The organism is Rhodoferax sp. LB1P47 (assembly GCF_056521445.1).
The window spans coordinates 112,977-170,084 of sequence record NZ_JBWMAU010000003.1 but is presented as its reverse complement, the minus strand read 5'-3'; the positions used below and the strand labels follow the sequence as shown (position 1 = coordinate 170,084).

General features: G+C 61.7%; 52 protein-coding genes and 1 tRNA gene (2 of these 53 running past the window's edge). 37 read left to right on the top strand and 16 right to left on the bottom strand.

Annotated features, from left to right (window positions below; all coding sequences use genetic code 11):
- Positions 1-274, top strand: the 3' portion of a protein-coding gene (ispD, locus tag AC0969_RS06285; RefSeq protein WP_479623280.1) for a 2-C-methyl-D-erythritol 4-phosphate cytidylyltransferase. It extends 464 nt beyond the left edge of the window; only the last 274 of its 738 coding nucleotides appear in the window; its start codon lies beyond the left edge, outside the window; its stop codon occupies positions 272-274.
- The gene (gene ispF / locus AC0969_RS06280) at positions 274-753 is read left to right on the top strand and encodes a 2-C-methyl-D-erythritol 2,4-cyclodiphosphate synthase (protein ID WP_479623279.1); all 480 of its coding nucleotides are present in this window, start codon (positions 274-276) and stop codon (positions 751-753) included. Before ispD ends, ispF begins: the two co-directional genes overlap by 1 nt.
- A gap of 186 nt (positions 754-939) precedes the next feature.
- Here the strand turns inward: ispF and AC0969_RS06275 are convergent, their stop codons facing one another.
- Together AC0969_RS06275 and ompR are read right to left on the bottom strand one after the other, a co-directional pair.
- Positions 940-2,295 (bottom strand): ATP-binding protein, encoded by a 1,356-nt coding sequence (locus AC0969_RS06275; RefSeq protein ID WP_479623357.1) that lies wholly within the window; start codon positions 2,293-2,295, stop codon positions 940-942.
- 96 nt (positions 2,296-2,391) lie between these two features.
- A complete protein-coding gene (gene ompR, locus AC0969_RS06270; protein WP_479623278.1) occupies positions 2,392-3,123 on the bottom strand; it encodes an osmolarity response regulator transcription factor OmpR in 732 nt (243 codons plus the stop codon).
- A gap of 207 nt (positions 3,124-3,330) precedes the next feature.
- Here ompR and AC0969_RS06265 point away from each other — a divergent pair, with 207 nt between their 5' ends.
- The 3 genes from AC0969_RS06265 to AC0969_RS06255 all read left to right on the top strand — a co-directional run bounded on the left by AC0969_RS06265 (position 3,331) and on the right by AC0969_RS06255 (position 5,627).
- Positions 3,331-4,056, top strand: a complete 726-nt coding sequence (locus tag AC0969_RS06265) for an SIMPL domain-containing protein (RefSeq protein WP_479623277.1) — start codon at positions 3,331-3,333, stop codon at positions 4,054-4,056.
- Positions 4,053-4,463, top strand: coding sequence for an alternative ribosome rescue aminoacyl-tRNA hydrolase ArfB (gene arfB / locus AC0969_RS06260; protein ID WP_479623276.1), 411 nt, complete (start codon positions 4,053-4,055; stop codon positions 4,461-4,463). The genes AC0969_RS06265 and arfB overlap by 4 nt, the downstream gene beginning before the upstream one ends.
- Positions 4,464-4,721: 258 nt before the next feature.
- Positions 4,722-5,627 (top strand): LysR family transcriptional regulator, encoded by a 906-nt coding sequence (locus AC0969_RS06255; protein ID WP_479623275.1) that lies wholly within the window; start codon positions 4,722-4,724, stop codon positions 5,625-5,627.
- 62 nt (positions 5,628-5,689) lie between these two features.
- Here the strand turns inward: AC0969_RS06255 and AC0969_RS06250 are convergent, their stop codons facing one another.
- From AC0969_RS06250 to AC0969_RS06235, 4 genes are all read right to left on the bottom strand, one after another.
- Positions 5,690-6,466 (bottom strand): UDP-2,3-diacylglucosamine diphosphatase, encoded by a 777-nt coding sequence (locus tag AC0969_RS06250; RefSeq protein ID WP_479623274.1) that lies wholly within the window; start codon positions 6,464-6,466, stop codon positions 5,690-5,692.
- A 13-nt stretch (positions 6,467-6,479) separates the two neighbouring features.
- A complete protein-coding gene (locus AC0969_RS06245) occupies positions 6,480-6,986 on the bottom strand; it encodes a peptidylprolyl isomerase (RefSeq protein WP_479623273.1) in 507 nt (168 codons plus the stop codon).
- A gap of 16 nt (positions 6,987-7,002) precedes the next feature.
- Entirely contained in the window at positions 7,003-7,563 is a 561-nt protein-coding gene (locus AC0969_RS06240) for a peptidylprolyl isomerase (RefSeq protein ID WP_479623272.1), read from the bottom strand.
- A 66-nt stretch (positions 7,564-7,629) separates the two neighbouring features.
- On the bottom strand, positions 7,630-8,148 hold the full coding sequence (locus tag AC0969_RS06235) for a tetratricopeptide repeat protein (protein ID WP_479623271.1): 519 nt from the start codon (positions 8,146-8,148) through the stop codon (positions 7,630-7,632).
- 237 nt (positions 8,149-8,385) lie between these two features.
- Here AC0969_RS06235 and cysS point away from each other — a divergent pair, with 237 nt between their 5' ends.
- The 3 genes from cysS to AC0969_RS06220 are packed head-to-tail and all read left to right on the top strand — an operon-like array spanning position 8,386 to position 11,469.
- Entirely contained in the window at positions 8,386-9,765 is a 1,380-nt protein-coding gene (gene cysS / locus AC0969_RS06230) for a cysteine--tRNA ligase (protein ID WP_479623270.1), read from the top strand.
- Between the two features lie 19 nt (positions 9,766-9,784).
- Positions 9,785-10,486 carry a DNA-3-methyladenine glycosylase family protein gene (locus tag AC0969_RS06225; RefSeq protein ID WP_479623269.1) on the top strand — a complete coding sequence of 234 codons (702 nt, stop codon included), beginning with the start codon at positions 9,785-9,787 and terminating at the stop codon, positions 10,484-10,486.
- 5 nt (positions 10,487-10,491) lie between these two features.
- Positions 10,492-11,469, top strand: a complete 978-nt coding sequence (locus AC0969_RS06220) for an acetyl-CoA carboxylase carboxyltransferase subunit alpha (protein ID WP_479623268.1) — start codon at positions 10,492-10,494, stop codon at positions 11,467-11,469.
- 92 nt (positions 11,470-11,561) lie between these two features.
- On the opposite strand, the gene AC0969_RS06215 is transcribed toward AC0969_RS06220, so the two are convergent.
- A complete protein-coding gene (locus AC0969_RS06215) occupies positions 11,562-12,149 on the bottom strand; it encodes a chromate transporter (RefSeq protein ID WP_479623267.1) in 588 nt (195 codons plus the stop codon).
- Entirely contained in the window at positions 12,146-12,715 is a 570-nt protein-coding gene (locus AC0969_RS06210; protein ID WP_479623266.1) for a chromate transporter, read from the bottom strand. Before AC0969_RS06210 ends, AC0969_RS06215 begins: the two co-directional genes overlap by 4 nt.
- 136 nt (positions 12,716-12,851) lie before the next feature.
- On the opposite strand from AC0969_RS06210, the gene AC0969_RS06205 reads away from it, so the two are divergent.
- Positions 12,852-14,009, top strand: coding sequence for an acyl-CoA dehydrogenase family protein (locus AC0969_RS06205; protein WP_479623265.1), 1,158 nt, complete (start codon positions 12,852-12,854; stop codon positions 14,007-14,009).
- A gap of 57 nt (positions 14,010-14,066) precedes the next feature.
- Here AC0969_RS06205 and AC0969_RS06200 read toward each other — a convergent pair whose 3' ends face one another.
- Entirely contained in the window at positions 14,067-14,654 is a 588-nt protein-coding gene (locus tag AC0969_RS06200; RefSeq protein ID WP_479623264.1) for a lysophospholipid acyltransferase family protein, read from the bottom strand.
- A 147-nt stretch (positions 14,655-14,801) separates the two neighbouring features.
- On the opposite strand from AC0969_RS06200, the gene AC0969_RS06195 reads away from it, so the two are divergent.
- A complete protein-coding gene (locus AC0969_RS06195; protein WP_479623263.1) occupies positions 14,802-17,150 on the top strand; it encodes a YgiQ family radical SAM protein in 2,349 nt (782 codons plus the stop codon).
- Positions 17,151-17,159: 9 nt separating this feature from the next.
- Here AC0969_RS06195 and nth read toward each other — a convergent pair whose 3' ends face one another.
- A complete protein-coding gene (gene nth, locus AC0969_RS06190; RefSeq protein ID WP_479623262.1) occupies positions 17,160-17,801 on the bottom strand; it encodes an endonuclease III in 642 nt (213 codons plus the stop codon).
- Between the two features lie 19 nt (positions 17,802-17,820).
- A complete protein-coding gene (locus AC0969_RS06185; RefSeq protein WP_479623261.1) occupies positions 17,821-18,621 on the bottom strand; it encodes an HDOD domain-containing protein in 801 nt (266 codons plus the stop codon).
- Between the two features lie 166 nt (positions 18,622-18,787).
- On the opposite strand from AC0969_RS06185, the gene AC0969_RS06180 reads away from it, so the two are divergent.
- Complete coding sequence (locus tag AC0969_RS06180) at positions 18,788-19,963, top strand: aminotransferase-like domain-containing protein (protein WP_479623356.1); 1,176 nt, start codon at positions 18,788-18,790, stop codon at positions 19,961-19,963.
- Between the two features lie 106 nt (positions 19,964-20,069).
- Here the strand turns inward: AC0969_RS06180 and AC0969_RS06175 are convergent, their stop codons facing one another.
- Complete coding sequence (locus tag AC0969_RS06175) at positions 20,070-21,266, bottom strand: amino acid aminotransferase (RefSeq protein WP_479623260.1); 1,197 nt, start codon at positions 21,264-21,266, stop codon at positions 20,070-20,072.
- 203 nt (positions 21,267-21,469) lie between these two features.
- Here AC0969_RS06175 and AC0969_RS06170 point away from each other — a divergent pair, with 203 nt between their 5' ends.
- The 11 genes from AC0969_RS06170 to AC0969_RS06120 all read left to right on the top strand — a co-directional run bounded on the left by AC0969_RS06170 (position 21,470) and on the right by AC0969_RS06120 (position 30,791).
- Positions 21,470-22,135: an ion channel gene (locus AC0969_RS06170; RefSeq protein ID WP_479623259.1), complete on the top strand. Its 666-nt coding sequence runs from the start codon at positions 21,470-21,472 to the stop codon at positions 22,133-22,135.
- Between the two features lie 52 nt (positions 22,136-22,187).
- Positions 22,188-24,290, top strand: coding sequence for an excinuclease ABC subunit UvrB (gene uvrB / locus AC0969_RS06165; protein WP_479623258.1), 2,103 nt, complete (start codon positions 22,188-22,190; stop codon positions 24,288-24,290).
- Between the two features lie 259 nt (positions 24,291-24,549).
- Complete coding sequence (gene iscR / locus AC0969_RS06160) at positions 24,550-25,086, top strand: Fe-S cluster assembly transcriptional regulator IscR (RefSeq protein ID WP_479623257.1); 537 nt, start codon at positions 24,550-24,552, stop codon at positions 25,084-25,086.
- A gap of 59 nt (positions 25,087-25,145) precedes the next feature.
- Positions 25,146-26,363 carry an IscS subfamily cysteine desulfurase gene (locus tag AC0969_RS06155; RefSeq protein ID WP_479623256.1) on the top strand — a complete coding sequence of 406 codons (1,218 nt, stop codon included), beginning with the start codon at positions 25,146-25,148 and terminating at the stop codon, positions 26,361-26,363.
- Positions 26,364-26,387: 24 nt separating this feature from the next.
- Positions 26,388-26,792, top strand: a complete 405-nt coding sequence (iscU, locus tag AC0969_RS06150) for a Fe-S cluster assembly scaffold IscU (protein WP_479623255.1) — start codon at positions 26,388-26,390, stop codon at positions 26,790-26,792.
- 2 nt (positions 26,793-26,794) lie between these two features.
- Positions 26,795-27,118 (top strand): iron-sulfur cluster assembly protein IscA, encoded by a 324-nt coding sequence (iscA, locus tag AC0969_RS06145; protein WP_479623254.1) that lies wholly within the window; start codon positions 26,795-26,797, stop codon positions 27,116-27,118.
- 62 nt (positions 27,119-27,180) lie between these two features.
- A complete protein-coding gene (gene hscB / locus AC0969_RS06140; protein ID WP_479623253.1) occupies positions 27,181-27,693 on the top strand; it encodes a Fe-S protein assembly co-chaperone HscB in 513 nt (170 codons plus the stop codon).
- A gap of 27 nt (positions 27,694-27,720) precedes the next feature.
- Positions 27,721-29,577 carry a Fe-S protein assembly chaperone HscA gene (hscA, locus tag AC0969_RS06135; RefSeq protein ID WP_479623252.1) on the top strand — a complete coding sequence of 619 codons (1,857 nt, stop codon included), beginning with the start codon at positions 27,721-27,723 and terminating at the stop codon, positions 29,575-29,577.
- Position 29,578: 1 nt separating this feature from the next.
- The gene (gene fdx / locus AC0969_RS06130; RefSeq protein ID WP_479623251.1) at positions 29,579-29,917 is read left to right on the top strand and encodes an ISC system 2Fe-2S type ferredoxin; all 339 of its coding nucleotides are present in this window, start codon (positions 29,579-29,581) and stop codon (positions 29,915-29,917) included.
- 58 nt (positions 29,918-29,975) lie between these two features.
- Entirely contained in the window at positions 29,976-30,689 is a 714-nt protein-coding gene (gene dnaQ, locus AC0969_RS06125) for a DNA polymerase III subunit epsilon (protein ID WP_479623250.1), read from the top strand.
- 27 nt (positions 30,690-30,716) lie between these two features.
- Positions 30,717-30,791 (top strand) — tRNA-Val (locus AC0969_RS06120).
- 137 nt (positions 30,792-30,928) lie between these two features.
- Here the strand turns inward: AC0969_RS06120 and AC0969_RS06115 are convergent.
- The gene (locus AC0969_RS06115; protein ID WP_479623249.1) at positions 30,929-31,660 is read right to left on the bottom strand and encodes a DUF7227 family protein; all 732 of its coding nucleotides are present in this window, start codon (positions 31,658-31,660) and stop codon (positions 30,929-30,931) included.
- 1,070 nt (positions 31,661-32,730) lie between these two features.
- Here AC0969_RS06115 and AC0969_RS06110 point away from each other — a divergent pair.
- The 5 genes from AC0969_RS06110 to AC0969_RS06090 all read left to right on the top strand — a co-directional run bounded on the left by AC0969_RS06110 (position 32,731) and on the right by AC0969_RS06090 (position 45,069).
- Entirely contained in the window at positions 32,731-33,762 is a 1,032-nt protein-coding gene (locus AC0969_RS06110) for a hypothetical protein (protein ID WP_479623248.1), read from the top strand.
- Positions 33,763-35,658, top strand: coding sequence for a hypothetical protein (locus AC0969_RS06105; RefSeq protein WP_479623247.1), 1,896 nt, complete (start codon positions 33,763-33,765; stop codon positions 35,656-35,658).
- A gap of 839 nt (positions 35,659-36,497) precedes the next feature.
- Entirely contained in the window at positions 36,498-36,650 is a 153-nt protein-coding gene (locus tag AC0969_RS06100; protein ID WP_479623246.1) for a hypothetical protein, read from the top strand.
- A gap of 164 nt (positions 36,651-36,814) precedes the next feature.
- A complete protein-coding gene (locus tag AC0969_RS06095) occupies positions 36,815-38,191 on the top strand; it encodes a hypothetical protein (protein WP_479623245.1) in 1,377 nt (458 codons plus the stop codon).
- A 5-nt stretch (positions 38,192-38,196) separates the two neighbouring features.
- A complete protein-coding gene (locus AC0969_RS06090; protein ID WP_479623244.1) occupies positions 38,197-45,069 on the top strand; it encodes a hypothetical protein in 6,873 nt (2,290 codons plus the stop codon).
- 326 nt (positions 45,070-45,395) lie between these two features.
- Here the strand turns inward: AC0969_RS06090 and AC0969_RS06085 are convergent, their stop codons facing one another.
- Positions 45,396-45,650 carry a hypothetical protein gene (locus AC0969_RS06085; RefSeq protein WP_479623243.1) on the bottom strand — a complete coding sequence of 85 codons (255 nt, stop codon included), beginning with the start codon at positions 45,648-45,650 and terminating at the stop codon, positions 45,396-45,398.
- A 425-nt stretch (positions 45,651-46,075) separates the two neighbouring features.
- Positions 46,076-46,831, bottom strand: coding sequence for a PP2C family protein-serine/threonine phosphatase (locus AC0969_RS06080; RefSeq protein ID WP_479623242.1), 756 nt, complete (start codon positions 46,829-46,831; stop codon positions 46,076-46,078).
- Positions 46,832-46,930: 99 nt separating this feature from the next.
- On the opposite strand from AC0969_RS06080, the gene AC0969_RS06075 reads away from it, so the two are divergent.
- Positions 46,931-47,134 carry a YdcH family protein gene (locus AC0969_RS06075; RefSeq protein WP_315241545.1) on the top strand — a complete coding sequence of 68 codons (204 nt, stop codon included), beginning with the start codon at positions 46,931-46,933 and terminating at the stop codon, positions 47,132-47,134.
- Positions 47,134-49,152 carry an ATP-dependent DNA helicase gene (locus AC0969_RS06070; protein WP_479623241.1) on the top strand — a complete coding sequence of 673 codons (2,019 nt, stop codon included), beginning with the start codon at positions 47,134-47,136 and terminating at the stop codon, positions 49,150-49,152. Before AC0969_RS06075 ends, AC0969_RS06070 begins: the two co-directional genes overlap by 1 nt.
- Here the strand turns inward: AC0969_RS06070 and AC0969_RS06065 are convergent.
- Positions 49,115-49,921, bottom strand: a complete 807-nt coding sequence (locus tag AC0969_RS06065) for an outer membrane protein assembly factor BamD (RefSeq protein ID WP_479623240.1) — start codon at positions 49,919-49,921, stop codon at positions 49,115-49,117. The genes AC0969_RS06070 and AC0969_RS06065 overlap by 38 nt on opposite strands.
- 83 nt (positions 49,922-50,004) lie before the next feature.
- On the opposite strand from AC0969_RS06065, the gene AC0969_RS06060 reads away from it, so the two are divergent.
- The 8 genes from AC0969_RS06060 to ispG form a co-directional block, all read left to right on the top strand.
- The gene (locus AC0969_RS06060) at positions 50,005-50,955 is read left to right on the top strand and encodes an RluA family pseudouridine synthase (RefSeq protein WP_479623355.1); all 951 of its coding nucleotides are present in this window, start codon (positions 50,005-50,007) and stop codon (positions 50,953-50,955) included.
- 148 nt (positions 50,956-51,103) lie between these two features.
- Positions 51,104-51,754: an SMC-Scp complex subunit ScpB gene (gene scpB / locus AC0969_RS06055; RefSeq protein WP_479623239.1), complete on the top strand. Its 651-nt coding sequence runs from the start codon at positions 51,104-51,106 to the stop codon at positions 51,752-51,754.
- The gene (locus AC0969_RS06050) at positions 51,738-52,988 is read left to right on the top strand and encodes a pseudouridine synthase (protein ID WP_479623238.1); all 1,251 of its coding nucleotides are present in this window, start codon (positions 51,738-51,740) and stop codon (positions 52,986-52,988) included. The genes scpB and AC0969_RS06050 overlap by 17 nt, the downstream gene beginning before the upstream one ends.
- Positions 52,989-53,128: 140 nt before the next feature.
- On the top strand, positions 53,129-53,557 hold the full coding sequence (ndk, locus tag AC0969_RS06045) for a nucleoside-diphosphate kinase (protein WP_348008041.1): 429 nt from the start codon (positions 53,129-53,131) through the stop codon (positions 53,555-53,557).
- A gap of 15 nt (positions 53,558-53,572) precedes the next feature.
- Complete coding sequence (rlmN, locus tag AC0969_RS06040) at positions 53,573-54,724, top strand: dual-specificity RNA methyltransferase RlmN (RefSeq protein WP_479623237.1); 1,152 nt, start codon at positions 53,573-53,575, stop codon at positions 54,722-54,724.
- Between the two features lie 3 nt (positions 54,725-54,727).
- A complete protein-coding gene (gene pilW, locus AC0969_RS06035; RefSeq protein ID WP_479623236.1) occupies positions 54,728-55,594 on the top strand; it encodes a type IV pilus biogenesis/stability protein PilW in 867 nt (288 codons plus the stop codon).
- Entirely contained in the window at positions 55,587-56,432 is an 846-nt protein-coding gene (locus AC0969_RS06030) for a helix-turn-helix domain-containing protein (protein WP_479623235.1), read from the top strand. Before pilW ends, AC0969_RS06030 begins: the two co-directional genes overlap by 8 nt.
- Positions 56,432-57,108, top strand: the 5' portion of a protein-coding gene (ispG, locus tag AC0969_RS06025; protein WP_479623234.1) for a flavodoxin-dependent (E)-4-hydroxy-3-methylbut-2-enyl-diphosphate synthase. It continues 610 nt past the right edge of the window; the window shows 677 of its 1,287 coding nt (coding positions 1-677); the start codon lies at positions 56,432-56,434; the stop codon falls past the right edge of the window. Before AC0969_RS06030 ends, ispG begins: the two co-directional genes overlap by 1 nt.

Here is a 57,108-nt window from a genome sequence, read left to right as displayed (position 1 = left end):
GAAGACCGAGGTGCAAGGCCGGGTGGCCGCCACCGTGCCACGGGCCGACAAATGGCTGGCGCAAACGCCGCAGATGTTCCGCATCGGCATGCTGTCCAAAGCGCTGGAGTCGGCAGGGGCCGAGGTCACCGACGAGTCCAGCGCCATCGAGGCCCTGGGCTTGCAACCTAAATTGGTGCCCGGCAGCGCCCAGAATTTCAAAGTAACCTACCCCGAAGACTTCGCGCTGGCCGAGGCCGTGCTGCAAAGCCGTCTAACTACAAGGACCAATTAATGCCGTTTCGTATTGGAGAAGGTTGGGATGTGCACGCCCTGGTGGCGGGCCGCAAGCTGATTTTGGGTGGTGTGGAGATTCCGCACAGCATGGGCCTGCTGGGCCACTCTGACGCCGATGCGCTCTTGCACGCCATCACCGATGCCCTGCTGGGAGCGGCGGCTTTGGGCGACATCGGCACGCATTTTTCAGACACCGACCCGCAGTTCCAGGGCGCGGACTCGATGCTGCTGCTGGTGGAAGCCCTGCGCCGGGTGGCTGCCAAGGGCTACCGGATCGGCAACATCGACAGCACCATCATCGCCCAGGCTCCCAAGATGATGCCGCACATCCCAGCCATGCGCGAACGCATCGCCACTGCGCTGGGGCTGGCGCTGGAGCAAATCAACATCAAAGCCAAGACGGCCGAGAAGATGGGCCCGGTGGGCCTAGGCCAGAGCATCGAGGCGCGGGCGGCTGTTTTGCTATTTAAAGTGTAGCTACTGGCGCAGGTAGTATATGCGCTTAAGACGCTTTCCATATAAATATTGACCATCGCTAAGCCACCACGCAAGTTAGGAAGCAAGCCTTCCAGAAACACCGCAGAACTGGCTCCGCCAGGCTGCTGGTGTTGCCCCCTGCAAGGGGGGTGGCGAAAACACGCAGTGTGCAGCCTGGGGGTGTTTCTATTTCATCGCGCGCTGTAATTTGATATGTGCCGCCAAGCCACCCGATGTGGTGTTGGTCAGCTCAAACTCGCCGCCCATGCGCTGGATGGCTTTGTCCACAATCGACAGACCCAGGCCCGCACCCGTGGCTTCGGTGCGGGCAGTGTCGCCCCGAAAGAAGGGTTTGGACAGACTACTCAGCTGTTCGGGGTCAACCCCCTGGCCGTGGTCGCGTACCTTCAGCAGCACCCAGTCGTCGCGGGCCTTGGCGGCGATGTCCACCACGGCGATGCCGGTGTCGGGCGACTTGCCATAGCGGCGGGCGTTCTCCAGCAGATTGGAGATGACGCGGCCGAGCTCTACCTCGTCGGCCAGCACCATCAGCCCATCGTCCACCGCCAGCTGGATGCGCATGTCTTCGTATTCCAGCACCGCGTACAGGCTGGATTCCAACACCTCGTTGAGCGACACGGGGTTGAGCTTGGCGTGGCCGGGGCGGGCATAGTCCAGGAATTTGTCGATGATGGCATCGAGCTGCTCGATGTCGGCCACCATGTGGTCGCGGGCATCGTCGTCGGCCACGCTCATTTCGGTCTCTAGCCGCAGCCGGGCCAGCGGCGTGCGCAGATCGTGCGAAATGCCGGCCAGCATCACCACGCGGTCTTGTTCAATCTTGGCCAGCTTTTGGGCCATGCGGTTGAAGCCGATATTCACCTCGCGCACCTCGCCGGTCACGCCGCGTTCGTCCAGGTGGCTGGCATCAAAGTCGCCTTCGCGCACCCGGCTGGTGGCAAACGACAACTGCTTGAGCGGGCGGTTGATGAGCCGGGCAATCAGTGCGGCCCCGGTGAGCGACAGGCCACCGATGGTCAGCAGCCAGATGAACCAGGTTTTGTTGCTGCCAGGGTTGAAGCGCTCGCGGTCGAGTTGCAGCCAGTTGGCATCGCCGTTGATCTGGAACCCCACCCACAGGCCGTTGATGCCATTCACACTGCGTGCCACCACCGTGCTGGGGCCTAGCAGGGTTTTTAGTTCTACGGCTACGCGTTCGCTCAGGGCATCGTTATCAAATGGCAGAAACTGGTCTTTGGGCTCGCGTGGCGTGATGCGCACGCCCTCGGTGTCGGCCATGGTCTTGAGCAGCGAGACACGGGCGATGGCATCCACGTGCAGCAGGGCGGCACGGCTCAGGTTGACTTGCGAGGCGATTTGCTGGGCGGTCTGGACGGCGCGGGGCGTGAAGTCCAGTGCCCGCAGGGTTGACAGCCAGGCCAGCATGCTGCCCATCAACAGGGCGGCCAGTAGAAAAAAGGTGCGCCAGAACAGGCTGACGACCACCATCTGGCGTGACAGATGCGATTTGTTGGGCAGCATCTCCAGCGGCGCGGGGCTGGTGCCGCTGGAGAAGTGGGTCGGTTCGCCCAGTCGTTCGTCGGCGGCGCGACGCGAAGGAAATTTAGGCAAAAGGGGTCAGCCCGCACCGTCCGGTACAAATACGTAGCCCACACCCCACACGGTCTGGATGAAGCGCGGCGCGGCGGCATCCACCTCGACCAGCTTGCGCAGGCGCGACACCTGCACGTCCAGGCTGCGGTCAAACGGCTCGAACTCGCGGCCACGGGCCAGCAGGGCCAGTTTTTCACGCGACAGCGGCTGGCGCGGGTGCCGCACCAAGGCCTTGAGCATGGCAAATTCACCGGTGGTCAGCGGCAGTTCTTCGCCATTGCGGTTCAGGGTGCGCGAGCCGAGGTCGAAGGAAAACGGGCCAAAGGTGATGATTTCGTTGTCGATAGAGGGCGCGCCTGGGGCTTCTTTGGCCGGGCGGCGGCGCAGCACCGCGTGGATGCGGGCCAGCAACTCACGCGGGTTGAAGGGCTTGCCCAGGTAGTCGTCGGCACCCACTTCCAGGCCGACGATGCGGTCGATGTCTTCGCCCTTGGCGGTCAGCATGATGATGGGGGTGCGGTCGTTGGCGGCGCGCAGGCGGCGGCAAATGCTCAAACCGTCTTCGCCGGGCATCATCAGGTCGAGCACGATCAGGTCGGCGGTGTCGCGCAGCATGATGCGGCTGAGGGCTTTGCCGTCTTCGGCCAGCATCACTTCAAAGCCTTCTTGCATCAAATAGCGGCGCAGCAGATCACGGATGCGGGAGTCGTCATCGACCACCAAAATCTTGTCGGGGCGGCTGGCAGTCTGGTTCATAGTCTGTGTACCGGTAATATGTAACAGGGGCGATTTTGCAGTGTGTAACTGTCAAAAATAGGTGATAAGACCTCGCATTGACAGTATGTTACAAAGTTTGCATACGGTCCAGTGTGCTTTGCCAAGCGTTTTTGTCGCAGGTGGAGTCCGCGCAATCGGGGCCGCAAGCGTTACCTCTGTTGGCCCTTTATTTTCTGAAAGCTCCACATGCCTATCGTTTTGAATTTTGCTATTAAATCAGTAGCGTCTTGCGCAGTATTCATATGCGCTACAAGTGTGTTTTCTCAAGAAAACAGCACGGCCCAAGTGCCCCGCAACGTGGTGCAGTTGTCGGCCAGCGGCGTGGTCGAGGTGCAGCAAGATCTGCTGACGATGGTGTTGACCACCAGCCGTGACGGCAGCGACGCAGGCGTGGTGCAAACCCAGCTCAAGCTGGCGCTGGACGCGGCCCTCACCGAGGCCAAAAAAGCCGTGCTGCCCGGCCAGCTGGAGGTGCGCACCGGCAACTTCAGCCTGTATCCGCGCTATGGCAAAGACAGCAAGATCACCGGCTGGCAAGGCAGTACCGAGCTGGTGCTGGAAGGCCGCGACTTCGCCCGCATCGCCAGTACGGCGGGCAAGATCAGTACGCTGACCATGGGCAATGTCAGCTTTGGCCTCAGCCGCAGCCAGCGTGCCCAGGTGGAGGGCCAGGCGCAAACCATGGCGATCGAACAGTTCAAGACCAAGGCGGGCGAGATTGCCAAGGGCTTTGGCTTTGCGGGCTATACCCTGCGCGAGGTGGCGGTGGATGCATCCGACTCCGGCGGCATGCCGCGCCCGAGAATGATGGCGATGGAGGCCAAGATGGCATCCAGCGACATGGCCGTGCCGGTGGAAGCCGGCAAAAGCACGGTGCAGGTGACGGTATCTGGCGCCGTGCAGCTGAAATGATCTACTTTCGCCCGCTCAGCATCGACCCGGAGGAGGTCGAAATGACCGCCATCCGCGCGCAGGGTGCAGGCGGGCAAAACGTCAACAAGGTATCCAGCGCGGTGCATCTGCGCTTTGACATTGCTGCGTCCAGCTTGCCGGCGGATGTGAAAGAACGGATGCTGGCCCTGCGTGACAGCCGCATCACCCAGCTGGGCGTGGTGGTGCTCAAGGCCCAGCAGCACCGCAGCCAGGACCAGAACCGTGCCGATGCCTTGCAGCGGCTGGAGGCGCTGGTCAACAGCGTGGCCCAGGCCCCGCTGGTACGCCGCGCCACCAAAGCCACCTATGGTTCCCGGCAGCGCCGACTGGAGGGCAAAAGCCAGCGCTCCAGCACCAAAGCGCTGCGCGGCAAGGTCAGCGAATAAACCGCTCTACGCGTAAGTCCTAATGGCGTGGCATGAGCCTGTAGCGGGGCTGGTTGAGCCTGTTTTTACAGGGTCTTATGCTGCGTTTGGGGCTGTATATCTTTGGGTTGCTTATTATTTAAATATTTTTAGGTATGTGAATGTATCTTTGAAATTTATTGCATACAGTTTTTATCGGATTTTTTCGTTGTTCCGTGATTCAATCGCGCCCAGCACAACCGTGGGTTGTTGCATGAATGGACCATGTGAGGACTGGGTATGGATCGAATTTCTGCCATGCGCGTATTTAGCGAAGTGGTTACGCGGGGCAGCTTTACCGCTGCGGCCGAGACACTGGGCATGTCGCGGGCCATGGTGACGCGGCATATCGCCGAGCTGGAGCACTGGCTGGGCACGCGCTTGCTACAACGCTCGACCCGCCGCTTGTCGCTCACCGAGGCAGGTGAGGCTTGCATGGCCCGCAGCCGCCAACTGCTGGAGCTGGTCAATGATGTGGAGCAGGTGGTGGGCCAGCGCGACACCGAACCCCACGGCCCGATCCGCGTGACCGCGCCCGTGGCCCTGGGGCAGACCCATTTGGCGCCCGCGCTGGTGGCCTATCTGGCCCGCTATCCGCGCACCCGGGTGGATCTGCAATTGGGCGACCAGGCTGTGCACTTTGCCGAAGACCGGACCGACCTGGCGGTGCGCATCACCAATGCGATCGACCCCGGCCTGATGGCCCAGAAACTGTCGGTCTGCCGATCGGTGCTGTGCGCCACGCCAGATTATTTGGTCCGGCACGGCAGGCCGCAGGTGCTGGACGACCTGGCCGGACACAACTGCCTGACCTATTCGCGGTATAGCAAAAGCCAGTGGAATCTGGTCCGCGATGGCCAAGAAACGGCGGTGCACGTCAGCGGCAACCTCAGCGCCAACGAGACCTCGACTTTGTTACAGGCTGTATTGGCGGGCGGTGGCGTGGCGATGCTGCCGACCTTTATGGTGGCCCCCCTGCTGCGCAGCGGCGCACTGGTATCGGTGTTGCCCGACTGGCAGCCCACGGCGCTGGGGATTTACGGCGTGTACCTGTCGCGCCGCCACCAACCGACCACATTGCGCACATTGCTGAATTTTTTGGCAGCGCAGTGGAGCTTGGAGCCAAGCTGGGATTGTGCTATATAAAGTGTAGCTACTTGCGCAGTATTTATATGCGCCATAGGCCAATTCGGCATATAAAAACTGTGTCAAACCAGCGGCACGCGCTGCACACCGGCTGCCGACAGGCACAGCCACTCGCCCCGTGGCGGATGCGCGCTGGCATCCCAGTCGGTCATCACCCAGCGTTGCAAGCCGTGCTCCAGATCGTGCTGCGCCGGGCGGTGCGTATGGCCGTGGACCAGCACCGTGGCCTGGGCGGCGTGCAGCCATTCCATGGCGGCGGCCGTGTCCACATCGGCATAGGCCACACCGCTGCGTTTGCGCTCTTCGCTCTGGCTGCGAATGCCCCGGGCGATCTGCTGGCGCTCGGCCAGGGGTTTGGCTAAAAAATTCTGTTGCCACTGCGGGCTGCGCACCACGGCGCGAAATTGCAGGTAATCCACATCGTCCAGGCACAGTGCGTCGCCGTGGCTCAGCAGCCAGCGCTGCCCGGCAAATTGCAATACGGTGGGATCGTCGAGCAGGGTCACGCCGCAGGCATCCAGGCAGGCGCGGCCCACCAGAAAATCGCGGTTGCCGTGCATGAAAAACACCGGGCGCTGGCGGGCGGTATCGCGCAGTACTTGCACGCAGGCGGCATCGAAACCGGCAGGGTCGGCATCCAGCGCGTCGTCGCCGACCCAGACTTCAAACAAATCGCCCAGTATGAAGATCGCATCCGCCTTAGTGCTGGCCATGCTGCGCTGCCAGGCCGCAAAGGTGGCGGGCTCGCTGGCCTGCAAATGCAGGTCTGAAATGCAAGCGACCGTGCGCCAGTGGTTGGGAGCCAATAGCTCCGCCACGGGGGGCACGGTCGAGGTCAAACTGAAGTCCGAATTAGACGGCTACAGCTTTTTCAATGATCACGTCTTCATTGGGCACATCGCCGTGGCCGCCCTTGTTGCCGGTTTTGACGGTCTTGATGCCATCCACTACTTCAGCGCCCGACACGACTTTGCCGAACACGGCATAGCCCCAGCCCGACGACGAGATGGCGGTGTGGTTCAGGAAGCCGTTGTTGGCCACGTTGATGAAGAACTGCGCGGTTGCCGAGTGCGGGTCGTTGGTGCGGGCCATGGCGACGGTGTAGTTGTCGTTCTTCAGGCCGTTGTTTGCTTCGTTGTCGATGGGGGCGTCGCTGCCCTTTTGCTTCATGCCAGGCTCAAAGCCGCCGCCCTGGACCATGAAGCCAGGGATCACACGGTGGAACACGGTGTTGTCGTAATGGCCCTTGGCTACGTAGGCCAGGAAGTTGGCAACCGATTTGGGGGCCTTTTCCGCGTCCAGTTCTAAGGTGATGACGCCGCGATTGGCAATGTGGAATTCGACTTTAGGGTTGCTCATGGCAAGGATTCCTTTTTTATTTAACGAGGGTGACAGATTTGATAACGATGGGGGTTCTCGGGACATCGCCATTGCCCGTGGGCACAACGCGGATTTTGTCCACCACCTCCATGCCGCTGACGACTTTGCCAAACACGGCGTAGCCGTGGCCATCCGGCGAGGGGGCGTTCAGATTGGGGTTGTCCTTGACGTTAATGAAGAACTGCGCGGTGGCCGAATTCGGGTTGCTGGTGCGGGCCATGGCGATGGTGCCCCGGTCGTTTTTCAAGCCGTTGTTGGCTTCCAGCGGCACGGGGGCGCGGGTGGCCTTTTCTTTCATGTCGGTGCCAAAGCCGCCGCCTTGCACCATAAAGCCGTCGATCACGCGGTGGAACACCGTGCCTTCATAGTGTTTGTCTTTGGCGTATTGGACAAAGTTTTCGACCGTCTTGGGCGCTTTATCGGGGTAGACCTCGACCACAAAGTCGCCCAGCGAGGTGCTGAACTTGAGCTGTGGTGCTTCGGCGGCAAAAGCGCTGTGGGATGCCCACAGGGCACAAGCGACCAAGAGGGCGCGTTTGGCGTTGGAGAAGGTCATGGAGTGGAGTATTTAAAAGACAAAAAGGGCAGCGGTTGCGCTGCCCTGCGAACGACCCGTGCCGTGTTACTTGGTTTTGGTAGGCGCGGCTGGGGTGGCCGGGGCCAGCACCGTTTTCAGTAAAGCTATTTTTTGCGAGGCCAGCGGGTTGCTGGCGTTGAGTTGCAGCGACTTGCTGTACGACTGGCTGGCCAGCTTGGCGTAGATGTCGCCCAGGTTCTCAAACGCGGTGGCGTAGCCGGGGTTGATGCGCACGGCCATTTCCAGTGCAGTGCGGGCCTTGTCGAACTGGTTCTGGCTGGCGTAGAGCACGGCCAGGTTGTTGTACGGCTCGGGCAGCTCGGGGAATTCCTGGGTCAGGGCGGTCAGGGTGGCAATGGCCTCAAGAGGCTGGCCAGCGGCAGACTGCACGGACGACTTCAAAAAGCGCATTTGCGGATCTTTGGGCTTCACGGCCAGGTACAGATCGGCTTTGGCTTGGGCTTCAGTGAACTTGGCGGCCTTCAGCAACTGGTTGACATCGCCATAGTCGTCTGCATGGACCGTCGCCGAGGCGACAAGCGCCGAGGCCGCAAAAAGGCGCAAAACAACAGAAAAACGTGGCAAAGAATGTGACATAAAGCCTCTACAAAAGAGTGCAAACAGGATATGAGGCCAAGCCCAAACGCAGGGCGATATACTGCCAAGGATTGTAGCCGAGGGGTCTGCTGCCGCTTTCCCCGCCCCTGTGCCGTTTGCCTGCCGTCTGTCGCTACCCGATTCCACCACCCTTGTTCTCACGCCCGCCGAACCTTTATGCGTTCTGCGGTACTACTAGATTCCATGAGTTTGCGCATTTACAACACGCTGTCGCGTGCCACCGAAGAGTTTTCCCCTATCGAGCCCGGCCATGTGCGTATGTATGTGTGCGGCATGACGATCTACGACCTGTGCCACATCGGCCACGCCCGCATGATGATGGCGTTTGACGTGGTGCAGCGCTGGCTCAAGGTGAGCGGCCTGCGCGTCACCTATGTGCGCAACATCACTGATATTGACGACAAGATCATTGCCCGCGCCGTGCAGCGTGGCATCACCATCCGCGCCCTGACCGACGAGATGACCCTGGCCATGCACCAGGACATCGCCTTGCTGGGCATACAGCCGCCCACGCTGGAGCCCCGCGCCACCGACTACGTGCCGCAGATGCTGGGCCTGATCGCCACATTGGAAGCCAAGGGCCTGGCCTACCGCACGCCGCAGGGCGATGTGAACTTTGCGGTGCGCAAATTCCCCGGCTACGGCCAGCTGTCGGGAAAATCGCTGGACGAGCTGCACGCCGGTGAGCGCGTGGCGGTGCTGGACGGCAAGGACGACCCGCTGGACTTCGTGCTCTGGAAAGCCGCCAAACCCACCGAGCCCACTGACGCCATCTGGCCCAGCGACTTCGGCCCTGGCCGCCCCGGCTGGCACATCGAGTGCTCGGCCATGTCCTGCCAAACCCTGGGCGAGAGCTTTGACATCCACGGCGGTGGGGCCGATTTGCAGTTTCCGCACCACGAGAACGAAATTGCCCAGAGCGAAGGTGCCTCCGGCAAGCCGCTGGCCCGCTTCTGGGTACACAACGGCTTTGTGCGGGTAGACAACGAAAAGATGTCCAAGAGCCTGGGCAACTTTTTCACCATCCGCGACGTGTTGCAGAAGTTTAAAAAGCCGGAGACTCTGCGGTTTTTCTTGGTGCGGACTCATTACCGTAGTCCGTTGAACTACAGCGATATGCATTTGAACGATGCCCACACCGCGCTGAAACGCCTGTACACCGCACTAGATTCGGTCGTGCCCGTAGTGCCCGCCGTTATTGACTGGACCCAGCCGTTCGCCGCCCGCTTCCAGGCCGCGATGGACGAAGACTTTGGCACGCCCGAAGCGTTGGCCGTGCTGTTTGATTTGGCCTCTGAAATTAACCGCACCCAGTCGGCCGAACTGGCCGGGCTGTTGCAAGCCCTGGGCGGTACGCTGGGTTTGCTGCAAGGCAGCGCCAAGGCGTTTTTGCAAGCCGGTACGGTGCTGGATGACGCAGCGATCCAGCTGCTGATCGCCCAGCGCGCCGAGGCCAAAATCACCCGCAACTTCGCCGGAGCCGACCGCATCCGCCAGCATTTGTTGGGCCAGGGCATCGCCCTCAAGGACACGGCCAGCGGCACGACCTGGGAAGCTGCATGATCCATAATTTAGTTGTTTTATGCCTCCAGCGCAGGTGGAATGTGCGGTGGTAGCTCTTAAAAAGATAGCGGCTGAAGACGCGGCAGTGTTCACCCCCGCCTACTGGGCCGAAGCCCGCAAACACCTGGTTAAAAAAGACCGGGTGATGAAGCGCCTGATCCCGCAGTTTGGCGATGTCTGCCTGGAGACGCGCGGCGATGCCTTCACCACCCTGGCACGCAGCGTGGTGGGCCAGCAGATTTCGGTCAAGGCCGCGCAAACCGTGTGGGGCAAGTTCGTCAAGCTGCCCGAGCAGATGGCCCCGCAAAACGTGCTCAAGCTCAAAGTGGACGATATGCGTGCTGCGGGTCTGAGCGCCCGCAAGGTTGAATACCTGGTGGACTTGGCCCTGCATTTCGACGCCGGCAAGCTGCACGTGCAGGCCTGGGAAGACATGGACGACGAGGCCATCATTACCGAACTGGTGGCGATCCGGGGCATTGGCCGCTGGACGGCCGAGATGTTCCTCATCTTCCACATGATGCGGCCCAATGTGCTGCCGCTGGACGACGTGGGCCTGATCAACGGCATCAGCCAGAACTACTTTTCCGGCGACCCGGTGAGCCGCAGCGAGGCCCGCGAAGTGGCCGCCGCCTGGGCCCCGTTTTGCAGCGTGGCAACTTGGTATATTTGGCGCTCTTTGGCACCCGTGCCCGCGCCGGATGCGAAAAATAAGGAGTAAAAATTTTGGCTAAACGAACCTTTCTCGACTTCGAGCAACCCATCTCGGACCTGGAAACCAAAATCGAAGAGCTGCGCTACGTGCAGACCGAGTCCGCCGTCGATATTTCTGAAGAAATCGACCAGCTCAGCAAAAAGAGCCAGCAGCTCACCAAAGACATCTACAGCGTGCTCACGCCTTGGCAGATCACCAAGATTGCCCGCCACGCTGAGCGCCCGTACACGCTGGACTATGTGAGAGAAATCTTCACCGATTTCGTGGAGCTGCACGGCGACCGCCATTTCTCGGACGACCTGAGCATCGTCGGTGGTCTGGCCCGCTTCAACGGCACGGCCTGCATGGTGTTGGGCCACCAAAAGGGCCGCGACACCAAGGAACGCGGCCTGCGTAACTTCGGCATGACCAAGCCCGAGGGCTACCGCAAAGCCCTGCGCCTGATGAAAACCGCCGAGAAATTTGGCCTGCCGGTGTTTACTTTTGTGGATACGCCCGGTGCCTACCCCGGCATCGACGCGGAAGAACGCGGCCAGTCCGAGGCCATTGGCCGCAACATCTTCGAGATGGCGCAGCTGGAAGTGCCCATCATCACCACCATCATTGGCGAAGGCGGCTCCGGCGGCGCGCTGGCAATTTCGGTGGCCGACCAGGTGGTGATGCTGCAATATTCCATTTACTCCGTCATCAGCCCCGAAGGTTGCGCGTCGATTTTGTGGAAGACCTCTGACAAGGCTTCTGACGCCGCCGAGGCCCTGGGCATCACCGCCCACCGCCTCAAAGCCCTGGGCGTGATCGACAAGATCGTCAACGAGCCCGTGGGCGGCGCACACCGCGACCACAAGCAGATGGCTGCCTTCCTCAAGCGTGCCCTGGGCGATGCCTACCGCCAGGTCAGCGACCTGAAGGTCAAGGAACTGCTGGACCGCCGCTACGACCGGTTGCAGAGCTACGGCAGGTTTACCGACACCAAAGCAGAATCCAAGTAAATTAAAAAGGGCCTTTCGAGGCCCTTTTTTAATGGTCGAATCGGCCTCTGGCGCTTATTGAATGTGCGCAGGTAGCTATTGAATAAATAGCATCACACCCAGCCCATCGCGCCCAGCACCGCCCCCGTCCCCAGCAGCCACAGAATGTGGATCTTGGTGCGCCAGAACACCCAGGCGCTCAGGGCCGTCATCAGCCACAGCGGCCAGTCGCGCTCTGGCCCGTGCTGGGCGCTGGACAGCAGCCAGCCGGTGGCCAGCATCAGCGCAATCACGATGGGGGCCATGCCCTGTTTGAAGGCCCGCACGGCGCGCAGCTCGCGGTTACGCTGGCCCCAACGGGCCGAAAACCACATCAACAGCGTGCTGGGCAGCAAGATACCCAGCATGGTGCAGGCCATGCCGAGCAGGGCCAGCGCGTAGCCGCCCGCATTCAGCCCCACGTACCAGCCCATCAGGGCGATGAACAGCACATTCGGCCCCGGCGCGGCCTGGGCGATGGCGATGGATGCGTTGAACTGCGCGTTGGTCAGCCAGTGCTGCTCTTCCACCAAAAAGCGGTGCATGTCGGGGGCGGCGGTGATGGCCCCGCCCACCGCCAGCAGCGACAGCGAGATGAAATGCCAGAACAGGTTCAGCCAGTCCAGCGCATCCAGGGCGATGCTGTGCAGGCCGGGGTTCATGGCGTGAGCTTTCGGTAGGTGAGCATGCAGGCCGCACCGCCCACCAGCAGCAATACGTAGACCAGCGGCCAGTGCAGCAGGGCCACGGGGATGAAAGTGAGCAGCCCCAGCAGCACACACAGTGCGCGGCCCAGCACATGCAGGCGCACGGCCCGCAGCAGGCGCAGGCCGGTGGCGCAAATCAACCCGGCGGCCACCGCGCCCATGCCGCGCAGCGCGCCAATGGCGGCCGGGTTGTCGGCATATTGGGCATACACCAGGGCCAGCGCCAGCACTACCAGCAGCGGTACGGCCAGCAAGCCGGTGCAGGCCGCCAGGGCCCCGCGCAGGCCGAAGTAGCGGTCGCCAATCATCACCGACAGGTTCAGCACATTCGGGCCGGGCATGATCTGCGCCACCGCCCAATCTTCCAGGAATTCTTCTTGCGTGAGCCAGCGCTTTTTGTCCACCAGCTCGCGCTGCACCACGCCCAGCACGCCGCCAAAGCCCTGTAAGGCCAGCCAGGTGAAGGAGGTGAATAAATCGGTGGGCGAACGCGGCTGGGAGGGGGTGGATGGGGCTTGCATGGCGGGATTATCGCTATCGTTTTAGCAGTCTTGATCGCGCGGAAGTTTATCCCCCAATGGGGGGAAATGTGAGCCTGTGGACCGCTTGCGCTGCGCTACATTGCTTCTTCAACCCAGCATCTATCGAAACACGCCCATGATTGAACGCTCTCTATTCAGCCCCGACCACGAAGCCTTTCGGGACAGTTTTCGCCGTTTTGTAGAGAAAGAAATCGTGCCTTTTCATGCCGCCTGGGAGGACCAGGGCTATGTCGACCGGGCCGTGTGGCATGCGGCCGGGGCCAACGGGTTTTTATGCGCCTCCATGCCTGAAGAGTTTGGCGGTTCGGGGGCCGACAAGCTGTATTCGGTGGTGCAGATGGAGGAACTGGCCCGCGCCGGGGTCACCGGCATTGGCTACGGCTTGCACAGCGAGATCGTCGCCCCCTACCTGCTGCACTATGGCACGCCTGCGCAAAAGGCCCAATACCTGCCGCACATGGCCAGCGGGGCGATGGTGGGCGCGATTGCCATGAGCGAACCCGCAGCGGGGTCGGACCTGCAAGGCATCCAGTCCACCGCCCTCCAGCAGCCCGACGGCAGCTACCGGCTCAACGGCAGCAAGACCTTCATCACCAACGGCTGGCATGCCGACTTGGTGGTCGTGGTGGCCAAAACCAATCCGGCGGCCGGGGCCAAGGGAACCAGCCTTTTTTTGGTCGAACGCGGCATGCCGGGCTTTAGCGTGGGCAAGCGGCTCAAGAAGCTGGGCATGAAAGCGCAGGACACGGCAGAGCTGTTTTTTGACAACGTGCACCTGGGTGCCGGGCAATTGCTGGGCGGCGCGGTGCATGCCAACAAGGGCTTTATCTGCCTGATGGAGCAGCTGCCCTGGGAGCGTCTGCAAATCGCCATCACCGCCGTGGCCGCAGCCCAGGCCGCCATCGACTGGACCGTGGCCTATGTGAAGGAGCGCAAGGTGTTTGGCCAGCCCGTAGCCAGTTTCCAGAACACCCGTTTCACCCTGGCCGAGCTGCAAACCGAGGTGCAGGTAGCCCAGGTGTTTATCGACCGCTGCACCGAACTGCTACTGCAAGACCGCCTGGACACCGCCACCGCCAGCATGGCCAAGTACTGGACCACCGACCTGCAATGCAAGGTGATGGACGAGTGCGTGCAGCTCTTCGGCGGCTACGGCTACATGTGGGAATACCCCATCACCCGCGCCTACGCCGATGCCCGGGTGCAGCGCATCTACGGCGGCACCAACGAGATCATGAAAGAGGTGATTACCCGGGCAATGGGGTTAGGCTGATTGCTATATTAAATATAGCTAATAGCGCATGATGCATATGCGCTAGAAGCACTTTTTTTATAAATTTTCTGCGCGGGAGTTTTTACCCTTAAAGGGGGCGTAAAAGGCCTGGATGCTGCGCATGTCGGCCTCGATGTCTCCAGTGGGGTAGAACACCGGCCCCAGCCCAGCGACTTTGCGGCTGTAGTCCATGTAGGCCAGCACAATTGGCACCCCGGCCCCCAACGCGATGTAGTAAAAGCCGGTTTTCCAGTAGCGCACCTGGCTGCGCGAGCCTTCGGGTGGCACCACCAGTTGCAGGCTGTGGTCGGCTTGCTGTATGGCCTGTACCGATGCTGCCACCATGTTTGTAGATGTCTCGCGGTTCACGGAAATGCCGCCCAGCCAGCGCATCAAGCCCCGAAAAGGTGGTTTGAAAATCGACTCCTTGCCCATCCAGTAAATATGCAGCCGCAGCACAAAGGCGGTCATCAGCGTGTAGGGCAGGTCCCAGTTGCTGGTGTGGGGCGCGGCGATCAGCACGCATTTGGAGATATGTTGGGGCAGGGCGCCTTCAATGGTCCAACCACTGCATTTCAGAAAAACCTGGCTCAGGGCGCGTAAAACGGTGTTCACCACCGGGGTGTCAAAAATCGTGCGGTGCATGCAAAAGGGCGCGAAAGGCAAAGATGTGGACGGGGGCCAAGGGTAGCCGATCCGTTGCAGGGCTTGGCGTGGGGCTTTCCCGTGGGAAAACTGGCCGTCTATGCCTCCAAGCCTTAAAATCGCGGGTTAATCTCCACAAAGACAGCCATGAACGCCCCCGTCGACGTTTCTTTTTTCGCGCGCGCCGCCAAGCCGCTGACCAGCTACCGCAAGTACTGGGCGGCCCGCTTTGGTACTGCCAAATTTTTGCCCATGAACCGCGCCGAGATGGACAAACTGGGCTGGGACAGCTGCGATGTGATCATCGTCACCGGCGATGCCTACGTAGACCACCCCAGCTTCGGCATGTCGGTGATTGGCCGCATGCTGGAGATGCAGGGCTTTCGCGTCGGCATCATCGCCCAGCCCGACTGGCAAAGCGCCGACCCGTTCAAGGCGCTGGGCAAACCGAATCTATTCTTCGGCGTCACGTCGGGCAACATGGATTCGATGATCAACCGCTACACCGCCGACCGCAAAATCCGCAGTGACGATGCCTACACCGCAGGCGACATCGGCGGCAAGCGCCCCGACCGCGCGGCCATCGTCTACAGCCAGCGCTGCCGTGAAGCTTATAAAGACGTGCCGATTATTCTGGGCGGCATCGAAGGCTCGCTGCGCCGCATCGCCCACTACGACTACTGGTCTGACAAAGTGCGCCGCAGCGTGGTGGTGGATGCCAAGTGCGACCTGCTGCTGTACGGCAACGCCGAGCGCGCCATTGTCGAAGTGGCCCACCGCCTGGCCGCCAAAGAGCCGATTCAGAGCATTACCGATGTGCGCGGCACGGCATTTATCCGCCGCAGTGACGACCCCACTGGGCGCGATTGGATTGAGATCAACTCCACTTCGGTCGATGCGCCGGGCCGGATTGAGTCGCACATCAACCCCTACCAAACCACCTCTGAGCAGGCGGCAGAGCAGGGCACTAGCTGCTCCAAGGACGAAGCCAATCCGCAGGGTTTGCCCGCCACAGCGGTGGTCAAGATGAGCCCGTCGCTGGGCGATGCTTTGGCCCGTTCGCAAGCACGTGAACTGGCCAAAATCAAAGTCCCCGCCCGTGACCGTTCGGTCATCCGCCTGCCATCCTATGAGCAGGTCAAGGCCGACCCGGTGCTCTACGCCCACGCCAACCGCGTGCTGCACCTGGAAACCAACCCTGGCAACGCCCGCTGCCTGGTGCAAGCCCACGGCGAGGGCGTGACCGCCCGCGACGTGTGGATCAACCCGCCGCCCATCCCGCTGACCACGGCCGAGATGGACACCGTGTTCGACCTGCCGTATGCCCGCAGCCCGCACCCGGCCTACGCCGACGAGAACGGCAGCCATGACGGCACCACCAAGATACCCGCCTGGGAGATGATCCGCTTCAGCGTGAACATCATGCGCGGCTGCTTTGGCGGCTGCACCTTTTGCTCTATCACCGAGCACGAGGGCCGCATCATCCAGAGCCGCTCCGAAGAATCCATCATCAAAGAGGTGGAAGACATCCGCGACAAGGTGAAGGGCTTCACCGGCACGATTTCCGACCTGGGCGGCCCCACGGCCAACATGTACCGCCTGGGCTGCAAGAGCCCCGAGATCGAGGCTGCCTGCCGCAAGCCCAGCTGCGTCTACCCTGGCATTTGCTCCAACCTGGGTACCAACCACGACCCGTTGATCAAGATCTATCGCCGCGCCCGTGCGCTCAAGGGCATCAAGAAGATTTTGATCGGCTCCGGCCTGCGCTACGACCTGGCTGTGCAAAGCCCCGAGTACGTCAAAGAATTGGTGACCCACCACGTGGGCGGCTACCTGAAAATCGCGCCCGAGCACACCGAGCAAGGCCCGCTGACCAAGATGATGAAGCCCGGCATCGGCAGCTATGACAAGTTCAAAACCCTGTTCGAGAAGTTCAGCGCTGAGGCCGGCAAGAAGCAGTACCTGATCCCGTACTTCATCGCCGCGCACCCCGGCACCAGCGACGAAGACATGATGAACTTGGCCCTGTGGCTGAAGAAAAACGGCTTCCGTGCCGACCAGGTGCAGACCTTCTACCCGTCGCCGATGGCCACCGCCACCACCATGTACCACAGCGGCAAAAACCCGCTGCGCAAGGTCACCCGTGACAGCGAGACCGTAGACATCGTCCGTGGCGACCGCCGCCGCCGCTTGCACAAGGCGTTTTTGCGCTACCACGATGCCAACAACTGGCCGCTGCTGCGTGAAGCCCTGAAGGCGATGGACCGCGCTGATTTGATCGGCAACGGCAAGCACCACCTGATCCCCACCTACCAGCCGATGACCGATGGTGGCTACGAGAGCGCCCGCAAGAAGAACTCCACCACGGTGACCACCACAGCTTCAAAGGTGACCAAGGGCCGTTTGCTGACGCAGCACACGGGCCTACCGCCGCGTGACAACGGGTCCGGCAAGCCTGCCAAACCGGCGAAATCGGCGTACAGAGCGAAGGTTTAGGCCGCCCCTTCAGCCCGGGGCGGGTGTCTTGGGCAGAAAGTCGCAAAACTGTGCCACACGGCACTGCCAGCACAGCGGTTTGCGGGCCTGGCAGATGTAGCGGCCATGCAGGATCAACCAGTGGTGCGCGTCCACCATGTACTCTGGCGGGATGCGTTTGAGCAGGCCTTTTTCTACCTCCAGCGGGGTCTTGCCAGGGGCCAATCCGGTGCGGTTGCCTAGGCGAAAAATATGCGTGTCTACCGCCATGGTGGGCTCACCAAAGGCTACGTTCAGCACCACGTTGGCGGTTTTGCGGCCCACACCGGGCAGTGCCTCTAGCGCCTCACGGGTGCGCGGCACCTGGCCACCATGCAGTTGCACCAGCATCTGGCAGGTTTGCAGCAGGTGTTTGGCTTTGCTGTGGTAGAGGCCGATGGTTTTGATATAGCTCTCCAGCCCGTCCAGTCCCAGGTCCAGAATCGCCTGTGGCGTATGGGCCACAGGAAACAGCTTGCGGGTGGCCTTGTTGACCCCCACATCGGTGGCCTGGGCTGACAGCAGCACGGCCGTTAGCAGCTCGAACACACTGGTGTACTCGAGCTCGGTAACCGGCATCGGGTTGGCGGCCTGGAGAGTGGCAAAAAATCCGGCAATAGCGTCGCGTTTCATGCCGGGATTACACCGCAGTTCAGTCCATTTGTATGAAACTGTCCGGCAGGGGGAATTTGGCGCGCATCCACTCGGGGTTGAGTTGCAAAGCCTTCACCACGTCTTCGGGCAGTGCGTCCAGCATCTCTGCGCCGCCGGGGGGCATGTCGGCCAGCAGCATGGCCAGGTGGACGATGCCGCCCAGCCGGTTGAAGGGTTTGGCTTCCATGGGGTCTGACGAGGTGTCCAGCGCCCGCACGATCTCGGCGGGGAAGTTCCAGCGACGGGCCAGTTCGGCGGTGATCTGGCCTTCGTTAAAGCCGGTCAGCCGGGTTTCGCGCTCCCAGCGGCCGCCGGGTTGCCGGGGCAGCTTTTCAATTTCGGCCAGGCTGGCGGGCTGTATCTGGGCAATCATCATCTCGCCCAGCCGGACCATCATGCTGGCCAACCAGGCTTCGCTGCCATCCAGCCCCAGGTTGGCTGCCAGCCACTGCGCATAGCCCGCGCTGACCATGCAGCTGCGCCAGAATTCGGTTTGGCTCAGCCCTTCCACCGGCGGAAATGCATCGCCCATAGAGGCCGCCAGTCCCAATGTGCGCACCCGGCCCATCCCCACCAGGCTGATCGCATCGCCCACCGAGCTGACACTACGGCTCAGGCCAAAACTGGCGCTGTTGGCCAGGCGCAGCAGCCTGGCGGTGAGCGTGGCGTCCTTGGCGATGATGGCCGCTACCTGCGGGCCGGTAGCGTCTTCATCGTTGAGCGTGCGGATCAGCGCGTGGCCGACTTCGGACATGACGGGCAACTTGACCGTTTGGAAAAATACTGCGATGTCGGGCATGGTGCGTCCTGTGGTGAAGGTGAATTAATTGCTTACATCCCACCCCATTCTGTACGATTTATGGGGCACTTTTGGGTATGTAGAGCCAGCGTTTTCCCCATGCAGAAGGCCGGTGTGCAGATTGGCGACAATGACTTCCCGAAAGCGAATAACACACACCATGTCACTGCACTTTGCCGACCGCCTCCAGAACGTCGAAACCTCCGCCATCCGCGAACTCTTCAAGCTACTGGGCACGCCCGGCATCATCAGCTTTGCGGGTGGCTTTCCCGATCCGGCGCTGTTCGATGTGGCGGGTATCGCCGAGTCCACCGCCTTCGTACTGGCCAACAACCCCGGTGCGGTACTCCAATACGGTGCCACCGAGGGCTTCAACCCGCTGCGTGAGCAGCTCAGCCTCTTCATGGGCCACAAAGGCGTGACGGTGGCCCCGGAAGGCCTGATCGTCACCACCGGCAGCCAGCAGGCGCTGGACCTGATTGGCAAGACCATGATTTCGCCCGGCGACACAGTGATCGTCGAAGCCCCGACCTTTTTGGCCACTATCCAGTGCTTTCGCCTGTACGGTGCCAAGCTCATCGGCGCGCCCATCGACGCGGACGGTGTGGATGTGGATGCACTGGAAAAGCTCATCGACCAACACAAGCCCAAGCTGGTTTACCTGATTCCCACTTTTGGCAACCCCAGCGGGGCCACGCTGAGTCTGGAGCGGCGCAAGCGTATTCTGGAAATTGCGGTGCGTACCCAAACGCTGATCGTCGAGGACGACCCCTACTGCGAGCTGTACTTTGACCAGCCACCCCCCCCCAGTCTGCTGGCCCTGAGCGCCGACGTGCCCGGCAGCCGCGACTGGCTGGCGCACTGCGGTTCGATGAGCAAAATCTTGAGCCCCGGCCTGCGCGTGGGCTGGATGATTGCCCCGCCCGCGCTGCTGGCCGCAGCCACCATGTGCAAGCAGTTCAGCGATGCCCATACCAGCAACCTGACCCAGGCTACGGCCGCGCACTACCTCACGCTGAACCGGCTGGACGGCACGCTGATCCAGGTGCGTACCACCTACGCCGAGCGCGCCCGTGTCATGGCCGCCAGCCTGCAACGCGATCTGGGTAGCGCCATCACCTTTAACGCCCCGCAAGGCGGTATGTTCTTCTGGGCCCGGCTGACCGAAGGGCGCGATGCCAGCGCCTTTGCCAAGCGCGCCATCGAAAAACTGGTGGCCTTTGTGCCCGGCGCGCCGTTTTTTGCCCACGACCCCGATGTGTCCACCCTGCGCCTGAGCTTTGCCACGGTGGGCCTAGAGAAGATCGAAGAGGGCATTGCCCGGTTGGGCCAGGCACTGTAATTTTGGGATTAAATTTTTAGACGTAAAAATAGCTGCTAGCGCATGTACAACATGCGCTAGCAGCTATTTATTTAGGAGTAAATTCGCTCCTGTTACAGCTTGGGGCTTACACCACCTTGGCAATCGACGCGCAGACGTAGTCAATGTTTTTGCTGTTCAGCGCGGCCACGCACATGCGGCCGGTGTCGGTGCCGTACACGCCAAACTCGTCGCGCAGACGCACCATCTGGTCCTTGCTCAGGCCGGAGTAGCTAAACATGCCGATTTGTTTGGTGATGAAGGACATGTCTTGCTGCACACCGGCGGCTTTGAGACCATCGACCAGCTTTTGCCGCATGGCCTTGATGCGCACACGCATTTCGCCCAGCTCTTGCTCCCACTGGGAACGCAGCGCGGGGGTGTTGAGCACGGTGGCCACCACGGTCGCACCGTGGATTTGCGGGTTGCTGTAGTTGGTGCGGATGCACACCTTGAGCTGGCTCAGCACGCGGCCGGCCTCTTCTTTCGACTCGCACAGCACGGTCAACGCGCCCACGCGCTCGCCGTACAGGCTGAAGCTCTTGCTGAACGAGGTGGACACAAAGAAACTCAGGCCCGCAGCCACAAACTTGCCGATGACCGCGCCGTCCTCGGTGATGCCGTAGCCAAAGCCTTGGTAGGCCATGTCCAGGAAGGGGGTCAGATTGCGTGCCTTGACGACCTCGACCACTTGGTCCCATTGGGCGGCGGTGATGTCGTAGCCTGTGGGGTTGTGGCAGCAGGCGTGCAGGACCACGATGGTGCCGGCCACGGCGGCGTTCAACGAGGCCAACATGCCGTCGAAGTTCACACCGCGTGCGACGGCATCGTAGTAGGCGTAGCTTTCGACCTCAAAACCGGCGTTTTGGAACAGGGCGCGGTGGTTTTCCCAGCTTGGATCGCTGATCATCACCTTGGCGTTGGGGTTGAGCTTCTTTAAAAAGTCAGCGCCAATCTTCAGACCGCCGGTGCCGCCAATGCCTTGTACGGTGATGGCCCGGCCGGAGGTGGCGGCTTCGGAGCCGACACCGAAAACCAGGTCTTTTACCGCTGCGTCATAAGCCGCCACGCCGTCGATCGGCAGGTAGCCACGGGGCTTGGGCGCGTCGGTCATTTGCTTTTCCACGGTTTGCACGCAGGCCAGCAGAGGCAGTTTGCCGTTGTCGTCGAAGTACACGCCCACGCCCAGGTTGACTTTGTTGGGGTTGGTGTCGGCATTGAATTGCTCGTTCAGGCCCAGAATCGGGTCGCGCGGGGCCATTTCGACGGCGGTAAACAGTGACATGGAAAAATCCTTTGGGGGTTGTCAATAACGGTTTGCCCGTGTGTGCGGGCAGCCGCGAATTTTAGCTGGGGTGGCGTGGGGCTCTACCGTCGATTCTGCTGGGTACTATGGTTTCGATAGCTGCTTGCGCCTATTGAATAAGCACAGAGTGTCAATTTGACACGTATTTTTACCGGGTAGGCGCAGTGCGGGAGAATCTGCGCATGCGCTACCTTCGCCTCTACGCCCACACCCGCCGCCACCCGTCTGCCATTTTGCTGCTGGTGCAGCTGCTGGGCATGGTGCTGTACCCCTTTATCGAGGACACCGACGCGGGCCGCATTGGCTTTGGCGTGTTCGGCATTGTGGTGCTGGGCATCACCGTCCGTATGGTGCGCAGCACGCCGGGCCTGACTTGGGTGAGCGTGTGCATCGCGCTGCCGTCAATAGTCTTGCTGGCGCTACAGGCCCTGTACGGCATGCCGCATCTGCTGCCCTGGTCGGCGGGGCTGGAGGCGGTTTTTTACTTTTATGCGGCGTTCAGCCTGATCCGATACATGCTGGAAGACCACCGCGCCACCACCGATGAGCTGTTTGCGGCAGGGGCCACCTTTACTTTGCTGGCCTGGGCGTTTACCTATTTGTTTGTGCTGGCGCAGGCGCTGCAGCCCGGCTGCTTTGCCGCCGCCGTCAACGCCGACCAGCCCCGCACCTGGACGGAGCTGATGTTCTTGAGCTTTGCGCTGCTCTCCAGCACCGGTATTGGCGACGTGATTCCCATCACCCCGCATGCGCGCTCGCTGGCCAGCCTGGAGATGTTTGCCGGGGTCATTTACCTGGCTGCCGTGGTGTCGCGTTTGATTGGCTTGACTCTGCAGCCGACCAAGTAAGCCTGTATTCCTATACAGTATCGGGTTTTCCGCCGATCTGGAATTTGCGCCCATGACCGAAATCGTCTCCCTGTACCCGTCCACCTCTCCCGAGCAGCCCGAAGGCGAGTTCGTCAGCTTCCCCGGCTCACCGTTCGAGCTGTTCATGCCGTACCCCCCCGCTGGCGACCAGCCACAGGCGATCGACAAGCTGGTGGAAGGCCTGCGTGACGGTGAAGTGTTCCAAACCCTGCTGGGTGTGACCGGCTCGGGTAAGACCTTCACGATGGCCAATGTGATTGCCCGCATGGGCCGTCCTGCGATTGTTTTTGCGCCCAACAAGACTCTGGCTGCACAGCTGTACAGCGAGTTCCGCGAGTTCTTTCCGAAAAATGCGGTGGAGTATTTCGTTAGCTACTACGACTACTACCAGCCCGAGGCTTACGTGCCGCAGCGCGATTTGTTTATCGAGAAAGACAGCGCCATCAACGAGCACATCGAGCAGATGCGCCTGAGCTGTACCAAGAGCGTGCTGGAGCGGCGCGATGTCATCATTGTGGCCACGGTGTCCGCCATCTACGGTATCGGCCAGCCCGAGGCCTACCACCAGATGGTGATGACGCTGCGCCAAGGCGACAAAATGGGCCAGCGCGACGTGATTGCCCAGCTGATTCGCATGCAGTACCAGCGCAACGACATGGAGTTCAGCCGGGGCAAGTTCCGTGTGCGCGGCGACACGATTGATGTGTTTCCAGCCGAGCATTCTGAGCTGGCCATCCGCATCGAGCTATTTGACGACGAGATCGAGACGCTGCAACTGTTCGACCCGCTCACCGGCCGCATCCGCCAGAAGATTCCTCGCTTTACCGTCTACCCCAGCAGCCATTACGTGACCCCGCGCGACAAGGTTTTAGCGGCGGTGGAAACCATCAAAACCGAGCTGTCCGACCGGCTGAAAGAACTGGTCGGCATGGGCAAGCTGGTGGAGGCCCAGCGGCTGGAGCAGCGCACCCGCTTTGATCTGGAAATGCTGACTGAGATCGGCCACTGCAAGGGCATTGAAAACTACACCCGCCACCTCAGCGCCGCGCTGCCCGGCATGCCGCCGTCTACGCTCACCGACTACCTGCCCAAAGACGCGCTGATGTTTCTGGACGAAAGCCATATCCTGATCGGTCAGTTTGGCGGCATGTACAACGGCGATAGGGCGCGCAAGACCACGTTGGTGGAATACGGTTTTCGCCTGCCCAGTGCGCTGGACAACCGCCCGCTGAAGTTTGAAGAATTCGAGACCAAGATGCGCCAGGCGGTGTTCGTCTCGGCCACGCCCGGCAACTGGGAAAAAGAACACACCGGCCAGGTGGTGGAGCAGCTGGTGCGCCCCACCGGTCTGGTAGATCCCCATGTAGAAGTGCGCCCGGCCACCCACCAGGTGGACGACGTGCTGCAAGAAATCCGCATCCGTGTTGAAAAAAGCGAGCGGGTTTTCATCACCACGCTGACCAAAAAAATGGCCGAACAACTGACCGATTATCTGTCTGAGAACGGCGTGAAAGTGCGCTACCTGCACAGCGATGTGGATACGGTGGAGCGGGTAGAGATCTTGCGCGACCTGCGCCTGGGTACCTTTGACGTGCTGGTCGGTATCAACCTGTTACGCGAGGGCTTGGACGTGCCGGAGGTGTCGCTGGTGGCCATTTTGGATGCGGACAAGGAAGGCTTTTTGCGATCCGAGCGCTCGCTGATCCAGACCATTGGCCGGGCGGCGCGTAACCTGAATGGTCGGGCCATTCTGTACGCCGATAAGGTCACCGAATCCATGCGCAAGGCGATTGATGAGACCGAGCGCCGCCGCACCAAACAAATCGCCCATAACCTTGAGCAGGGCATCACCCCGCGCAGTATCAAGAAGCAGGTGAAGGACCTGATCGACGGCGTGTACAGCGAAAAGTCCGGCCGCGAAGCCGAGAAGCTGGCACAAGACGCGATCCAGCGCGCAAAGGTGGAGGACATGGGTGAAAAAGATATCGCCCGCGAAATCAAACGGTTGGAGAAGCTGATGCTGGAGCACGCCCGCAACCTGGAATTCGAGAAGGCCGCCCGTGTGCGCGATCAGTTAGCGGTGCTCAAAACCCAGGCCTTTGGGGCCTCGGGGCACGACAACATTGCGCTGTAAAACTAATCGTTCTAAAATAAGACTAACCAGTATGCTTACCCGACGAATTCAATTGGTTTCTTTGCTATAATCCACTTTGTCAATAAAGAAAAACCAGAGGTTGGGGGTGGCTGCCGTGACTCAATCACGGCAAGCACGCTGGATGAAGCGGAGTTGAGACTGTCGAAATACGGTTTTGGTTCCATGTGACACCCCAGTATTGCCTAAATGATTTGCGTGGTAACCATGTAAGTCGTGGCCAACTAAACAGGAGCTTGCGATGCGACTCACCACTAAAGGCCGTTTTGCGGTCACCGCCATGATTGATCTGGCCCTGCGCCAGAACAACGGCCCCGTTACGCTTGCGGCTATCAGCCAGCGGCAACAAATTTCTCTCTCGTACTTGGAGCAGCTCTTCGGTAAACTGCGCCGCCATGAGTTGGTTGAATCTACGCGTGGTCCCGGCGGCGGTTACACACTGGGCCGCAAAGCCGCTGACATCACTGTGGCCGACATCATTGTCTCGGTGGATGAGCCGATAGATGCGACCCAGTGCGGTGGCAAGGAAAACTGCCTGGGCGAAGCCGGTCGTTGCATGACACACGACCTGTGGGCCTCGCTGAACACCCGAATGGTTGAGTTTCTGGACTCGGTAAGCCTGCAAAAACTGGTGGACGAGCAACTCGCCAAGGGCGTGCAGATCGAAAGCAAGCCTATGGTCAAGCGCGCCATCTCTAGCATGCCGGTCGTCAAGCCCATTCGCATCACCGGACCGAATTCCGTGTTTGCCCTTGGCAACGTATTTGCCAAGTCTTAATTCCCTCACAGTGCTTTTTTTAAAGCCAGCCTTCACCAAAAGTTTTTGAGAGCTAGCCAATGGATACCCCACACTTCCCCATTTATATGGACTACAGCGCCACCAACCCCTGCGACGAGCGGGTGGTGGATGCCATGATTCCTTGGTTGCGCGAACACTTTGGCAACCCCGCGTCGCGCAGCCATGCGTGGGGCTGGGAGGCGGAAGCTGCGGTGGAAAAAGCCCGCGAACAAGTGGCGGCACTGATCGGTGCCGACCCGCGTGAAATCGTCTGGACTTCGGGTGCTACCGAGTCCAACAATCTGGCACTCAAGGGTGCCGCCCAGTTCTACAAAACCAAGGGCAAGCACATCATCACGGTGAAGACCGAGCACAAAGCTGTACTCGACACCTGCCGCGAGTTGGAGCGTCAGGGCTTTGAAGTCACCTACCTAGACGTGCAGGCCGATGGGTTGCTTGATCTGGAAGTTTTCAAGGCGGCTATCCGTCCCGACACCATCCTGGCCAGCGTGATGTTCGTGAACAACGAAATCGGTGTGATCCAGGACATCGCTGCGATCGGTGCCATCTGCCGCGAAAAGGGCGTGATCTTGCATTCTGACGCAGCCCAGGCTACCGGCCGTGTCGAGTTTGATTTGTCGACCATACCGGTCGATCTGATGAGTTTGACTTCGCACAAAACCTACGGACCCAAAGGCATCGGTGCTCTGTTCGTTCGCCGCAAGCCGCGCATCCGCCTGGAAGCGCAAATGCACGGCGGCGGTCACGAGCGCGGCATGCGTTCGGGCACCTTGCCTACGCACCAGATCGTCGGCATGGGCGAGGCTTATCGCATCGCCAAGGAAGAAATGGGCGTGGAAAACGTCCGCATCCAGGCCTTGCACGATCGCATGCTGGCCGGTTTGAAAGACGTGGAGCAGGTGTTCATCAACGGGCACGAAACGAAACGTGTGCCGCACAACCTGAACATGAGCTTCAACTACGTCGAAGGCGAGTCGCTGATCATGGGCATCAAGGGTTTGGCCGTTTCCAGCGGTTCGGCGTGTACATCCGCCAGCCTGGAACCCAGCTATGTATTGCGCGCCCTGGGTCGTAGTGACGAGCTGGCCCACAGCAGCCTGCGCATGACTATTGGCCGCTGGACCACCGAGGCCGACATCGACTACGCCGTCGATACCATCAAGGTCAACGTGGCCAAGCTGCGCGACTTGAGTCCTTTGTGGGAAATGTACCAAGATGGTATTGACATCAGCACCATCCAATGGTCGGCACATTGATTTGAATTGAAGAGGTAAAACACCATGGCTTATTCTGAAAAAGTAGTTGACCACTATGAGAACCCCCGCAACGTCGGCTCGTTTGAAAAAGGCGACGACAGCGTAGGTACCGGCATGGTCGGTGCCCCTGCTTGCGGCGACGTGATGAAGTTGCAAATCAAGGTCAACCCCGTCACCGGTGTGATCGAAGACGCACGGTTCAAGACCTACGGCTGCGGCTCGGCCATTGCGTCCAGCTCGCTGGTGACCGAATGGGTCAAGGGTAAAACCCTGGACGAAGCGGCTGCGTTGAAAAACAGCCAGATCGCCGAAGAACTGGCGCTGCCCCCGGTCAAGATCCATTGCTCCATCCTGGCCGAAGATGCCATCAAGGCCGCAGTCAATGACTACAAGCAAAAACACGCTGCGGCGGCTGTCCAGGTTCACTGAACATGGCTGTCACGCTGACTGAGGCTGCTGCCCGGCATGTCACCCGCTACCTGGCCAAACGTGGCAAGGGCGTGGGTGTGCGACTGGGTGTCAAAACCACGGGCTGCTCGGGCCTGGCTTACAAGCTGGAGTACGTAGACGCATTCGCCCCCGAAGATGTGATCTTCGAAGGCCATGGCGTGAAAGTGCTGGTCGATCCGAAAAGCCTGGCTTACATCGACGGCACGCAACTCGACTTTGTGCGCGAAGGCCTGAACGAAGGCTTCAAGTTCGAAAATCCGAACGAGCGCGATAAATGTGGCTGCGGAGAAAGCTTTCGAATTTAACGGCAGCGCTCCGAACACCAACCGCCCGTGCTCAGCGCCCCGGCGGTTTTTTCTTGGCATGTATGAATCTTCAATCCAACGACTTTGCGCTGTTCGATATCCCTGAACAGTTCGCGCAGGACCTTGCCGCCATGCAGACACGCTGGCAGGACTTGCAGCGCGAGGCGCACCCGGACCGCTTTGCAGCCCAAGCCGGCGCGGCACAGCGCGTGGCTATGCAGTGGTCGGTGCGCATCAATGAAGCCTGGGCGCGGCTGAAAGACCCGCTCAAGCGGGCGGCCTACCTGTGCGAGCTACTTGGTGCACCCATCCAGGCCGAGAACAACACCGCCATGCCCACCGCATTTTTGATGCAGCAAATGGAATGGCGCGAAGCCTTAGACGATGCCAACAGCGCAGCTGCACTGGAAGCCTTGAACACCGAGGTGCTGCAAGCCCGCCGCGACGGCCTAGTCCAATGCGCCCAGCTGCTGGACGTGGCCCACGACTACTTCGCTGCCGCCCAGCAGGTGCGCGCCCTGATGTTCATCGAGCGCTTTGCCCGTGACGTAGATGATGCTATCGACCGCCTGTGACAATCGACGAATAACTTATTACTCCCCATGGCGCTCCTCCAAATTTCCGAACCCGGCCAGTCGCCCGACCCGCACCAGCGCCGCCATGCCGTCGGCATCGACCTCGGCACCACGCACTCGCTGGTAGCCACCGTGCGCAGCGGCGAAGCCGTCTGCCTGCCCGACGACCAGGGCAGGGTGATTTTGCCCAGCGTGGTGCGCTACCTACCTGGCGACAAACGCCAGATCGGCTACGACGCACTGGCCGCCCAGGCCAGCGACCCCGAAAACACCATTGCGTCTGTGAAGCGCTTCATGGGCCGCAGCCTGGCTGACATCGCCCAGCGCGAGAAGTTGCCCTACGTATTCATCGATAAGCCCGGCATGGTCGGTCTGCAAACCGCGCATGGCGAGAAATCGCCGGTCGAAGTCAGTGCCGAAATCCTGGCCACACTGCGTTTCCGCGCCGAAGACAGCTTTTTGGACGACGTGTATGGTGCCGTCATCACCGTGCCCGCCTATTTCGACGATGCCCAGCGCCAGGCCACCAAGGACGCGGCGCAACTGGCCGGTTTGAACGTGCTGCGCCTGATCAACGAGCCCACGGCTGCGGCCATCGCCTACGGCCTGGACAACGGCAGCGAAGGCATTTACGCGGTGTACGACCTGGGCGGTGGCACGTTTGACATCAGCATCTTGCGCCTCAGCCAGGGCGTGTTCGAGGTGATTGCCACCGGCGGCGATGCGGCCCTGGGCGGCGACGACTACGACCGCGCACTGGCCGACTGGGTGCTGGCGCAAACCGGCCAGCAAGCCGTGTCCGCGTCTGACAAAGTGGCCCTGAACGCCGCAGCCCGCGCCTGCAAAGAAGCTCTGTCTGCTATAAATTTGGTAGCTATTCGCGCAGATCTATCCAGCGCTAGCGTGCAATTTGACGTTAAAAAATCAGACTTTGAAGCCGCCACTGCCCCGCTGACTGCCCGCACCATGACCGCCGTACGCAAAGCGCTGCGCGATGCCAAGTTGAGCGTGGACGAGGTGCAGGGTACGGTGATGGTCGGCGGCTCCACCCGCATGCCGCAAATCCAGCGCGCCGTGGCCGACTTCTTTGGCCGCGCGCCGCTCACCAACCTGAACCCGGACGAAGTCGTCGCCCTGGGTGCCGCCATCCAGGCCAACCAACTGGCGGGAAACAGTGGGGCAGGGGACTTGCTGCTGCTGGACGTGATTCCGCTGTCGCTGGGTATCGAGACCATGGGCGGCTTGGTCGAGCGCATTGTGCCGCGCAACCAGACCATTCCCACGGCGATGGCGCAGGATTTCACCACCTACCAAGACGGCCAGACCGCCCTGGCTTTGCACGTGGTGCAGGGCGAGCGCGACCTGGTGGCCGACTGCCGCAGCCTGGCCCGCTTCGAGCTGCGCGGCATCCCGCCGATGGCCGCAGGTGCCGCGCGTATCCGCGTCACCTTCACGGTGGATGCTGACGGCCTGCTCAGCGTGGCCGCCAAGGAACAGGGCAGTGGCGTGGAAGCGCAGATCACCGTCAAACCCAGCTACGGCCTGAGCGACGAACAGATCGCCCAGATGCTGCAAGACAGCTTCCACACCGCCGCGCAAGACATGCAGGCCCGCGCCCTGGTCGAAGCCCGCGTGGATGCCGACCGCATGCTGCTGGCCACCCAGAGCGCGCTGGCAGCGGATGGTGATTTGCTCTCAGAAGATGAGCTGTCCGCCATCGAAGTCTTGCGTGCCGAACTGGTTCAGACCAAGCTGCTCACCGATGCCAAACTGGTTGAAGCCGCCACCAAACAACTGGCCGACGGCACCGAAGCCTTCGCCGCCGCCCGCATGAACCGGGGCATCCAGCACGCCCTGTCCGGCAAGAACATCGAGAACATCTGATATGCCCATCATCAAAATCCTGCCCCACCCCGAATACTGCCCGCAAGGTGCCGAGATCAGCGCGCCTGCGGGCACCTCGATCTGCGAGGCCATGCTGGACAACCACATCAACATCGAGCACGCCTGCGACATGAGCTGCGCCTGCACTACCTGCCACGTGATCGTGCGCGAGGGCTACCAGTCGCTGGGCGAGCTGGATGAGAACGAAGAAGATTTGCTCGACCGCGCCTGGGGCCTGGAGCCGCAGTCGCGCCTGGGTTGCCAAGCCTTTTTGTCGCAGCAAAATGTGACTGTGGAAATCCCTAAGTACACCGTCAACCACGCCAAAGAAAATCATTGATAAAAAGTGCCTTTAGCGTAGGTATCACTTGCGCAGGCAGCTATTAAAAAGATAGTTTATGCGCCAAATTATTCTGGATACCGAAACCACCGGCCTGTCGGCTGCGGGCGGTGACCGCGTGCTGGAAATTGGTTGTGTTGAGCTATTCAACCGCAAGCTCACCGGCCACCATTTCCACCACTACATCAACCCCGAGCGAGACAGCCACGAAGACGCGCTGCGGGTACACGGGATCACCACCGAATTTTTGCGCGACAAGCCCAAATTCGCCGAGATTGCCGACGCATTTGTGGCCTATTGCCAGGATGCCGAACTCATCATCCACAACGCCGCGTTCGACGTCGGCTTTCTGAACAAAGAGCTGGAGCGGCTGGGCAAACCGCCGTTGAAAAGTTTTGTCAGCGGCGTGATCGACACGCTGGCCCTGGCCAAAGAGTTGTACCCCGGCAAGCGCAATTCACTCGATGCCCTGTGCGACCGGCTAGAAGTGGACCGGTCTGGGCGCGAAGTGCACGGTGCTTTGCTGGATGCCGAGCTGTTGTCACAGGTCTATATCAACCTCACGCGGGGCCAGGATGCGCTGCTGATTGATGTGGGTGATGAGGACACCGCTGTGGTGGCTGTGGCCCATATGGATTTGAGTGGCTTCGTGCTGCCGGTACTTGCGGTCAGCGATGAGGATGCCGCCGCCCACCAAGACCTGTTGAAACAACTCGACAAATCCAGCGGTGGCAAAACGGTTTGGCGAATTGTTGAAAAAGATGTTGTATAATTCGAGGCTTACCTGAACAGTATTTCAGGGCGATTAGCTCAGGGGTAGAGCACTGCATTCACACTGCAGGGGTCGCAAGTTCGAAACTTGCATCGCCCACCAATTAAAGCCTTCCAAGTCATTGATTTGGAAGGCTTTTCTCGTTGTGCGCCATCTTAGAACCGGCTTAGAACCGAGCGCTAAAAGGTCTCAAAAGGGCTCAAAATGTATGGCCAGGTCATAGTCCAGGTCATAGTCGGTTAGACAGCCCTGGCAAAGAACACTGCCTGGGCCTTCTTGGCGCTGGTGCCGTGGGCAGGGAAGCCGATGATGGCCTTGCGCGTGGCATGGGCGCAGATGCCGCAAGTAGCGCACTGGATGTCGTCGCGCACTGTAGCGGGGCAGATGGACACGTGGCGGCCTCCAGGGGTCTGTAGCGGCTTTGTAGCGCCGATGGGCAGCACCACGACCACCGGTGCGATGCCCAGGGCGGCGTATTGGTCGGCCTGGGCCAGGGTCTCAGCCGACAGATTGACCGTGAAGCCGCGGGCGTTGGCGGCCTGAATCGACAGGTCGTTGTTCTCGACCGTCGGGTCGTAATGGGTGAAGCCGAAGCCCTTGCGCCCCCGGTTTGCCTCGACCAGCTGGGTCAGGGCGTCGGGGTCGATCTCGCGGCCGTCGCCGGGCAGGTCGCCAGCCTGGGCCCAGCGCCAGAGCTGGTGCTTGGGCAGCTTGCGGATGCTGTCGCACAGGTCGGCCAATGAACCGCCGCGCGTGCCCTTGGAGACCTTGTCCCAGTGCAACCGCAGTGGGCCGCTCTCGGCGTAACAGCCATTGCCTCGAAACGAGCACGTGGCCGGGCAGCACTCTCGTTCTCCACCCCGCCCGAGTACCTGGCGTATCTGGAGTCCCCGTCCGAGCCGGAGAGCGCCGGTGCGCGCTACGAGTCCGACACGTACGTGCGTAGCGGGGCGACCGTGACGCTTGCACATCTGGAGTACGACGCGTTTGACCCGTACACGGACCAATGGATGTGGGTGCCGACAACAGCGCTGTTTCAGATACCTCCGCTCCGACTCAGGCAACCAGACCTCACATACCATTCATTGCATACCTATGCCGCCCAGGGGGTGTCGCCACGCGCGGTGCGGGTTCGCGCGGTGACCGCCCAGACCCTCGGGCGTGACCATGTATGGGGTGAGAGCGAGACGCGACCTGTGCCCGAGCACGCCGCGTGGGGGATGGAGTGGCCCTTGGCAAATGAATGGTGGAGCGCCCCTTGGCCTACCAATTCAGCGGGGTGCGTCTGCCCGCCTGTCATCGTCGTGATACAGAGCGGTATTTCTACTTCGCCCCGCGACGACGGTGATCTCGCGGGCGCGACATTCCGTGGGCGGCACTTCACGGGCAGTAGCCAGTGGCAAAGCGATAACTGGGTGGATCAGTTAACAGTCGCAGTGCTTGACCTCCTCAAACTCTACAAGAAGCCAAAAACATGACAGCTCACCGATATTGGCGGCTACGGGTTGACCGCTGGGTCAGTAACTCGACCGTGATCACCTCTGCCGGTGCCACCAGCGGTGGCGGGACCGGGCTTTTGGATGTTAGGCAACTCAGCTTTTCACTGGCGGGCGTGCATGAGCCGGTTGCGCCGATGGAGGGGGCGAGTACCCCCGCCCCCTACGTAGTAACCGACTCCGGCGAACTCGATGAGGGCAGCACCGCCGGGTGGGTGGCGTTTAGCGGGGCTGATTACACGGGGTGGAAAGCCTCGCCGCAGGTCCAGCCCCCCTGGGCCCAGATCGACCTAGGGGCCGCCCGCGATTTTGACTCCGTTCACCTACGTGGTGGCACCGTCGAGTTTGGGTTCGACATTCTGGACTTCACGGTCCTCTCCAGCCCGACAGGGCTGTTCTCTGGGGAGGAGAGTGTCCGCCTGGGGTACGTGTCGTCCGGTACTGCCAACACCGTGCTGGCAGCGACATACCCACTCCCGGCAGTCTTCGCCATGGGCATAGTGGCTGCTGCTGGCGGGAGCGCGGTGCTGGCAGTCCCCGCACCCATGCTTCGCGCGTCCGGTGGTGGATACGCCGATGTTTCACCGCCGGTGGGCTGGCTATTTGGGGCAGCCACGGTGTCGCCCGAGAATGGGTTCACCCTCAGCCCCCCGCTGCCGAAGCTACAAGCGTACGCCGGCGCCTACGCCGCAATCAGCGGGGTGCCGCCCTCCCTGAGCATCTCCGGCACGTTCCGGGTGCTCGGCCGGGCCACTATCGGTGCTCCGGTGGCGAATCTCGTAGCATCCGGCACCGGGGGCACGGTGGCTTCTGCGGGTGTCGCTGCCCCGATGGTCAGCCTGGTCGGCTACGGCGGGGCGGTCTGCTCGGTGACTATCGGCACGGCCACAGTTTTGGCCACCGGGCGCAGCGGTGCCGTCGGCAACGCGATGCTCACTGCGCCGCTGTTCCAGCTCACCGCCTCGGCCACACGCCAGAGCAGCGGCAGCGCCCTGATCACTGCACCGGTTGGCCGCCTGACTTCTGGCGGCGTGGCCTACCTGATTGCGCCCGGGGCCACCCTGACGGCTATCGGCAGCGCCACCATCGCCTACACCTACGAAGCCTACGCCGTCAACCTGAAGCACAAGCCTACCCCGGGCGTGCAACCGGTGGACGAGGTGACCCGGTGGACCAACTACCCTTTCGACAAGATCGTGCGCTACCGCAACAGCTACTTCGGCGTGGCCGCCGACGGCCTGTACCTGCTGGAGGGCAGCACCGACGACGGCGCGCCCATCGAGTGGAACGTGCAGACCGCTATCGACGACTTCGGATCCCCGCAGAAAAAGACCCTGGTGTCCACCTACCTGGCGGGCCGGTTCGGCAACGCCGCCACCGTGAGCCTGCATGTGGGCGAGAAGGGCGCAGAGACCTACAGCTACGCCTCGCCGCGCGGGCCCGACATCCAAAACTACCGGCAAAAGTTCGGGAGGGGCGTGAAAGCGCGCTACTTCGCCCTGGGCCTGTCCGGCACCGAGGAGTTCCAGTTGGATGCGCTGGACTTCGAGACCCTTGTCCTCTCCCGGAGAATCTAAATGGCAGCCACAGACCTGATCAACGACGCGCGCAACTACGTCAGCACGCTGGTGAGTAGCGCAGATAGCGCGATGGATTCCGCCACCCAGGCGGTGCAGCAAGTCGGGTACTCGATCCCGAACATCAAGACGCTCACGTTGCCGCAGGCCCCCCTCGCCACGCAGACGCTGACCCCGGCCGTGCTGCTGCCGGTGGATGTAGCGCCGCTGCCCGCAACGCCAAGCCTGCCGACGTTCCAGGACGTTACGCTGTTTGACGCGGGGGTCATGCCGCAATTGAGCGTGACGGCCCCGAGCATCACGCTGCCGTCTTCGCCGTCGCAACTGGCAGGGTTCAATGAGAGCGCCCCGGCCATCAGCACGAACATTGCCTTCCCTGAGCCGCCGTCGGCGCTGATGAACCCGCTGATCGAGGCACCGGTGTTGCCCACCCGTGCGGAGCCAGCCAAGCCCCAGACGCTGCTGCCTTCGTTCACCGCCACTGCCCCCACCGGAGCACCGGTGGCACCCACCGATCTAGCTGACGACTTCGACGCAGCCTACCGCAACGCCGCCCCCAGCACGATCACCATGCTCAACGGCTACGTGGATGCGTTCATCACCAAGCACAACCCGCGTTACTTTGAGCAGATGGGACGGGTGGAGGATCAGCTGGCCAAATACCACCAGGGCGGTTCCGGGCTCAACCCCGACGTGGAGAATGCCATCTACGCACGGGCGCAGAGCAAGAACAACGCCGAGGCCCGCCGGGTCAGCGCCGGAGCCTACAAAGACGCGGCGGCGCGCGGCTTCACCCTGCCCACCGGGGCGCTCATGGCCGCCCAGCAGCAGGCCCGCCAGGCCGCCGCCGACAACAACGCCGCCGCCGCGCGCGAGATCGTGGTGATGCAGGCCGAGATGGAGCAGAAGAACCTGCAATTCGCCGTAACCACCTCGCTGAACCTGCGCCAGACCATGCTGAGCGCGGCGCTGAACTACCACCAGAACCTGATCAGCATCAACAGCCAGGCTCTGGACTACGCCAAGAGCGTGCTGTCGGCGATGATCGAGGTGTACAACGCGGCGGTGAAGGGCTTCGGCCTGCGCCTGGATGCGTACCGCGCCGAAGCGTCGGTGTACGAGGTGAGCCTCAAGGCCGCGATGGCGGGCATTGAGGTCTACAAGGCTGAGATCGACGCACTACAGGCGCTGACCAATGTGGACCGCTCCAAGGTGGATGTGTACCGCGCCCGTATCGAGGTACTGACCTCCTTGTCCAACGTCTACCGCTCCCAGATCGACGCGGTCGTGGGCCGCACCAACCTGGAAAAGCTCAAGCTGGAGGTGTTCCAGGCCAAGGTCCAGGCGTACAGCGCCCAGGTGCAGGGCAAAAACGCCGAATGGCAGGGCTATGCGTCGGCCATCGAAGGGCAGGCGGCGGTGGCCAAGATCTACGGCACGCAGGTGGACGCGTACAGCGCACAGGTGAACGGTTACAAAGCGGGTACCGAAGCCAAGTCGGCAGCGGTGCAGGCGGCCGCAACCACGAATGAGGCCCGGTCGCGCCAGTACATCGCAGCCATGCAGGGGTACAGCGCCGTGGTGCAGGCCAACGGCCAGGTGGCGCAGACCAAGCTGGAGAGCAACCGACAGCAGGTGCTGGCCTACCAGGTGGGGGCGCAGACGGAGACGGCGCGGGCCCAGATGCAGCACTCGTACTACCAGACGGTGGCCACCGTGGCGATCAAGAACGCCGAGCTGAACATGAGCGCCCAGTTCCAGGAGATTGACGCTAAGCGCAACTATGCCAAGTCCATTGCCGACTTAGGTACGGCCAACGCCTCCGTGTACTCCAGCGCAGCCAACGCAGCGCTGAGCGGCATGAACTCGCTGGCGGCCGAGATCCTGCAGTCGTAGTGCTAGGATGGCGGGTATGAAGAAATTGCCCGCCACGATTTCCGTGTTTTGCCCGTGCTGCGGGCAGAAGGCCGCTATCACCGGCGACGCTCTAATCAGAAGTGTCTTCCCCGCCTTACGCAACGGGAGGGTCGCCACATATGCCACACATGGCGCGCAGCTCGGCGCGAAAGTTGGTATCGTGGCTGGCCCTCTAGGCGCCGTCGCGGGGACCATCCCAGGTGCGTTAGCTGGAGCCCTCATTGGGTTTTTTATCCACAGCTCGGATGACTCCATCGAGTGCAAGGCATGCGGCACCACGTTCAAGATACTGGGCATCAAGCGGCTAGCCGCAGGATGGCATGCGTGAAAGGCTACGGCCCCTATTGCCCTAATGTCATCGGCGACCATGCCAAAGCCAGGTATTGGGCGACCACACTCGCTTCTACACTCGGGGTAGACGTAACCACCATATGCGTGCCTGACGGGTGGGTCATCAAAGACCACGCTCTGCTCCTATCTGCGTACATGGACCTGCACCCCCAATATAGCGGGGATGGCGAGCAGGAGGCCGAGGAGGGGTGCGACACTGGTGCTTGGCAGGAGATCGGCGCCGAGATATCCGAGGACCAGGAGTCGTATGCCCGCTCCGAAGAGGACGGATGGTTCTACGAGGGCCGGTAACCGTCTAAAATCCACCCATCCCACTGGAGCCTAGCGGCCATGAAGGTGTTCTCCCCAAGGAACACCCATGTCAACTCTCCGTGAATCTCTCCCGAGCTGGGCAGCCAGCTCCCCCACCCCGGGCTCGGGCCAAACTTTGCGCGGCCAGACCCGGTCTATCGTAGGAGCACCACCTGATGAATTCTCTCAAAAACCGCCTGGTCAGAGACTACCAGGAGATGCAGCCCAACCTGCGGGCGGCCCTGCAAGTAATGGTAGTGGGCGGCCTGTTCTGCCTAGTGGGGTGCCTGGTCTCGCCGGAGTTCCGGGACGGACTCCTGGGCCGCTAAACCCGCTCCCGCGTACTTCCGCCATGCTGGCGGATAGTGGTCGGGGGATCAGTGATTCACTCCGCCGCGGGGCCTACGGTAGTGCGCTAGGGAAGACAGTGTCTGGGGCGGTTCAGACCCCTTTTGCCCTTGCAGATGATGCGGTAACCGGGTTCGGGCGCGGGGTGTACAACCTCGCCAAAGACCCGGCCGAAGACTTTGGCCGCGGCCTCTTAGGGATGCCAGACCGGCAGCCCGCCCCCATCCCGGCTGCAACGCCGACCCCTTCACTGCGCAACCCGAACACCTCGGCGGCCTACAACTTCCCCACCGGTGACGCGGGACGCGGCACTACCAACAACCCGCTGCGCACCGACGTGAACCCCGGTAGCCTGCGCTTCGGGGCCAGCCGCGACTTCTCCGCCGAGCTGAACAAAGCCCCCCGCGACCTGCCCGCCGATATGCGCGACGGTGTGGTCATCAAGACCAAAGACGCCCAGGGCCGCACCACCTACAGCGGGCGCAACGTCTCTGGCGATACCCCCCAGATGGTCGACGGCATCGGCCGCAGCCTGCGCCAACTGGGCCAGCCCACCGGCAACTTCGTGCAGAGCCTGGACGGCAGTGGCAAGGTGGACGGCTTCGCCGCCCCCGGTACCGGCCGCATCAGCCTGCGCGGCGGGGCCGATGCTGCGGCGGATGCCCAGCGCACCCTGACCAACCCCGACGGCAGCCGCTGGACCTCTGACGACAACGCCATCATGGCCGCCAATATGCGCGACGGCGTGGACCCCTACCGTGGCACCTCGCGCCAGCCCAGCCTGCGCGGCGGCCCCGACCTGATGGCCCTGGCCCTGTCGCCCAACGGCACCATCGGCCGCAAGTTCGCCCGCCAGATGCTGCTGGACCAGCAGGGCCAAGAGACCACCCGCCGTGGCCAAGACATGAGCTACGAGTCCTCGCTGCGCGGCAACCAGGTGGCGGTGGGCTCGGCCACCGCCAAGCTGCGCTACGACATGATGAAGGACCAGCGCGACTTCGACGTGGGCCGCTCTGACAAGGCGCTGGACAACACCCGCAAGGCCAACGACGACTGGAACACCCAGATCGGCCGCACCTTCCCGGGGGCGGACGGCAAGCCCGATGCCCGTGCGGCGGCCGACTTCACCCGCGCGACCGACTTCACCATCAAGGCCATGACCACGGACCTACTCAAGAGCGGCGGCGCCAAGGAGATGGCCTACGCCAAGAAGCTGGCCGCCGAGGGTCGCTCCGCACTGGACCCCGACGACTTCGCCGCCATGGTCGAGCGGTACCGGGTCAAGCAGATCGGCGACAAGTCCACCGAGGGGGCATGGGGCGGCTCCGGCGACAAGACCGACGACCTGCGCCAATACGACATCAAGGGGCCGGACGACGGCCTCATGCAGAAAGGCTGGAAGACCAAAGGCGGGCTGCGCATCCCCGAGGTCAACCTCCAATACGGTGCCGACGCCAGCCACTGGGGCTGGAACAGCGGTCCTGCTGACACTTCCCTGACCCCAAAACGACTGCGAGACTGAACACCATGGGCATGTTTGCTGACACTCTGAGAGCCGAGCGCGCGCAAGCCGAGCGGACCCCCACGCAAGAGACCCTGCCCACCTCGCTACGCCGGGGCTTCGAGTCCGGCATGCTGGGTGCGGGCTCCCAGCTCCAATCCCTGGCGGGCGGCGTGGCCGACGCTGCGGGGTTCGACGACTTTGCCCGCAGCCGCAACGCCGATGCCGCCGACCTGCAGCGCCAAGCCCAAGAGGCCGCGCCCCAGGTGCAGAGCTCCAAGCAGGTTAAGAGCCTGCGCGGCGGGGCCAACTATGTGGCCGGGCTGCTGGGCGGTTCGGCCCCCATCATGGCTGCGGGCTTGGCCGGTGGCCTGGCTACCGGTGGCGCGGGGGCAATCCCTGCAGCGCTGGGGGCTGCGGCGGCCACCGCCCCGTTCGAGATCGGCGACGTGTTCCAGAAACAACAGGCGGACCCCGAGGCCATGCGCCAGAGCGCGGGCGAGCGGGCAAGGAACGCATTCGTATCCGGCGGCCTGTCGGCGGGCCTGCAGGGCATCGTGCCCGGCATGGTCACCGGCAAGCTGCTGGGCCGGGGCGCCGAGGCGCTGGCCGGGCGATCGCTGCGCCAGATGGCGGGCAGCGCGGCGCTCGACGTACCCTTGGAAGGCCTCACCGAGGGTGGGGGCGAGGCGCTCAAACAGCTCGGCGCCAACCAGGGCAAGCCGCTGGACTGGGAAGCCATCACCGAGAACGCCATCGGCGGGGTTGCTGCGGGCGGCGCGCTGGGCAGCGTGGGCCTGGCCGGGGATGTAGTGCATGCCAATGCAGACGCTATTAAAAACGTAGCTAACAACGCCCGCACGGCGGTGGCTGGGGTGGTACAGGGCGGCCAGGATGCCCTGGGCGGCGTAGCCGATGCGGCCCCCAAGAAGGTCGCCTCCATCTGGGACGACCTGGGTGGCTATGTACAGCAAGGCCGGGCCAAGCTGGACGACACCATAGACCGCGTCGCCAACGGCCAGCCGCTGGGCGACCTAGAAAAGTTCGCTACCGCCCAGGGTGAGACCCTGCGCAACATGGTGGACTTCTCCGAGAACGAATCAGTCCAAAAAGCCAAGAGCTGGGCCACCGAAATGGTCAACGATGCCGGGCTCACCCCCGAGCGCCGCCAGGCGGCCGCCGACGCGATGCAGAACCTCAGCGCCCAGGGCGGTGCTGCAGCGGTGGCGGCAATGAAGAAGACCTACGACGCGGGCAAGTCCGTGGCCGACAAGATCAGCGCCTTCGCCCAGGTAGCCGGTGCGGGCTTCCGCCACGGCGCTGAGCAGGCCAAGGCCACGACCATCAACGAGCGGGCCGCCAAGCGCTCCGACGACGATTCCGGCTACCGCAAGGTGTTCCGCGACAGCGTCTTGCCCGCGATCATGCCGATCCTGCGGGACATGCCCGGCATGTTCGACCGGCAGGACAGCGTCAACCAGATGGGCGACGCCCTGCGTCTGATGGGCGAGAAGATCGCCCAGGGCCCGCTGGACTCCGACACCGCAGCCAAGGCCATCGACGTGTTTGGCGACCGCACTGTAGATGTGCTGAACGCCGTGCACAGCACCATGCGGGAGCTGAACACCGGTGCCAAGCGCCTGGACACTGAGCGCTTTTTCAAGAACCTGAACGAGATCGACGCGATCCAGAAACGCACCGCCAGCCTGCACGACACCATCGCTCGGTCCTTGACCGAGGACGCCAAGGGCAGCACGCTGTCCAGCGACATCCCCGGCCTGACCCGGCTGCTGGTGGCCCATGCGCGTGGTGAGTTCGCGGCCCGTGGCGGCGAACGCAGCGCCCAGGAGAATCTGACCAACACCCGCATGGCCGACATGCTGAAGGAGCACTTCGGCCCCAAGGCCGACTTCGTGTCCAAGGCGGTGGAGAAAGAAGCCGGGCAGATCCACGGCGCGGACGAGGGGACCGGCAACGGCTTCGACGAAGAGGGCAACCGCCTGGAGCCTGAAGCCACCGACAGCGTCGTCAAGGGCCGGGGCAAGAACAACGAGCCGGTGATGCACCCAGAGCTGTTCGCCTCCAGCCGGGAGCCTGGCCAGAACTACGCCGCCCAGTACATGAGGGACATGCAGGCCAAGTACCCGGACCACGATGTGCGCTTCGAGTACGCCGACGGCTCCAAGACACACGGCCACGTGGTGGCCGAGAAGGCCGCCGATCCGACCTCGTTCAGCGAAGCCGACATGGAAGCGCTGAAGCACGACACCAAGAGCTTCGGCAAAAGCCCTAGCCGCCTGCAGGTGGGCGACCTGGCCATCGACGCGGTGAAGGTGGCCAAGGTCATGCGTAGCAAGGGCCAGGCCGACTGGGAAGGCCCGAACCAGACCACCAACAAGCGCAACCTGGTAGACGCCTTCAAGCGCGGCATCGCCCAGCTCACCGAGCGTGCGGGCGAGGTGATCAACGTGCCCGACGGCGCGGTGATCGGCTTCACCGGCGGCAAGGCGCTGACCTGGGGTGAGGCCAAGGCTATGCCCGCGCCCCGCAGTGCGGCGGACAAGTCCAACGATGCGGATACTGCGCTGGTGCACGAGTACCGCAAGCAGCTTGCCCAGGCGACGTTCTCGGACGCCAAGCTGGCCGAGCACGGCCTGGAGCGCATGGACATGACGGCCAAAGCGCTGGGTGAGATCCGTGACGCGTTGAAGGCGCTGGAGAAGAAGGTCAGTGGAGCGCGCGACGCAGATCTGGCGGGCCGCCCAGAAACCAGCGCCACAACCGAGTTCGACGACGACGGCAACCGCACTCCCGAGGCCCTGCAGCAGGACCTGGAAGCCCGCGGCATCACCGAGCGCTCGAAGGACGAGCAGATCCACCAGGCGGCGAACGGCAGCGGTGTCAACCGCGACCCGGTCAAATCCAACATGGCAGGCGGTGCGCACCATGTCAGCGACCGCGTCTCAGAGCAGCGCCAGGAGCTGGTCATGACCGTCGCCGAGTGGGGCCAGGTGCCGTCCGGCCCCGCCAAGAAGATCGCCGAGCGCGCTAAGGTGCTGCTGGGCAGCTACGACTCCATGGGCAAGGCCGACCGCCGGGCCTTCCAACTGCTGGCGGGCAAGTCGCCTGCCGAGGCATCGGGCACGATCAACACGCTGGCCCGCAAGTACAGGGACATGATTGTCGCGCCGGGTGCGAAGCCAGCACAAGCCACCACGGAGCGTGTTGCCCCCGCTGCGCCTAAGCCCACGCTCTCCCCCGAGGTGACCCGCATGGTCGACGGCTCCGTCACCGCAGAGAGCTACCCGCAGACGGTGAAGGGCGTCGACAACTTCCTGAAGTCGGCGAGCAAGCGCTACACGGAACTCCACCGCATGCTGACGGGGGACGATAACGTGGACCTGAGCGCGGCGCAGATGAATACCTATACCAAACTGGCCTCGTGGTTTGGGCGTAGCTCGAAGGAAGATCTGGCTGGGTTCTACGACGGTGTCCCGGGGGCAGAGGGGCACACGGACGACGATGTGCGGGCCATGATCAAAGAGGGCACCCCCGACCCAAAAGCATTGGCCGCCAAAAAGGCGGCGCTCCTGGCAGCAGCTTCCTCTTCTGACCCCGCCCTCCTGAAAGAGCTGGCCACCAGCACCGACGCGAAGGGCCTACAGCGGGCTGTGGGGGTGCTGCCGCCTGGCAGGGCCTTGGACACCGCCAACACGCGGCTGGCCGAGCTGGTGCAGAACCCCGACACCGCGTTCGGCTTACAGACGAAGAAGTACAGCCTAGAATCTACTGAATCAACAGGAGCCGATGATGGACGCGCCAGACTCATTACCCGACTCGCAGATGGTAGACGAGATGCATTTGTTCATGCGAGCAAAACGGAAGTGGTCGGCGGAAAGCTCGGAACGAATACGTTTGGCCCGCTTGGCCGGGAGTTCACACACTACTTTGCGAACGACTCCGATACCACGCACGCCTTCGTCGTCCCGGACGAACTTGTTCCTCGGCTTTCCCGAGAACTCGACAGACGGAGCGCTGCCGGCGATGTCGAAGGACAGCTAAAAGCCCTCGCATTCTTCTCTGTTCAGCACGCGTTCTACGATTCCTCCTCGGGTAGTTTCGAGACCTTTGGTCCTCGCCTGAAGACCCCCGGGGCTGAGCTTCTGGAGAAACTGGGCGCGCTTGGCCACACCGATAAGCAGCTGGACGGCGGTGGGCATGTCACGCGCGTTGAGGGTGTCACCGGGCGTGACACGGCGAACTTCCTCGCCTCCGCACTGGCCTACTCCAAGCACGTGCTGGGCAAGGAGACCCTTGACGTGAACTGGGAGCGCGTAACCGGTGCCAAGGAGGGGAAACAAGGCGGGGGTAAGTACAGCGCCGAGCCCGCCGCCGGTCCCGACAACACGGCCACCCGCGCTGCGGTCGAGGCCCACATCGAAAAGGTCCTAGGCCAGTCGGTCAAGGTGAAGTGGGCCAAGCTGACCCACGCGGGCGAGTTCGAGCGCATGCGCACCACCGACGTGATCCGCCTCAGCGTGCACGCCCTGGACCCGATGTCCGTGGCCCACCACGAGAGCCTGCACGCCTTCTTCGCCCAGCTCAAGGACGCCAAGGCTACCGACATCACCCAGGTGCTGGAGCGCGCTGCTGCCTCACCTCACGCGCTGGCGCAGATGCAGGAGTTCTTCAAGGGCGAACCTGCGGTGCTGGCCCAGCTGAAAGACCCCGAGGAGCGCGCTGCTTACATGTACCAGCTGTGGGCCAGCAACCCGAAGTCGATCCAGCTTGGCCCCCAGGTCAAGGGCGTGTTCACCAAGATCGCCGACTTCATCCGTGGCGTGCTCGGCATCTGGACCAACGACCAGCGCGCCCTGCACATCATGGAATACTTCCACTCCGGTGAGTACGCCAAGAACCTGGGTGCGCCCAGCGCGGTGCGCCGCCACCTGATGGATGCAGGCCACAACCAGGTGCTGGACACTGCCAAGTCGTTCACCGAGCCGCTGGCTAAGCTGGCCGACGCGGTGGTCGGCACCGGCAGCGGGCGGTTGCGCGACACCGGTGTGCCGTCGCTGCGCCGCCTGGCCGATCTGATCAAACGCGACGCTACCGAGGAGGGCGGTGATCAGGGCTTCATCCAGGCCGCGCGGGTAGAGGCCACCAAGCGCCGTGGCGCCCTGGGCGCGCTACTGGCGGCCTACACCCCCGAGCAGCTCAACGACGCCATGGAGGGCCTCCAGACGCGCCGCGTGCCAGGCTCCACGGAGGCCCAGGCCGCCGTGGTCGCCATCAAGGGGTTTCTGGCCGAGTCCAAGGCCTATATGGAGGGTGCGGAGGTCGAGATCGGCGACCTGGGGCCAGACTACTTCCCTCGGGTTTGGGACACCCACTACATCTCCAAGCATGGCCAGGACTTCATGGACATGCTGGAGCCCTATGTGCGCTCGGGCCAGTTCAAGGGCGACCCGAAGGAGTTCATGCACCGGCTGAGCAGCCGCGACGGGGCGGAGTTTGGTATCGAGACCCGTACCCCCGGCATGCAGTTTAAGAAGGAGCGCAAGCTGGGTTTCATCAAGCCCGAGGACGCGGCGATGTTCGTGTCCAAAGACCTGTTCGGCACACTCAACTCCTACATCACCCAGGCCACGCGCCGGGCGGAGTGGAACCGGCGGCTGGGCGACGGCCAACTTGAGAGCCTGTTCGAGCGGGCCAAGTCCGAGGGCGCGACACCGGAGAACCTGGCCCTTGCCGACCAGTACCTCAAAGGGATCGACGGCACGCTGGGCGACAACATCAACCCCCACGCGCGGCGCATCATGGGCAACATGATCGTCTACCAGAACGTGCGCCTGCTGCCTATGGCAATGTTCAGCATGCTCATCGACCCGATGGGTGTGATGGTGCGCGGCGGCACGGCGGGTGAGGCATGGTCCACCTTCAAGCGCGGCATGGCCTCCATCTCTGAGAGCTTCGGCCGGGCTGCACGCGCCGACGCGGCATCGGAACTGGCCGAGCTGGTCGGCGTGGTGGACAACGCCATGTTGTCGCAAACCATGGGCGACGTCTACACCCAGGGCATGGTGGGCGGCACGGCCCAGAAGATCAACAACGCCTTCTTCCGCTTCAACATGGTGGAGGGGCTGAACCGCTCGTTCCGCATCGGGGCGAGCGAGGCAGCCATGAACTTCATGGCCAAGCACGCTGACGGCAAGGCTGCGCCTCACAGCCGCCGTTGGATGGCTGAGCTGGGCTTGCATCCGGGCGACATCCAGGTAGTGGGCAAGCGCATCGCGCTGACCGACGCCGAGGGCCTGACCGCCGAGCAGGTCGTGCGCGTGCATGCCGCCATCAACCAGTGGGTGGACGGCGCGATGCTGCGCCCAGACGCCGCAGACAAGCCAGTGTGGATGAATGATCCGCGCTTCGCCCTGATCTCGCACCTGAAGCAGTTCGTGTTCGCCTTCCAGAAGGTGATCATCGGGCGCACCATGCACGAGATGGAGCACGGCAACTTCAAACCGGCCATGGTGCTCGCCAGCTACATACCGGTGATGATGGCGGCGGACTTCGCCAAGGGCATCATCCAGGGCGGTGGTGACACCCCGGAATGGAAGAAAGGCTGGGGCATGTCCGACTACATCGGCAGCGGCATCCAGCGGGCCGGGCTACTGGGGGTGGGCCAGTTCGGTATGGACATGGCTGAGGACGTACAGCGTGGCGGCATTGGGCTGGGGGCGCTGGCAGGGCCCACCATCGAGCAGTTCGCGGACTCCGTGCAGCTGCTGGGCGGGCACAAGCAGTTTGGGCCTTTTGTGCTGGATGCGCTGCCCGCCAACGCGCTGTACAAAGAGAGCCTGGGTGGTGCGTCAGAGGCCGCTCCGGTGACCGTGGACTAAGGAAGAACCCACCAACGTATGTTTTGCACGTTGCTTCAGAGTTTACAACCTCTATATAGAAATAACTTATCTCTTTTATATACTTTTTAATTCCTAATCTTGATTTAGAGAGTGTAAGTGTAATAAGTGTATTTTAGCTATAGAGAGATTACGATTAACGCAGTAGAAACAATAGCAAAGGGCCGCCGCATGAGTTGCAGCGGCGCGAAGCGTTTTGCAGCCCGGAATCGCGCCCATGGAGAGGATTATTGCCATGGGTAGGGGCTATTCGCGGCGACAGACATAAAGTGGTCGCGGTGAAAAAGGCGCATCGAGTGCGCCTGTGGTTAGCGGGGTTTCTTGAACCCCTTGTATATCCAGAACACGACCCCGGCAACGGCCAGGAGGATGGCTGCGTCGGTTGCGTTGCCGTTGCTGAGGAAGGCAATCAGGAGCGCGCCACCGCCGATGCCGATCACCCACTTCAAGCGGCGAGATCCCTCGGAGCTGGAGCGCAGCAGCTTCCAGACGATGGTGGCCAGCAGGCTGGCAAGGAGGAATGCGCCGCCTTGGACGAGTCCACGGATGGTTGCTTCGGTCATGGTGTGTTCCAAATGTTTTGGTTTATGTTAGCAGCCGGAGGGTGGTGTACCGCCGTCAACGTGACGTACTGGGCGGGCATAAAGCCGCGGTAGAAAGGACTCGCCGGCCATGGGGCATGAGCCGGAACGCTAGCGCGGCCGGGTCGATGGAGATGCCCCAGCTTAAAAACAGGGCTACCCAATCTTCGTTTAATCGTGTCATAGTTTTAGGACATAGTAAGGCCGAAACCCGCGCCAGTGCTAGCGCTCCGGCCGATGCCCAGAGCCTTCACACTGCAGGGGTCGCAAGTTCGAAACTTGCATCGCCCACCAGATTTAAAAGCCGATAAGTCACAAACTTATCGGCTTTTTGCATTCTGCGGACCTTATGGCAGGTTCTACCCCTGTGGGTTTGAAATCTGTGTGGTGGGTCTGGTACTTGGGGCTTACAGCGCGCCGATCTGGACCACGATCATCGACATGTTGTCTCCGGTGCCGCGCGCGCGGGTGCGGGCCTTTTCCAGCAAGGTCATCGTCGCTTCACGCGGAGGCATGCCATGCAAAACCTCCCCCAGCTCGCGGTCGGAAAAATAATGCCACACGCCATCGCTACACGCCATGATGACATCGCCGTGGCGGACTTGGGGCAGGATGTGGACATCTATTGGCGGGGCGGATTCGGTGCCCAGGCAGCCGAGCAGGATGTTGGAGTCGGGGTGGCTATTCGCTTCTTCCGGGGTAATTTCCCCCCGGTCCACCAGTGTTTGTACATACGAGTGGTCTAGCGTGCGCTTGACCAGATGTTCTTGGTTGAAATGGTAGATGCGCGAGTCGCCGGTGTGGGCCCAGTAGCATTGGCCAGATGGAATGATGACGAAAAGAGCAGCGGTGCTGTGTGGCTCTTCTTCGGCCGATATAGCGGTGAGTTTGATGACCAGGTGGGCCTCTTCGATGATGTGCTTGAGCATGCTGGGCGCATCGTCGTTGAACGGGTCGAAGCGTTCAAATAATTGCCTAGCTGTCATCATTACCTGGTCGGAGGCCTTGCGCCCACCGCTGCGTCCGCCCATACCGTCGGCTACCACGCCCAGCACGCAGCCGTTAACTCGTGCATGGTTGAGCAGTGCCAGCTGGTCTTGCTGGTAGTCGCGATCGCCTTTGTGCAGGCCTGTCGAAGCCGAAATCTTGAAACCTGGGGTCATGGTGCAATGCTTCGCTGGTGGTTGGCGCAAAAGACGCGGCTCATAATGGCAAACCCCAGTTTATCCCCTGCGGCTTGCCTCCCCACCTAGACCTCTGCCTTGACTGCCAATCTCCATTCCCCTGAACGCCAACTCATCGAACTGCGCATGGAACATGCCGATCTGGATGCCACGATCGACTACCTAGTTGAACACAAGCCGCTGGACGAGTTGATGCTGCAACGTCTGAAAAAGCGCCGCTTGGCCCTGCGCGACAAAATTTCACGGCTGGAAATCTCCTTAGACCCCAAAGAGCCCGCCTGATGGACCTGCAAAGCCAGGTGCGCGAGGCATTTGCGCCGCAGGGTGCGCTGGCCCGTATGTCGGCAAACTTTCGGCCACGCTTGGGGCAATTGGATATGGCTCTGGCGATTGGCCGCACCATAGAAGAGGGTGGTGTGTTGGTGGTGGAGGCCGGAACCGGGGTCGGCAAGACGTTTGCCTATCTGGTGCCGGCACTGCTCAGTGGCGAGCGGGTGCTGCTGTCTACCGCCACCAAAACCCTGCAAGATCAGCTGTTTGGCCGCGATTTGCCAGGGGTGTTGCAGGCCTTGGGTTTGCCGCTGCGCACAGCCTTGTTGAAAGGGCGGGGTAGTTATCTGTGTCTGCATCGGTTGGGTCAAGCCCGATCGGAGTCGCACCAGTTTGAGCGCCCGGTTCTGCAAACCTTGGCCCACATCGAGCAATGGGCGCACGCTACCCGTAGCGGAGATTTAGCCGAACTTGCGGGGCTCGATGAGCGCTCGCCTTTGCTGCCACTGGTCACCTCGACCCGTGAGAACTGTCTAGGTGCCCAGTGCCCACAGGCACTCGCTTGCCATGTGAACTTGGCCCGACGCGAGGCATTGGCAGCGGATGTGGTGGTGTTGAACCACCATGTGTTTTTTGCCGATCTGGCGGTGCGCGAGTCTGGCATGGCCGAGCTGCTGCCCACAGCGCGCATCGCCATTTTTGACGAGGCCCACCAGCTCAATGAGACGGGGGTGCAGTTCTTGGGCACCCATCTCAGCACGGGGCAGTGGTTGGATTTTGCCCGTGACGTGCTCGCGGTGGGTCTGCAGCAAGCGCGGGGCTTGGTGGATTGGCAGCAAGTCGTTGTGGGTTTGGATCGGGCTGTGCGGGAGTTACGCTTGGTGGTGGGTAAGCTGCCAGCGGGTAGCAAGTTGCGCTGGTTGGGGGGGGCGCCCGATGGTGTGCCGGAGGTGCTGTGGTGCGATGCACTGGCGGATATTGTTACGGCTTTGCAGCAGGTCATTGTGGCGCTGGATACGGTGACCGAGTTGGCGCCTGATTTTGTGCGTCTACATGCCCGTGCCGTGGGTTTGGCCGAGCGCTTGCAGCAGTTTGTCCAGCCTTGTGCGCCTGCATCGGTGCGCTGGTTGGAGGTGGGTTTGCAGCTGCGGTTGACTGAATCGCCGCTCGATATCGCCCATGCCGTGCAAACCCGGTTGCTGGCACCCACCGAGGCTGCTCTGGCGAAATCATGGATTTTTACTTCGGCAACTTTGGGGGACGATGCGCGCCTGGCTTGGTTTACCGAGCGCTGTGGCTTGCTGGATGCGACGTGCCTGCGGGTCGATAGTCCGTTTGACTACGCCGCCCAGGCTGCGCTGTATGTGCCGCGCCACCTGCCCAAGCCGAGCGATCCTTCGCACAGCGCGCAAGTTGCCGCATTGGCTGCGGTGGCCGCTCGGCAGTTAGGTGGGCGCACGATGGTGCTGACCACTTCGCTGCGGGCCTTGCGGGCCATTGGCGATAGTTTGCAGACCGCATTTGCAGGCAGTGCCGACATTGAGGTACTGGTGCAAGGGCAGTTGCCCAAGCGGCGCCTGATGGAGCGTTTGCGCCAGGGGGCGTCGAACGGCATGCCGGGCTGTGTGCTGGTGGCATCGGCCTCATTTTGGGAGGGTGTGGACGTGCCCGGCGAAATGCTCCAGTTGGTCATCATCGACAAGCTGCCTTTTCCGGTGCCCAATGACCCGGTGGTAGAGGCGCGTACCCAGCGCATTGAAGCCGAGGGCGGTAGTCCGTTCATGGATTATTTTGTGCCCGAGGCTGCTGTGGCATTGAAGCAGGGGGCAGGCCGCCTGATACGGCATGAGTCTGACCGGGGTGTGTTGGTGGTGTGCGACACCCGGTTGGTTAGCATGGGCTATGGCAAGCGCATCCGGGCGGCCTTACCGCCGATGCGGATGTTGAAAACCGAGGCCGAGTTTCAACAGGCCTTGGAAGTGTTGGGCCCAGCTACCACAGTTTCCACCAGGGCGAGTCTTTGGTCTTGAAGCCGCTAGCGGTGTACTGGCTGTTGGGGTAGTTCATGGCCAATACCCGTTGGGCATCGTCACGCAGTTGTGCCATCCCGAGGGCATCGTAAGATTTCACCATGATGTACAAAGCCTCTTCTGCTGCTGGCACATTGCTGTAGTCGGCCAATGTCGCTTGTGCGCGGTTGATGGCGGCCACATAAGCACCTCGGCTGTAGTAGTAGCGTGCCACGTGCACCTCGTACTGCCCCAGTGAGTTCACGATGTAGATCATTCGCTGGCGGGCATCGACTGTGTAGCGTGAGTCGGGGAAGCGGGTACTCAGTTCTTTGAAAGACTCAAAAGATTCCTTGGCGGCCTTTTGGTCGCGTTCGGACAGGTCTTGTCGGCTCAGAAATGAAAACAGGCCCAGGTCTTCGTTGAAGTTAATGATGCCTTTGAGGTACAGCGCGTAATCCAGTGCGGAGCTGGCGGGGTGGAGTTTGATGAAGCGGTCCAGCGTGGCTAGCGCCTGGGCTTTGTCGCCGGTCTTGTAATGGGCGTAGGCTTTTTCGATCTGCGCTTGCTGTGCCAGCGGCGTACCAGCGGCACGGCCTTCGAGTTTTTCAAATAGAAGAACGGCCCGGTCGTAGGCTCCGGCGCTCATTTCGTCTTTTGCCTCCGAATAAATTTTATTCGGACTCCAGCCAATGGTTTTGTCTGCTTCTACTGTGGCGCAGGCAGATAAGAGTGCTGCAATACCGACTGCCAAGAGGCTGGGGAACACCGATAATCTAGAACGAAACATCACTGGCTACTTTCTTGAAACTAAGCGATTTGATTATATCGACCGACCCCGCAGGCGAAGAGCTTGCCGAAAACGCGCCCGACATCACGGAATCGGGCCTAGAGAGCGAACTGCGTCCGCTCACCATCACTGACACTCAGCACGGCGGGCGGCTGGACCGCGCCCTGGTTGATCTGGTGCCCGAATTCTCGCGCAGTTATTTGCAGCAACTGATCGAATCCGGTGCCGTGACCTTGCAAGGGCGGCTGGTGACCAAGCCGTCAGCCAAAGTGCGGGCAGGTGAGGTGGGCGCGATCGAGTTGCGCCCTACCTTGCAAAGCCAGGCGTTTAAGCCCGAAGCGATGGCGCTTGATGTGGTGTTTGAAGACGCGCACCTGCGGGTCATCCATAAGCCAGCAGGGCTGGTGGTGCACCCTGCGCCGGGCAACTGGAGTGGCACGCTGCTCAATGGGCTGCTGGCGCGCGATGTACAGGCCCAGATGCTGCCCCGGGCCGGTATCGTCCACCGTCTAGACAAGGACACCAGCGGCCTGATGGTGGTGGCGCGTACCCGTGCCGCCATGGATGCGTTGGTGGCCTTGATTGCCGCGCGGGAGGTCAGTCGCCAATACCTGGCTCTGGCGCACAAACCTTGGGTGGGGGCAGTCAACCGCAGCGTTGAGCTGCCAATTGGCCGCGACCCGCGCAACCGTCTGCGCATGGCGGTGGTGGACTTGGCGCTGCATGGCGGAAAAACCGCCCGTACCGATATCGCGTTACTGGAAAATTTTGACCAGGGCTGCTTTGTGCGTTGCACGCTACACACCGGCCGCACGCACCAGATTCGGGTTCACATGGCTTCTGTCGGGCATCCCTTGGTGGCGGATGGGGTATATGGCGGCACGCCAGCGGCGGGGTTGGTGCGGCAAGCTTTGCATGCGACGCAGTTGGCTTTCGTTCACCCCATCACCGGCGAAGCTATGAAGTTCCATGCACCGTTACCCGAAGATATGCGTAGCGCACTGGCCGCATGGGGCCTCAGTTACAATGGATAAAAGCGTTTTGAAGCTCAGGCAGCAGTTCTGACGCTCACTGGTTTTTGTGGCACCCACGGTTCAGCACCATGGGCTGGCTGCAATTTGAAACCCACGCCATCTATTTAGTGCCGTCCTTCGGCAGGTTTTCCCGGAATACAGATACACCATGAACACGGCAGAGGCCAAACGCGTCCTCGAAGCTGCGCTAATTTGCGCGCAGCAGCCCTTGCCTGTGCGTGATATGCGGGGGCTGTTTGAGGATGCGTTGGGGGCGGATACCGTCAAGTCACTGCTGCTCGATCTGCAAAACGACTGGGCGCAGCGCAGTGTGGAGCTGGTGCAGGTTGCCAGCGGCTGGCGTTTCCAGAGTCGGCCTGAAATGCGCGAGTACCTAGACCGCCTGCACCCTGAAAAACCCCCTCGTTACAGCCGTGCCACGTTGGAGACTTTGGCCATCATTGCCTACCGCCAACCCGCCACACGCGGTGACATGGAAGAAATCCGAGGCGTCACCATCAGCGCCATGATCATCAAGCAACTGGAAGACCGGGGTTGGATCGAAGTGATTGGCCACAGAGAAACCGTAGGTCGCCCGGCCTTGTTTGCGACCACCCGGCAGTTTTTGGATGATTTGGGTCTGTCCTCGCTAGACCAGCTGCCGGTGGCCGATGACCCCGCCCAGCGGGCTGCGTTGCTGGCATCGCTGACCCGTACCGAAGAGCCCGCCCTAGTGGATCTTCCCCTTGTTCCCTCCGAGGGCTCCGCCGTGACGGTGGATGCCCCGCTAACCGAGACATTTCATGCACAACAACCCTGACGAATCTACGCCGCTGGCCCCTCCATCCTTGGCGACCGAGGGGGGCAATCGCTTTCTCGATGTGGTGTCTGGTCAGTTCGATGCCGACGAAGAGGCCCCGGATCTGGCGCCTGAGAAGCGGGTTTTGCCGCCCCAGGCCGAAAGCCCCAAACTGCACAAAGTGCTGGCCCAGGCCGGCATGGGCTCGCGCCTGGAGATGGAGCAACTTATTTTGGAAGGCCGCATTTCGGTCAACAACGAGCCCGCCCACATCGGCCAGCGCGTGCAGTTTGGCGACTCGGTCAAGGTCAATGGCAAGCCGGTGCGTTTTCGCATCGAGCCGCCACCTGCGCGCGTGATTGCGTACCACAAACCGGTTGGTGAGGTGGTCACCAACGACGACCCGCAAAACCGGCCCACCGTATTTCGTCGTCTGCCCAAGCTGTACCAGGGAAAATGGCAGTCGGTCGGGCGGCTGGATTTAAACACCGAAGGCCTGCTGCTGTTCACCAGCTCGGGCGAGCTGGCCAACCAGTTGATGCACCCGCGTTTTGGTCTGGAGCGCGAATACGCCGTGCGCGTGCTGGGTGCGTTGAACAAGGAAGAAAAGCAGCGACTGCTCGATGGCGTCAAGCTCGACGACGGCATGGCCTCGTTCGGCAGCATTGAAGAGGGTGGCGGCGAAGGCTCCAATTGCTGGTATCGCGTCACGATCTCCGAAGGTCGCAACCGCGAAGTCCGTCGCATGCTGGAAGCTGTGGGCCACGCCGTGAGCCGACTCATCCGCATCCGTTACGGCGCCATGCTGTTGCCACGCGGCCTCAAGCGCGGTGGCTGGATGGAGCTGGACGAGCGCGACATTCAGGCCTTGGTTAAAGCCGCCAACAAGGCGCCAGCAGGGGAGTTCGATGAAGTGCCCCGCCAGGCCCGTGCGCCCAGCCGCCGTCCGCCCAACCCCTTGGACAAACGGGAGGCCCCGAACCGCACGCGTGGCGGTCGTAACACCGGTGGCCGTGGGCCACGCCCATCGGGTGGCAATGCGCCCTCCGCGCCTAATCCTCTGATGACCAACCCAGTCGGAGGCAAAGGGCGTAGCCCCGTGCGGAAAGACCCAACAGGCCAACCGGACCCCATGAAAACCTCTTTGGGTTACATCGGTGGTGATAGCCTCTCCCGCCAACGCAAAGAGCCAAACCAGGGCGGGCCACGGCGTGGTGGCTCTGGTGGTGGCCGCAACGGCGGCCGTAGCCGCTAATCTGAAAACTAAGCACGGCAATCGCCTACACCACGGCGGCCTATTCGTAAAGAGGACATGCAGCCGGGTTAAACTCGCAGGCTTTGCTTAGTTGGCAAAATTTCAATAAATCTCAATTTCTGAATCTCATAGGAAAAATTATGGCTATCGAACGCACACTCTCCATCATCAAGCCCGACGCGGTTGCCAAGAACGTCATCGGTCAGATCTACGCCCGTTTTGAAGCTGCTGGCCTGAAGGTCATTGCTGCCCGCATGGCCCACCTGTCGCGTGGCGAAGCAGAGGCGTTCTACGCTGTGCACGCTGCCCGTCCTTTCTTCAAGGACCTGGTCGAGTTCATGATCTCCGGCCCGGTGATGATCCAGGCTCTGGAAGGCGAAAATGCCATCCTGAAGAACCGTGACCTGATGGGCGCGACCGATCCTAAGAAGGCTGACGCTGGCACCATCCGTGCTGACTTCGCCGACAGCATCGATGCCAACGCTGTGCACGGTTCTGACGCTGCTGAAACCGCCAAGGAAGAAATCGCTTTCTTCTTCGCCGGCCTGAATGTTTTTGCCGCTAAGTAATTAGCGTTTTATGCAATGACGGCCAACCTGCTCGACTTTGACCTCGACGGCTTGGCCGCGTTTTGCGAACGGCTAGGTGAAAAGCGCTTCCGCGCCACCCAGCTGTTCCGCTGGATTCACCAACGTGGAGCCACTGATTTTGAGCAGATGACCGATCTGGCCAAGTCCTTGCGCAATAAGCTAGCCACCAGCGCCCATGTACAGGGCCTGTCACTTATCAGTCAGCATGTATCCACCGACGGCACCATCAAGTGGCTGTTCGATGTGGGCGACGGCAATGCCGTCGAGGCAGTTTTCATTCCCGAAAGTGACCGGGGCACCCTGTGTGTATCGTCCCAGGCGGGCTGTGCCGTAGGCTGCCGCTTTTGCTCTACTGGCCACCAAGGCTTTAGCCGCAACCTCACCACCGGTGAAATCGTTGCGCAGCTCTGGTTTGCCGAACATTTCCTGCGCAAGCATCTGAACACCGCTGAACGCGTTATCTCCAATGTGGTGATGATGGGTATGGGCGAGCCCTTACAGAATTACAACGCGCTGGTGCCCGCTCTCAAGGTGATGCTGGACGACCACGGCTACGGCCTGTCGCGCCGCCGGGTCACGGTGTCTACCTCGGGCGTGGTGCCGATGATCGACCGCCTCGGTCTGGACTGCCCGGTTGCCTTGGCCGTATCGCTGCACGCACCAAACGATGCCTTGCGCGACAACCTGGTGCCGCTGAATAAAAAATACCCGCTGGCCGAGTTACTGGAATCCTGCAATCGCTACTTGGCGCACGCGCCGCGCGACTTCATTACCTTTGAATACTGCATGCTGGATGGCGTGAACGACCAGCCCGAGCACGCCCAGCAGCTGATTGCCCTGGTGCAGCAGTACCGCCAGCCCGGCGTGTGGTGCAAGTTCAATCTGATTCCGTTCAATCCATTCCCTGCTTCTGGCCTGCTGCGCTCGCCTATGGCCCGCGTGACGGCTTTTGCCAAAATGCTCAGCGATGCCGGCATCATTACCACGGTGCGTAAGACCCGGGGTGATGACATCGATGCGGCTTGTGGGCAGCTCGCTGGTGATGTGAAAGACCGCACGCAGGTCGTCAAGCGCATGGCGCAGCAGCGGGTCGTGATGATGGCCCAGGTTTCCTCCATTTCGGTAGACGACACTAAAGGGATTTGAGGCATGCAAAAAAAGATGCGCATGGGTGTATTGCTCCCGTTTTTGGTGTGTGCATCGGTTCTTGCGGGGCTGCAAGGCTGTACCACGACAACGACTACCACCAGCACAAGCGCCTCCACGAAGGCAATCTCTTCGGGCCGGCCGGTTGCGACGCCTGTTGCGCAGGGTGAACTGCTCACAGATTCCGACGAGCCAGAGGCCCGCAAACGGGCGCGTACCCGTCTGAAGTTGGCTGTTGCCTATTTTGAACAAGGCCAAACCACCGTGGCTTTGGATGAGTTGAAGCAGGCTTTGGTAATTGACCCGTCATTCGCAGATGCCTACAACCTGCGCGGCCTGATTTACATGCGTTTGGGTGACTGGCGTCTGGCCGAAGACGGCTTTCGGCGTGCCTTGGCGATCAATCCCGGCGAACCTAATATCCAGCACAACTACGGCTGGTTGATGTGCCAGCAAGGCCGCTATCCTGAATCCATTCAGATGTTTGAGCAGGCACTGGCCAACCCCACTTACAGCACCCGTTCCAAAACCTGGATGACCGAAGGTTTGTGCCAGCAGCGGGCCGGCCAACTGCCCGAGGCAGAGCGCAATCTGGCCCGCGCGTATGAGGTGGACGCGGGCAATCCCATCATTGCCTACAACCTTTCAACTTTGCTGTTTCAACGGGGTGAATGGTCTCGGGCGCAGTTCTACATACGCCGTTTGAATAATTCCGAGCTGGCCAATGCCGAATCTTTATGGTTGGGCATCAAGGTGGAGCGGCGCATGGAAAACCGCGAAGCTATGTTGCAACTGGTCGAACAATTGAAAAAACGGTTTGGTCAATCGCGTGAGCTGGCCGCATATGACAGAGGGGCATTTGATGAGTGAGTCAGTGGGGCAGGGTGTGTCGGATGGAGTTGCGCTGAATCCAGCGCAGGATGTGGCCGCAGCCGCCGTGCAGGCGGGGCATTTGCTGCGTACCGCGCGTGAAGCCACCGGCTTGCATGTGGCCGCTTTGGCGGTGTCACTCAAGGTGCCGGTGAAAAAACTGGAGGCCCTGGAGGCCGGTCGTCTGGATCTGCTGCCGGATGTGACATTTGCGCGGGCTTTGGCTGCCAGCGTATGCCGTACCCTCAAGATCGACCCTGGCACTGTGTTGGCGTATTTGCCAGCCACGGCGGTATCCCGGTTAGGGGCCGATGTCCCTACGATCAACACGCCTTACCGTCCTGCCGGTCCACGCTTGTCATTGCGTGGCCAGATGCTGAATCCGTCGGTGCTGGCCGTAGTGGCCTTGCTGGTGGCTGCGGCCGTGGTGGTGTTGTGGCCCCAACCCCCCACCCAAGACGAGGTGGCGGTGCTGGCTGCACCGGTAGAAGAAATCGCCATCCCAGTGGTGACGGCACCCCAGCCCGAGGTTTCTGAGCCCGTTGCGATAAGCCCTGTAAAGCAACCCGTAGCGCTTGCGCAGACTCTCGCAGCTTCTGCCCCGCAGGCCGTGGTACTGACGGCCCAGGCCGAGTCCTGGGTCAAGGTGACCGATGCCAATGGCGTGGTCAACCTGGGCCGGACCCTGAAAGCCGGAGAATCCGTTGAAGTGACAGGCCCCTTCCCCCTGGCTGTCGTGGTAGGGCGTGTCGATGCTGTGCAACTGCAAGTGCGTGGCCAACCCTATGACATGGCGGCCTTTCCCAAAGACCGCGTTGCCCGTTTTGAGGTGAAGTGATGCCCTCCACATTCTCTGCCCTGGACTTTTCCACCCCGATTGATGCGGCTGCACCCCGCGTGCGCAACACCTACCAGGCCCATGTGCGCTGGGGTGCGCGCGATGTGACCGTGGGCGGCGATGCCCCGGTGCGGGTGCAATCCATGACCAATACCGACACGGTGGATGCCATCGGCACCGCCATCCAGGTCAAAGAGCTGGCGTTGGCGGGTTCGGAGATGGTGCGCATCACCGTCAACACCCCCGAAGCTGCGCAGGCTGTGCCCTACATCCGCGAACAACTCGACCGCATGGGCATTGACGTGCCCCTGGTCGGCGACTTTCACTACAACGGCCACCGCCTGCTGACCGACTTTCCGGCCTGCGCCGAAGCCTTGTCCAAGTACCGCATCAACCCCGGCAACGTGGGCAAGGGTGACAAGCGCGACCGCCAGTTTGGCCAGATGATCGAAGCGGCGGTGCGCTGGAAAAAAGCCGTGCGCATCGGCGTCAATTGGGGCAGTTTGGACCAAGAGTTGCTGGCCAGTCTGATGGATGAAAACAGCCGCCGCGCAGTACCCTGGGATGCCAAACCGGTGATGTACCAGGCGCTAATCACCTCGGCTATCGAATCCGCCCGCTTGGCCGAATCTATGGGGCTGCCGCCAGAGCAGATCATTTTGTCGTGCAAAGTAAG

Coding starts and splice junctions, on each gene's coding strand:
- ispF (WP_479623279.1), top strand. CDS start 274: ATGCCGTTTCGTATTGGAGAAGGTTGGGATGTGCACGCCCTGGTGGCG.
- AC0969_RS06275 (WP_479623357.1), bottom strand. CDS start 2,295: ATGCTGCCCAACAAATCGCATCTGTCACGCCAGATGGTGGTCGTCAGC.
- ompR (WP_479623278.1), bottom strand. CDS start 3,123: ATGAACCAGACTGCCAGCCGCCCCGACAAGATTTTGGTGGTCGATGAC.
- AC0969_RS06265 (WP_479623277.1), top strand. CDS start 3,331: ATGCCTATCGTTTTGAATTTTGCTATTAAATCAGTAGCGTCTTGCGCA.
- arfB (WP_479623276.1), top strand. CDS start 4,053: ATGATCTACTTTCGCCCGCTCAGCATCGACCCGGAGGAGGTCGAAATG.
- AC0969_RS06255 (WP_479623275.1), top strand. CDS start 4,722: ATGGATCGAATTTCTGCCATGCGCGTATTTAGCGAAGTGGTTACGCGG.
- AC0969_RS06245 (WP_479623273.1), bottom strand. CDS start 6,986: ATGAGCAACCCTAAAGTCGAATTCCACATTGCCAATCGCGGCGTCATC.
- AC0969_RS06240 (WP_479623272.1), bottom strand. CDS start 7,563: ATGACCTTCTCCAACGCCAAACGCGCCCTCTTGGTCGCTTGTGCCCTG.
- cysS (WP_479623270.1), top strand. CDS start 8,386: ATGAGTTTGCGCATTTACAACACGCTGTCGCGTGCCACCGAAGAGTTT.
- AC0969_RS06225 (WP_479623269.1), top strand. CDS start 9,785: ATGCCTCCAGCGCAGGTGGAATGTGCGGTGGTAGCTCTTAAAAAGATA.
- AC0969_RS06215 (WP_479623267.1), bottom strand. CDS start 12,149: ATGAACCCCGGCCTGCACAGCATCGCCCTGGATGCGCTGGACTGGCTG.
- AC0969_RS06210 (WP_479623266.1), bottom strand. CDS start 12,715: ATGCAAGCCCCATCCACCCCCTCCCAGCCGCGTTCGCCCACCGATTTA.
- AC0969_RS06205 (WP_479623265.1), top strand. CDS start 12,852: ATGATTGAACGCTCTCTATTCAGCCCCGACCACGAAGCCTTTCGGGAC.
- AC0969_RS06200 (WP_479623264.1), bottom strand. CDS start 14,654: ATGCACCGCACGATTTTTGACACCCCGGTGGTGAACACCGTTTTACGC.
- AC0969_RS06195 (WP_479623263.1), top strand. CDS start 14,802: ATGAACGCCCCCGTCGACGTTTCTTTTTTCGCGCGCGCCGCCAAGCCG.
- nth (WP_479623262.1), bottom strand. CDS start 17,801: ATGAAACGCGACGCTATTGCCGGATTTTTTGCCACTCTCCAGGCCGCC.
- AC0969_RS06185 (WP_479623261.1), bottom strand. CDS start 18,621: ATGCCCGACATCGCAGTATTTTTCCAAACGGTCAAGTTGCCCGTCATG.
- AC0969_RS06175 (WP_479623260.1), bottom strand. CDS start 21,266: ATGTCACTGTTTACCGCCGTCGAAATGGCCCCGCGCGACCCGATTCTG.
- AC0969_RS06170 (WP_479623259.1), top strand. CDS start 21,470: ATGCGCTACCTTCGCCTCTACGCCCACACCCGCCGCCACCCGTCTGCC.
- uvrB (WP_479623258.1), top strand. CDS start 22,188: ATGACCGAAATCGTCTCCCTGTACCCGTCCACCTCTCCCGAGCAGCCC.
- iscR (WP_479623257.1), top strand. CDS start 24,550: ATGCGACTCACCACTAAAGGCCGTTTTGCGGTCACCGCCATGATTGAT.
- AC0969_RS06155 (WP_479623256.1), top strand. CDS start 25,146: ATGGATACCCCACACTTCCCCATTTATATGGACTACAGCGCCACCAAC.
- iscU (WP_479623255.1), top strand. CDS start 26,388: ATGGCTTATTCTGAAAAAGTAGTTGACCACTATGAGAACCCCCGCAAC.
- iscA (WP_479623254.1), top strand. CDS start 26,795: ATGGCTGTCACGCTGACTGAGGCTGCTGCCCGGCATGTCACCCGCTAC.
- hscB (WP_479623253.1), top strand. CDS start 27,181: ATGAATCTTCAATCCAACGACTTTGCGCTGTTCGATATCCCTGAACAG.
- hscA (WP_479623252.1), top strand. CDS start 27,721: ATGGCGCTCCTCCAAATTTCCGAACCCGGCCAGTCGCCCGACCCGCAC.
- fdx (WP_479623251.1), top strand. CDS start 29,579: ATGCCCATCATCAAAATCCTGCCCCACCCCGAATACTGCCCGCAAGGT.
- dnaQ (WP_479623250.1), top strand. CDS start 29,976: ATGCGCCAAATTATTCTGGATACCGAAACCACCGGCCTGTCGGCTGCG.
- AC0969_RS06115 (WP_479623249.1), bottom strand. CDS start 31,660: ATGTGCAAGCGTCACGGTCGCCCCGCTACGCACGTACGTGTCGGACTC.
- AC0969_RS06110 (WP_479623248.1), top strand. CDS start 32,731: ATGCTTCGCGCGTCCGGTGGTGGATACGCCGATGTTTCACCGCCGGTG.
- AC0969_RS06105 (WP_479623247.1), top strand. CDS start 33,763: ATGGCAGCCACAGACCTGATCAACGACGCGCGCAACTACGTCAGCACG.
- AC0969_RS06100 (WP_479623246.1), top strand. CDS start 36,498: ATGAATTCTCTCAAAAACCGCCTGGTCAGAGACTACCAGGAGATGCAG.
- AC0969_RS06090 (WP_479623244.1), top strand. CDS start 38,197: ATGGGCATGTTTGCTGACACTCTGAGAGCCGAGCGCGCGCAAGCCGAG.
- AC0969_RS06085 (WP_479623243.1), bottom strand. CDS start 45,650: ATGACCGAAGCAACCATCCGTGGACTCGTCCAAGGCGGCGCATTCCTC.
- AC0969_RS06080 (WP_479623242.1), bottom strand. CDS start 46,831: ATGACCCCAGGTTTCAAGATTTCGGCTTCGACAGGCCTGCACAAAGGC.
- AC0969_RS06070 (WP_479623241.1), top strand. CDS start 47,134: ATGGACCTGCAAAGCCAGGTGCGCGAGGCATTTGCGCCGCAGGGTGCG.
- AC0969_RS06065 (WP_479623240.1), bottom strand. CDS start 49,921: ATGTTTCGTTCTAGATTATCGGTGTTCCCCAGCCTCTTGGCAGTCGGT.
- scpB (WP_479623239.1), top strand. CDS start 51,104: ATGAACACGGCAGAGGCCAAACGCGTCCTCGAAGCTGCGCTAATTTGC.
- AC0969_RS06050 (WP_479623238.1), top strand. CDS start 51,738: ATGCACAACAACCCTGACGAATCTACGCCGCTGGCCCCTCCATCCTTG.
- ndk (WP_348008041.1), top strand. CDS start 53,129: ATGGCTATCGAACGCACACTCTCCATCATCAAGCCCGACGCGGTTGCC.
- rlmN (WP_479623237.1), top strand. CDS start 53,573: ATGACGGCCAACCTGCTCGACTTTGACCTCGACGGCTTGGCCGCGTTT.
- pilW (WP_479623236.1), top strand. CDS start 54,728: ATGCAAAAAAAGATGCGCATGGGTGTATTGCTCCCGTTTTTGGTGTGT.
- AC0969_RS06030 (WP_479623235.1), top strand. CDS start 55,587: ATGAGTGAGTCAGTGGGGCAGGGTGTGTCGGATGGAGTTGCGCTGAAT.